The organism is Rhizobium tropici CIAT 899 (assembly GCF_000330885.1).
Taxonomy (GTDB): domain Bacteria; phylum Pseudomonadota; class Alphaproteobacteria; order Rhizobiales; family Rhizobiaceae; genus Rhizobium; species Rhizobium tropici.
Map to the genome: position 1 here is coordinate 508,016 of NC_020059.1, position 53,980 is coordinate 561,995.

General features: G+C 59.7%; 57 protein-coding genes and 1 tRNA gene (2 of these 58 cut by a window edge). 37 read left to right on the top strand and 21 right to left on the bottom strand.

The window, feature by feature from the left end; genetic code table 11:
* Positions 1–658 carry the 5' portion of a DNA recombination protein RmuC gene (locus tag RTCIAT899_RS02465; protein WP_041677792.1) on the bottom strand. 521 nt of this gene lie to the left of the window's left edge, so only the first 658 of its 1,179 coding nucleotides appear in the window; its start codon is at positions 656–658; the stop codon falls past the left edge of the window.
* A gap of 186 nt (positions 659–844) precedes the next feature.
* Between RTCIAT899_RS02465 and def the strand changes: the two genes are divergently transcribed.
* The 5 genes from def to truA all read left to right on the top strand — a co-directional run bounded on the left by def (position 845) and on the right by truA (position 3,942).
* Entirely contained in the window at positions 845–1,360 is a 516-nt protein-coding gene (gene def / locus RTCIAT899_RS02470) for a peptide deformylase (protein WP_015338645.1), read from the top strand.
* Positions 1,361–1,424: 64 nt separating this feature from the next.
* Positions 1,425–1,685, top strand: a complete 261-nt coding sequence (locus tag RTCIAT899_RS02475; protein WP_015338646.1) for a FitA-like ribbon-helix-helix domain-containing protein — start codon at positions 1,425–1,427, stop codon at positions 1,683–1,685.
* A gap of 15 nt (positions 1,686–1,700) precedes the next feature.
* The gene (locus tag RTCIAT899_RS02480) at positions 1,701–2,120 is read left to right on the top strand and encodes a type II toxin-antitoxin system VapC family toxin (protein ID WP_015338647.1); all 420 of its coding nucleotides are present in this window, start codon (positions 1,701–1,703) and stop codon (positions 2,118–2,120) included.
* Between the two features lie 71 nt (positions 2,121–2,191).
* Positions 2,192–3,139: a methionyl-tRNA formyltransferase gene (gene fmt, locus RTCIAT899_RS02485; protein ID WP_041677793.1), complete on the top strand. Its 948-nt coding sequence runs from the start codon at positions 2,192–2,194 to the stop codon at positions 3,137–3,139.
* The gene (truA, locus tag RTCIAT899_RS02490; RefSeq protein ID WP_015338649.1) at positions 3,139–3,942 is read left to right on the top strand and encodes a tRNA pseudouridine(38-40) synthase TruA; all 804 of its coding nucleotides are present in this window, start codon (positions 3,139–3,141) and stop codon (positions 3,940–3,942) included. Before fmt ends, truA begins: the two co-directional genes overlap by 1 nt.
* Before the next feature lie 15 nt (positions 3,943–3,957).
* Here truA and RTCIAT899_RS02495 read toward each other — a convergent pair whose 3' ends face one another.
* The 3 genes from RTCIAT899_RS02495 to dapD form a co-directional block, all read right to left on the bottom strand.
* Positions 3,958–4,557, bottom strand: a complete 600-nt coding sequence (locus tag RTCIAT899_RS02495) for a hypothetical protein (RefSeq protein ID WP_041677191.1) — start codon at positions 4,555–4,557, stop codon at positions 3,958–3,960.
* Positions 4,544–5,737, bottom strand: a complete 1,194-nt coding sequence (dapE, locus tag RTCIAT899_RS02500) for a succinyl-diaminopimelate desuccinylase (protein ID WP_015338651.1) — start codon at positions 5,735–5,737, stop codon at positions 4,544–4,546. Before dapE ends, RTCIAT899_RS02495 begins: the two co-directional genes overlap by 14 nt.
* Before the next feature lie 159 nt (positions 5,738–5,896).
* A complete protein-coding gene (dapD, locus tag RTCIAT899_RS02505; protein ID WP_015338652.1) occupies positions 5,897–6,754 on the bottom strand; it encodes a 2,3,4,5-tetrahydropyridine-2,6-dicarboxylate N-succinyltransferase in 858 nt (285 codons plus the stop codon).
* A 215-nt stretch (positions 6,755–6,969) separates the two neighbouring features.
* On the opposite strand from dapD, the gene RTCIAT899_RS02510 reads away from it, so the two are divergent.
* Positions 6,970–7,842, top strand: a complete 873-nt coding sequence (locus RTCIAT899_RS02510) for an LOG family protein (RefSeq protein ID WP_015338653.1) — start codon at positions 6,970–6,972, stop codon at positions 7,840–7,842.
* A gap of 70 nt (positions 7,843–7,912) precedes the next feature.
* Here RTCIAT899_RS02510 and RTCIAT899_RS02515 read toward each other — a convergent pair whose 3' ends face one another.
* Positions 7,913–8,596 (bottom strand): EF-hand domain-containing protein, encoded by a 684-nt coding sequence (locus RTCIAT899_RS02515; RefSeq protein ID WP_015338654.1) that lies wholly within the window; start codon positions 8,594–8,596, stop codon positions 7,913–7,915.
* Positions 8,597–8,764: 168 nt separating this feature from the next.
* On the bottom strand, positions 8,765–9,469 hold the full coding sequence (locus RTCIAT899_RS02520) for a pyrimidine 5'-nucleotidase (RefSeq protein ID WP_015338655.1): 705 nt from the start codon (positions 9,467–9,469) through the stop codon (positions 8,765–8,767).
* Positions 9,470–9,686: 217 nt separating this feature from the next.
* Between RTCIAT899_RS02520 and RTCIAT899_RS02525 the strand changes: the two genes are divergently transcribed.
* On the top strand, positions 9,687–10,457 hold the full coding sequence (locus tag RTCIAT899_RS02525) for an isocitrate lyase/PEP mutase family protein (protein WP_015338656.1): 771 nt from the start codon (positions 9,687–9,689) through the stop codon (positions 10,455–10,457).
* A gap of 67 nt (positions 10,458–10,524) precedes the next feature.
* Here RTCIAT899_RS02525 and argB read toward each other — a convergent pair whose 3' ends face one another.
* Positions 10,525–11,412 (bottom strand): acetylglutamate kinase, encoded by an 888-nt coding sequence (gene argB, locus RTCIAT899_RS02530; RefSeq protein ID WP_015338657.1) that lies wholly within the window; start codon positions 11,410–11,412, stop codon positions 10,525–10,527.
* 181 nt (positions 11,413–11,593) lie between these two features.
* On the opposite strand from argB, the gene RTCIAT899_RS02535 reads away from it, so the two are divergent.
* From RTCIAT899_RS02535 to RTCIAT899_RS02545, 3 genes are all read left to right on the top strand, one after another.
* Positions 11,594–12,133 (top strand): sigma-70 family RNA polymerase sigma factor, encoded by a 540-nt coding sequence (locus tag RTCIAT899_RS02535; protein ID WP_015338658.1) that lies wholly within the window; start codon positions 11,594–11,596, stop codon positions 12,131–12,133.
* Complete coding sequence (locus RTCIAT899_RS02540; RefSeq protein WP_041677192.1) at positions 12,130–12,843, top strand: anti-sigma factor; 714 nt, start codon at positions 12,130–12,132, stop codon at positions 12,841–12,843. The genes RTCIAT899_RS02535 and RTCIAT899_RS02540 overlap by 4 nt, the downstream gene beginning before the upstream one ends.
* Before the next feature lie 108 nt (positions 12,844–12,951).
* On the top strand, positions 12,952–13,509 hold the full coding sequence (locus tag RTCIAT899_RS02545) for a fasciclin domain-containing protein (protein WP_015338660.1): 558 nt from the start codon (positions 12,952–12,954) through the stop codon (positions 13,507–13,509).
* A gap of 74 nt (positions 13,510–13,583) precedes the next feature.
* On the opposite strand, the gene yihA is transcribed toward RTCIAT899_RS02545, so the two are convergent.
* Together yihA and RTCIAT899_RS02555 are read right to left on the bottom strand one after the other, a co-directional pair.
* On the bottom strand, positions 13,584–14,243 hold the full coding sequence (gene yihA / locus RTCIAT899_RS02550; protein WP_015338661.1) for a ribosome biogenesis GTP-binding protein YihA/YsxC: 660 nt from the start codon (positions 14,241–14,243) through the stop codon (positions 13,584–13,586).
* A 126-nt stretch (positions 14,244–14,369) separates the two neighbouring features.
* Complete coding sequence (locus RTCIAT899_RS02555; protein ID WP_015338662.1) at positions 14,370–14,882, bottom strand: DUF6428 family protein; 513 nt, start codon at positions 14,880–14,882, stop codon at positions 14,370–14,372.
* Positions 14,883–14,924: 42 nt separating this feature from the next.
* On the opposite strand from RTCIAT899_RS02555, the gene RTCIAT899_RS02560 reads away from it, so the two are divergent.
* From RTCIAT899_RS02560 to arsK, 4 genes are read left to right on the top strand one after another with little or no spacing between them, the layout of a single operon-like run.
* The gene (locus RTCIAT899_RS02560; RefSeq protein WP_015338663.1) at positions 14,925–15,278 is read left to right on the top strand and encodes an ArsR/SmtB family transcription factor; all 354 of its coding nucleotides are present in this window, start codon (positions 14,925–14,927) and stop codon (positions 15,276–15,278) included.
* A gap of 25 nt (positions 15,279–15,303) precedes the next feature.
* Positions 15,304–16,005, top strand: a complete 702-nt coding sequence (locus RTCIAT899_RS02565; RefSeq protein WP_015338664.1) for an aquaporin — start codon at positions 15,304–15,306, stop codon at positions 16,003–16,005.
* Entirely contained in the window at positions 16,002–16,430 is a 429-nt protein-coding gene (gene arsC, locus RTCIAT899_RS02570) for an arsenate reductase (glutaredoxin) (protein WP_015338665.1), read from the top strand. Before RTCIAT899_RS02565 ends, arsC begins: the two co-directional genes overlap by 4 nt.
* Positions 16,387–17,598: an arsenite efflux MFS transporter ArsK gene (arsK, locus tag RTCIAT899_RS02575; protein WP_051043184.1), complete on the top strand. Its 1,212-nt coding sequence runs from the start codon at positions 16,387–16,389 to the stop codon at positions 17,596–17,598. The genes arsC and arsK overlap by 44 nt, the downstream gene beginning before the upstream one ends.
* A gap of 91 nt (positions 17,599–17,689) precedes the next feature.
* Here the strand turns inward: arsK and yidC are convergent, their stop codons facing one another.
* Genes yidC through rpmH form a run of 3 tightly spaced genes read right to left on the bottom strand, consistent with a single transcriptional unit; the run spans position 17,690 to position 20,053 of the window.
* Positions 17,690–19,492 (bottom strand): membrane protein insertase YidC, encoded by a 1,803-nt coding sequence (yidC, locus tag RTCIAT899_RS02580; RefSeq protein ID WP_015338667.1) that lies wholly within the window; start codon positions 19,490–19,492, stop codon positions 17,690–17,692.
* The gene (gene rnpA / locus RTCIAT899_RS02585; RefSeq protein ID WP_015338668.1) at positions 19,492–19,893 is read right to left on the bottom strand and encodes a ribonuclease P protein component; all 402 of its coding nucleotides are present in this window, start codon (positions 19,891–19,893) and stop codon (positions 19,492–19,494) included. The genes yidC and rnpA overlap by 1 nt, the downstream gene beginning before the upstream one ends.
* A 25-nt stretch (positions 19,894–19,918) precedes the next feature.
* Positions 19,919–20,053 carry a 50S ribosomal protein L34 gene (gene rpmH, locus RTCIAT899_RS02590; RefSeq protein WP_041677194.1) on the bottom strand — a complete coding sequence of 45 codons (135 nt, stop codon included), beginning with the start codon at positions 20,051–20,053 and terminating at the stop codon, positions 19,919–19,921.
* A 473-nt stretch (positions 20,054–20,526) separates the two neighbouring features.
* On the opposite strand from rpmH, the gene RTCIAT899_RS02595 reads away from it, so the two are divergent.
* The 6 genes from RTCIAT899_RS02595 (at position 20,527) to RTCIAT899_RS02620 (ending at position 27,749) form a co-directional block, all read left to right on the top strand.
* Entirely contained in the window at positions 20,527–22,476 is a 1,950-nt protein-coding gene (locus tag RTCIAT899_RS02595) for a methyl-accepting chemotaxis protein (RefSeq protein WP_244441435.1), read from the top strand.
* 160 nt (positions 22,477–22,636) lie between these two features.
* Positions 22,637–24,157 (top strand): sensor histidine kinase, encoded by a 1,521-nt coding sequence (locus tag RTCIAT899_RS02600; protein WP_015338670.1) that lies wholly within the window; start codon positions 22,637–22,639, stop codon positions 24,155–24,157.
* 125 nt (positions 24,158–24,282) lie between these two features.
* Positions 24,283–24,359 (top strand) — tRNA-Arg (locus RTCIAT899_RS02605).
* A 508-nt stretch (positions 24,360–24,867) separates the two neighbouring features.
* Positions 24,868–25,725, top strand: a complete 858-nt coding sequence (locus RTCIAT899_RS02610; protein ID WP_041677197.1) for a WcbI family polysaccharide biosynthesis putative acetyltransferase — start codon at positions 24,868–24,870, stop codon at positions 25,723–25,725.
* Entirely contained in the window at positions 25,722–26,774 is a 1,053-nt protein-coding gene (locus RTCIAT899_RS02615) for a GSCFA domain-containing protein (RefSeq protein WP_015338672.1), read from the top strand. Before RTCIAT899_RS02610 ends, RTCIAT899_RS02615 begins: the two co-directional genes overlap by 4 nt.
* A gap of 114 nt (positions 26,775–26,888) precedes the next feature.
* Positions 26,889–27,749: a WcbI family polysaccharide biosynthesis putative acetyltransferase gene (locus RTCIAT899_RS02620; protein ID WP_015338673.1), complete on the top strand. Its 861-nt coding sequence runs from the start codon at positions 26,889–26,891 to the stop codon at positions 27,747–27,749.
* 39 nt (positions 27,750–27,788) lie between these two features.
* On the opposite strand, the gene RTCIAT899_RS02625 is transcribed toward RTCIAT899_RS02620, so the two are convergent.
* Positions 27,789–29,339 (bottom strand): MDR family MFS transporter, encoded by a 1,551-nt coding sequence (locus RTCIAT899_RS02625; protein WP_015338674.1) that lies wholly within the window; start codon positions 29,337–29,339, stop codon positions 27,789–27,791.
* A complete protein-coding gene (locus RTCIAT899_RS02630; RefSeq protein WP_015338675.1) occupies positions 29,336–29,785 on the bottom strand; it encodes a MarR family winged helix-turn-helix transcriptional regulator in 450 nt (149 codons plus the stop codon). Before RTCIAT899_RS02630 ends, RTCIAT899_RS02625 begins: the two co-directional genes overlap by 4 nt.
* Before the next feature lie 141 nt (positions 29,786–29,926).
* On the opposite strand from RTCIAT899_RS02630, the gene RTCIAT899_RS02635 reads away from it, so the two are divergent.
* Entirely contained in the window at positions 29,927–30,388 is a 462-nt protein-coding gene (locus RTCIAT899_RS02635) for a BA14K family protein (RefSeq protein WP_015338676.1), read from the top strand.
* Between the two features lie 74 nt (positions 30,389–30,462).
* Here RTCIAT899_RS02635 and RTCIAT899_RS02640 read toward each other — a convergent pair whose 3' ends face one another.
* Positions 30,463–31,383, bottom strand: coding sequence for an oxidoreductase (locus RTCIAT899_RS02640; RefSeq protein WP_015338677.1), 921 nt, complete (start codon positions 31,381–31,383; stop codon positions 30,463–30,465).
* 215 nt (positions 31,384–31,598) lie between these two features.
* Here RTCIAT899_RS02640 and RTCIAT899_RS02645 point away from each other — a divergent pair, with 215 nt between their 5' ends.
* The 5 genes from RTCIAT899_RS02645 to RTCIAT899_RS02665 all read left to right on the top strand — a co-directional run bounded on the left by RTCIAT899_RS02645 (position 31,599) and on the right by RTCIAT899_RS02665 (position 37,099).
* Complete coding sequence (locus RTCIAT899_RS02645; protein ID WP_015338678.1) at positions 31,599–32,246, top strand: class I SAM-dependent methyltransferase; 648 nt, start codon at positions 31,599–31,601, stop codon at positions 32,244–32,246.
* A gap of 51 nt (positions 32,247–32,297) precedes the next feature.
* Positions 32,298–32,939: a TetR family transcriptional regulator gene (locus RTCIAT899_RS02650; protein ID WP_015338679.1), complete on the top strand. Its 642-nt coding sequence runs from the start codon at positions 32,298–32,300 to the stop codon at positions 32,937–32,939.
* 214 nt (positions 32,940–33,153) lie between these two features.
* A complete protein-coding gene (locus RTCIAT899_RS02655; protein WP_015338680.1) occupies positions 33,154–34,035 on the top strand; it encodes an aldo/keto reductase in 882 nt (293 codons plus the stop codon).
* 549 nt (positions 34,036–34,584) lie between these two features.
* A complete protein-coding gene (locus tag RTCIAT899_RS02660) occupies positions 34,585–35,889 on the top strand; it encodes an alpha/beta hydrolase (RefSeq protein WP_015338681.1) in 1,305 nt (434 codons plus the stop codon).
* A 172-nt stretch (positions 35,890–36,061) separates the two neighbouring features.
* Positions 36,062–37,099 (top strand): 4-hydroxyproline epimerase, encoded by a 1,038-nt coding sequence (locus RTCIAT899_RS02665; protein WP_015338682.1) that lies wholly within the window; start codon positions 36,062–36,064, stop codon positions 37,097–37,099.
* 222 nt (positions 37,100–37,321) lie between these two features.
* Here the strand turns inward: RTCIAT899_RS02665 and RTCIAT899_RS02670 are convergent, their stop codons facing one another.
* Positions 37,322–37,756, bottom strand: a complete 435-nt coding sequence (locus RTCIAT899_RS02670) for an RbsD/FucU family protein (RefSeq protein WP_015338683.1) — start codon at positions 37,754–37,756, stop codon at positions 37,322–37,324.
* Entirely contained in the window at positions 37,740–38,987 is a 1,248-nt protein-coding gene (locus tag RTCIAT899_RS02675) for an ROK family transcriptional regulator (protein WP_015338684.1), read from the bottom strand. Before RTCIAT899_RS02675 ends, RTCIAT899_RS02670 begins: the two co-directional genes overlap by 17 nt.
* A gap of 250 nt (positions 38,988–39,237) precedes the next feature.
* On the opposite strand from RTCIAT899_RS02675, the gene RTCIAT899_RS02680 reads away from it, so the two are divergent.
* The 6 genes from RTCIAT899_RS02680 to RTCIAT899_RS02705 all read left to right on the top strand — a co-directional run bounded on the left by RTCIAT899_RS02680 (position 39,238) and on the right by RTCIAT899_RS02705 (position 45,450).
* On the top strand, positions 39,238–40,263 hold the full coding sequence (locus RTCIAT899_RS02680) for a sugar ABC transporter substrate-binding protein (protein ID WP_015338685.1): 1,026 nt from the start codon (positions 39,238–39,240) through the stop codon (positions 40,261–40,263).
* Between the two features lie 178 nt (positions 40,264–40,441).
* Positions 40,442–41,506: an ABC transporter permease gene (locus tag RTCIAT899_RS02685; protein WP_015338686.1), complete on the top strand. Its 1,065-nt coding sequence runs from the start codon at positions 40,442–40,444 to the stop codon at positions 41,504–41,506.
* Positions 41,482–42,291, top strand: coding sequence for an ATP-binding cassette domain-containing protein (locus RTCIAT899_RS02690; protein ID WP_184461860.1), 810 nt, complete (start codon positions 41,482–41,484; stop codon positions 42,289–42,291). Before RTCIAT899_RS02685 ends, RTCIAT899_RS02690 begins: the two co-directional genes overlap by 25 nt.
* Positions 42,288–42,920: a nucleoside triphosphate hydrolase gene (locus RTCIAT899_RS02695; RefSeq protein WP_015338688.1), complete on the top strand. Its 633-nt coding sequence runs from the start codon at positions 42,288–42,290 to the stop codon at positions 42,918–42,920. Before RTCIAT899_RS02690 ends, RTCIAT899_RS02695 begins: the two co-directional genes overlap by 4 nt.
* A gap of 143 nt (positions 42,921–43,063) precedes the next feature.
* The gene (pyrC, locus tag RTCIAT899_RS02700; RefSeq protein ID WP_041677796.1) at positions 43,064–44,104 is read left to right on the top strand and encodes a dihydroorotase; all 1,041 of its coding nucleotides are present in this window, start codon (positions 43,064–43,066) and stop codon (positions 44,102–44,104) included.
* Between the two features lie 194 nt (positions 44,105–44,298).
* Entirely contained in the window at positions 44,299–45,450 is a 1,152-nt protein-coding gene (locus tag RTCIAT899_RS02705) for a GGDEF domain-containing protein (RefSeq protein ID WP_041677797.1), read from the top strand.
* Positions 45,451–45,488: 38 nt separating this feature from the next.
* On the opposite strand, the gene RTCIAT899_RS02710 is transcribed toward RTCIAT899_RS02705, so the two are convergent.
* Positions 45,489–45,968, bottom strand: coding sequence for an anthrone oxygenase family protein (locus RTCIAT899_RS02710; RefSeq protein WP_015338691.1), 480 nt, complete (start codon positions 45,966–45,968; stop codon positions 45,489–45,491).
* 282 nt (positions 45,969–46,250) lie between these two features.
* Here RTCIAT899_RS02710 and RTCIAT899_RS02720 point away from each other — a divergent pair, with 282 nt between their 5' ends.
* From RTCIAT899_RS02720 to RTCIAT899_RS02730, 3 genes are all read left to right on the top strand, one after another.
* Positions 46,251–46,901 carry a TetR/AcrR family transcriptional regulator gene (locus tag RTCIAT899_RS02720; RefSeq protein WP_015338692.1) on the top strand — a complete coding sequence of 217 codons (651 nt, stop codon included), beginning with the start codon at positions 46,251–46,253 and terminating at the stop codon, positions 46,899–46,901.
* A 125-nt stretch (positions 46,902–47,026) separates the two neighbouring features.
* Positions 47,027–47,725: an orotate phosphoribosyltransferase gene (locus RTCIAT899_RS02725; protein WP_015338693.1), complete on the top strand. Its 699-nt coding sequence runs from the start codon at positions 47,027–47,029 to the stop codon at positions 47,723–47,725.
* A 76-nt stretch (positions 47,726–47,801) separates the two neighbouring features.
* Complete coding sequence (locus tag RTCIAT899_RS02730; protein ID WP_015338694.1) at positions 47,802–48,728, top strand: carbohydrate kinase family protein; 927 nt, start codon at positions 47,802–47,804, stop codon at positions 48,726–48,728.
* A 278-nt stretch (positions 48,729–49,006) separates the two neighbouring features.
* Here the strand turns inward: RTCIAT899_RS02730 and pgi are convergent, their stop codons facing one another.
* Entirely contained in the window at positions 49,007–50,632 is a 1,626-nt protein-coding gene (gene pgi / locus RTCIAT899_RS02735; RefSeq protein WP_015338695.1) for a glucose-6-phosphate isomerase, read from the bottom strand.
* Between the two features lie 173 nt (positions 50,633–50,805).
* Positions 50,806–52,503 carry a long-chain fatty acid--CoA ligase gene (locus tag RTCIAT899_RS02740; RefSeq protein ID WP_015338696.1) on the bottom strand — a complete coding sequence of 566 codons (1,698 nt, stop codon included), beginning with the start codon at positions 52,501–52,503 and terminating at the stop codon, positions 50,806–50,808.
* A 347-nt stretch (positions 52,504–52,850) separates the two neighbouring features.
* On the opposite strand from RTCIAT899_RS02740, the gene RTCIAT899_RS02745 reads away from it, so the two are divergent.
* Positions 52,851–53,243 carry a PRC-barrel domain-containing protein gene (locus RTCIAT899_RS02745; RefSeq protein WP_015338697.1) on the top strand — a complete coding sequence of 131 codons (393 nt, stop codon included), beginning with the start codon at positions 52,851–52,853 and terminating at the stop codon, positions 53,241–53,243.
* 57 nt (positions 53,244–53,300) lie between these two features.
* Here the strand turns inward: RTCIAT899_RS02745 and RTCIAT899_RS02750 are convergent, their stop codons facing one another.
* Positions 53,301–53,696, bottom strand: a complete 396-nt coding sequence (locus RTCIAT899_RS02750; protein WP_015338698.1) for a VOC family protein — start codon at positions 53,694–53,696, stop codon at positions 53,301–53,303.
* Positions 53,697–53,872: 176 nt separating this feature from the next.
* On the opposite strand from RTCIAT899_RS02750, the gene RTCIAT899_RS02755 reads away from it, so the two are divergent.
* Positions 53,873–53,980: the beginning of a YciI family protein gene (locus RTCIAT899_RS02755; RefSeq protein WP_015338699.1), read on the top strand. 276 nt of this gene lie beyond the right edge of the window; 108 of the gene's 384 nt are visible here — the first part of the coding sequence; the start codon lies at positions 53,873–53,875; its stop codon lies beyond the right edge, outside the window.

Here is a 53,980-nt window from a genome sequence, read left to right on the forward strand (position 1 = left end):
ACTGCTGTGCGGCGATCTTGCCATGTTCGGGACTGGCAGCGCTACGGATGGCGTTCCACGCCTCCAACGGAAACTTCGCATCGATGACAAGCGGTGGCGAGCCGTTCGGCATGCGCACGGTACAGTCCGGTCGCGAGCCGTTGGAAAGCGTCGTTTGAAAGGCGTAAGCGCCCATCGGCAGCCCGTCGGCGATGATGGTCTCCATGCGCGCCTGGCCGAAGGCGCCGCGTGTCTGCTTGTTGGAAAGAATGGCCTGCAGGCCGACGACATCCTTGGCCAGCGTCTGGATATTGGTCTGGGCGGCATCGATGACGGCGAGCCGTTCCTGCAGGCGGCGCAGATTCTCATGCGTCGAGCGCGTCTGCTCGCCGATTGTTGCCGTCACCCGTTGCGACATGCCGTCGAGGCGCTGTCCGATGGCCTGATTGAGCTCGGCCTGTCTGGAGCCGAAGACTTCGGCCATGGTGGCGAGCCGTCCCTGCATCTCCGCCTGCGATCGCAGCAGAGCTGCCATCGTGTGCTCGGTGTCGAGCGCATCGTCTTCCGCTTGCGCCCGGCCACGAACGAAGAGGACGATCACTGCAATCGCAAGCATTATGACAAGGCCGGTCAGAACATGGACCGTGGAAATGGCTTGGCCGAAGATGATGAAAGACATGAAACCTGGCGCGCTGATGAAGTTCTTCACGCAAGCATAGCAAAATTGTTGTGAATATCCAGATCAAACCGTGAACAAAATTTCGACGCCATGCGCCGCCGTTCGGATTGCTGCCGTTGAAAAAACACTGCCTCACCGCCATCTTGGCGATTCCATCGCACAACAAGATGCGTTATGGGAAACGTCATGACGATCAAGCCACTCATCATTTTGCCCGATCCGCTGCTCCGCCAGGCTTCCAAGCCCATCGAGCAGATCGATACCGAAATTCAGCGCCTCGCCGACGACATGCTGGAAACGATGTATGACGCGCCGGGCATTGGCCTTGCTGCGATCCAGATCGGCGTTCCCCGCCGCATGCTCGTCATCGACGTCGCGCGCGAGGGTGAAGAGAAAGCGCCACTGGTCTTTATCAATCCGGAGATCGTCGCGTCTTCGGATGAACGTTCGGTCTATGAGGAAGGCTGCCTCTCCATTCCGGATTATTATGCAGAGGTGGAGCGCCCGGCGCGCGTCACCGTCAAGCATCTGGACCGCAACGGCAAGGAGCAGCTCACAGAGGCCGAAGGCCTGCTTGCGACCTGCGTGCAGCACGAGATCGACCATCTGAACGGCGTGCTCTTCATCGACTATATCTCGCGCCTGAAGCGGGAGATGGTGATCAAGAAGTTCACGAAGGCCGCGAAGTCCAAGGCTCTCTGATCCCAGACATTGAAAGATCGGCTTGAAGCCCCTATGATATCATTGATATCAAACGGAGGCGCGAATGAGTGATCTGTTGCTGCGCGGCATCGACGACAGCTTGAAGAAGCAGCTGCAGGCCAATGCCAGCAGGCATGGCCGCAGCCTCTCGGATGAGGCGATCGAACTACTGCGTCAATCGCTTGGACGCCAGCAGGGTGGGAGCAACTCGGCGGGGGAGGGATTAAGAGCAATTCTTGGTGCAGAAAAGCTCAGCGAAGAGGAAATTGAGGCAATCAATGCTTTTCGGAATGCGCCGGATCGCGATCCGCCCCATTTCGAATAGTGCTCTGGCCTGCGCATGATCGTTCTGGACACCAACGTTGTATCGGAGCTGCAAGGGCGGCTGCATAGCAAACGCATATTGTCCTGGCTGGATGGCTTCGCCGTCGAGGCTGTTTTTCTGACCACCATCACCATCGGCGAGATTAGGTTTGGACTGGAACTCCTGGCTGACGGGAAGCGCAAGGCGGCACTGGTCGCGGAACTGGATGCGATAGAGGCAGAGTTTTCGGGCCGCGTTCTGGGATTTTCGAGCAACGCAGCCCATCAATACGGAATAATCTCCGCTCATCGCCACAAGATTGGGCGAAGGATGGAAACGAAGGATGCCATGATCGCCGCCATCTGCCTTGCGAGCGGTGCGACATTGGCGACGCGCAATACAAAAGACTTCGAGGGGCTTGATCTCAAGCTCGTAAACCCGTTTGAAGGCGGCTAGCATTGGACCCGATGGCGTGTACCGCCGCCGCTGGGTCATTCTAAATCTGATATCTTAGCCGGATGGATCGCATGTCGCTCAACATCATCTTTATGGGAACGCCCGAATTCTCCGTGCCGACATTGCGGTCCCTGATCGATGCCGGTCACAAGATTCGTGCCGTTTATACGCAGCCGCCGCGTCCCGGCGGGCGGCGAGGGCTCGACCTGCAGAAATCGCCGGTGCATCAGGCGGCCGAATTGCTGGGCCTGCCGGTTTTCACGCCCGTCAATTTCAAGGATCCGGACGAGCGCCAGCGTTTTCGCGATCTGGATGCCGACGTCGCTGTCGTCGTAGCTTACGGCCTCTTATTGCCGGAAGCGATTCTGTCAGGCACGCGTCTCGGCTGCTACAACGGCCATGCCTCACTGCTGCCGCGCTGGCGCGGGGCGGCTCCCATCCAGCGAGCGATCATGGCCGGCGACAAAAAAACCGGCATGATGGTGATGAAGATGGACAAGGGGCTGGATACCGGCCCGGTCGCTTTGAGACGCGAAGTCGAAATCGGCGACACCATGACAGCGGGTGAGTTGCATGACAGGCTGATGCTGGTCGGTGCAAAAGCCATGGCCGAGGCGATGAACAAGCTGGAGCACGATGAGCTGCCGTTGACCGCGCAGCCGTCCGAAGGCGTTCTCTATGCCGCCAAAATCGATAAGGGTGAAACCCGTATCGATTTCGGCAAGCCCGCAGTCGATGTCCATAATCATATCCGTGGCCTGTCGCCCTTTCCCGGCGCCTGGTTCGAAGCCGAAATCGCCGGCAGACTAGAGCGTATCAAGGTGCTAGGCTCTGAATTGGCCGAGGGCAACGGAGCCTCGGGTCACGTTCTGACGGATGATCTTGTCATTGCCTGCGCTTCCGGCGCGGTCAGACTGACCAAACTGCAGAAGGCCGGTGGCAAACCGCTGGCGGCCGCCGATTTCCTGCGCGGCACGCCGATCGCGCCGGGCACCGTGCTCGCCTCGGAGCAAGCCTGATGGCGCGTTACAAGATGACCGTCGAATATGACGGCATTCCCTATGTCGGCTGGCAGCGCCAGGAAAACGGCCCCTCCGTGCAGGGCGCGATAGAAGGCGCCATCCTGTCCTTGACCGGCGAGACCGTTTCGATCCGCGGCGCGGGACGCACCGATTCCGGCGTGCATGCCATGGGACAGGTCATGCATGCAGATCTCTCGAAGGAATGGAAGGTCTATACGCTGCGCAATGCGCTCAATGCCCATCTGAGGCTTGCTGGGAACCGTATTGCCATTCTCGATATCGTCGAAGTCGACCAAAGCTTCGACGCGCGCTTTTCGGCCATCCGCCGCCACTATCTCTATCGCATCATCGCCCGCCGCGCGCCGCTTGCATTAGAAGCCGGACGTGCCTGGTGGGTGCCAAAGGATATGGATCACGAGGTCATGCATGCCGCGGCCCAGACCCTGGTGGGGCGGCATGATTTCACCACCTTTCGCTCGGCGCATTGCCAGGCAAACAGCCCGGTGCGCACGCTCGACCGGCTGGATGTGACGCGTAGCGGCGAGCTCATCGAGATCCGTGCCACGGCGCAAAGCTTCCTGCACAATCAGATCCGTTCTTTCGCCGGCACGCTGAAGCTTGCCGGCGAGGGTAAATGGACGTCAGACGATGTACGCGCGGCGCTCGAGGCAAAGGATCGCAAGGCCTGCGGCCCCGTCGCCCCGCCGGATGGGCTCTATTTCATGCAGGTGGATTATCGTGACGGTGCCGGTTTGCCCCTCGCGGGGGAAAATGCCGACGACGGCGAGGATCTGTCGTAATCCGCTACGATTACCTCAAATTGGCGGATAGACGCCGAGGAAGCGTTGCAGGAAATCCGTGAGCAGCATGGTCGGGATCAGCAGCACCAGCGTCAGCGTGCCGATGAAGAGCGGATGCGTGCCGCAGATCATCCTCAGAATGCGCGCCAGCGCAAAGATGGTCGCCATGGTGAGAACCAACGATAGAAGCGCTGCCAAACCTTTTGAAGCCGGGACAAAGACAATCATCGCAACGAGAAGTGCGTTCAAATAATTTGCCGGCACGAACAGCCAATTTACGGTAACGACGATCGGCGTAAACTTATCGCCGAAGCGGAAGACCAGAAGCAGCACGCCTGCGAGAATGGGCGGGATCAGCCAATTCGCCGCCTCGACCAGCGCCAGCCTCAGGAAAAAGGCGAGGCCCGTCGCTGTTTCCGGCGGCATGGCACGCAGATAGGCCTGCTGCCACCACAGCCAGGAAATGCCGATCGAGGGAAGGCTCCAGAAAATCGCCCAGAAGGAGCGCAGCATGCCGCGATCCGAAATATCCAGATACTGGAATCCGCGTGCATCCATCCGGATCAGCAGCCACAGGCCGGACAGGTAATACTGGACTTCCTTAAAGCTCGGCATTCTCGAACCAGCGCTGGATGAAGGTCTGGTAGATCTCGGTCAGCGTTTCGAGATCCGAGAGCGCCACGCGCTCGTCGACCATATGCATGGTCTGGCCGACAAGCCCGAATTCCACGACAGGGCAATAGTCCTTGATGAAGCGCGCATCGGACGTGCCGCCGGTGGTCGACAGCGCCGGCCTTTGAGCGGTGACGTTCTCGACGGCCGCGGAGAGCGAGGCGATCAGCGCATTGTTGCGCGTCAGAAAGACCTGGCTCGGACGCTCCGACCAGACGATGTCGTATTTCGCCGGCGAACGCCCGGGGCGCAATGTCTGGTCGGCGGCCGCCGCATCCAGGCGTGCCACGATTTCGGCCTTCAGCGTATCGGCCGTCCAGGTGTCGTTGAAGCGGATGTTGAAGGCAGCGGTCGCCTTGGCGGGAATGACGTTAGTGGCGGTATTGCCGACGTCGATCGTCGTCACTTCGAGGTTCGACGGCTGGAAATTGTCCGTACCGGCATCGAAAGGCGGGTCGAGCAGCGCTTCCGTCAGCTTGATGATGCTGCGCACCGGATTGTCGGCAAGGTGCGGATAGGCGGCGTGGCCCTGAACGCCGTGAACGGTAATGGTGCCGGAGATCGAGCCGCGACGGCCGATCTTGATCATGTCGCCGAGCCGGTCCGGGTTGGTCGGTTCGCCGACGAGCGAGGCATCCCATGTTTCGCCGCGCTCTGCCGCCCATTGCAGCAGCTTGACCGTGCCGTTGATCGCCGGTCCCTCTTCATCGCCTGTTATCAGGAAGGAGATCGAGCCGGCGGGCTTGCCGTGTTTCTCGATATGACGCGCGACAGCGGCGACGAAACAGGCGATGCCGCCCTTCATATCGACGGCGCCGCGGCCGAAAAGCTCGCCATCGGCGATTTCGGCGGCAAAGGGCGGATGGCTCCACGAAGTGGCGTCACCGACGGGCACGACATCCGTATGCCCGGCAAACATCAGATGCGGCCCGTCGGTGCCGAGCCGCGCATAGAGGTTTTCGATATCGGGCGTTCCAGGCTCGCTCGCGGTCATGCGCTCGACCTTGAAACCGAGCGGTGCCAGCATGTCGGCAAGCGCGGTCAGCGTGCCGCCTTCGGCCGGGGTGACGGAGGCGCAGCGGATCAGGGTCTGCAGATTCGTGATGGGATTCGTAACGGTCATCGGAGGCAACTTATCCGGCGGGAAATGGCAAAGCGATGGCAAAGGATCGGTGACGACTCGAAAATCCTTGCCGCGATTCCAGCAATCGCACAGGCATGTTCACCCGGCAAGCATGAGGGAAGCGCGATATGGCAACCGCGCTTCCGAAATTTTGCGAAATCAGTCGCGCAGCAGCTCGTTGATGCCGGTCTTGGAGCGGGTCTTTTCATCGACGCGCTTGACGATGACGGCGCAATAGAGGCTCGGAGCCGGCTGGCCGTTCGCCATGGTGTTGCCGCTCGGCAGGGCGCCGGCGACGACGACCGAGTAGGGCGGAACTTCGCCATAGGTGATCTCGCCGGTGGCGCGATCGACGATCTTGGTGGACTTGCCGATGAAGACGCCCATGCCGAGAACCGAACCTTCGCGGACGATGCAGCCTTCGACGACTTCGGAGCGTGCGCCGATGAAGCAATTGTCTTCGATGATGGTCGGGCCGGCCTGCATCGGCTCCAGCACGCCGCCGATGCCGACGCCGCCCGAGAGATGCACATGCTTGCCGATCTGGGCGCAGGAGCCGACGGTCGCCCAGGTATCGACCATGGTGCCTTCGCCGACATGAGCGCCGAGATTGACGAAGGACGGCATCAGGATGGCGTTCGGAGCGATATAGGCGGAGTGACGCACGACGGCGTTCGGCACGGCGCGGAAGCCGGCTTCGCGGAAGCGGTTTTCACCCCAGCCTTCGAATTTCGAGGGAACCTTGTCCCACCAGGTGGCGCCGCCGGAACCGCCTTCGACGATCTTCATGTCGCTCAGGCGGAAGGAGAGCAGAACCGCTTTCTTGAGCCACTGGTTGACGGTCCAGTTACCATCAGCACCGCGCTCGGCCACACGAACCTTGCCGCTATCGAGAAGATTGAGCGCCGTTTCGACGGCATCGCGGACTTCGCCGCGCGTCGACGTGTTCACATTGTCGCGATTGTCGAAGGCAGCCTCGATGGACTTTTCGAGGGAGGCGAGGTCGGTAGCGCTCATGGGAATTCCTTGCAACGTCAGGGCCTATCGTGATTTCCGGATAAAGGTCCGGAAGCGGTCGATTGGTCCTATAGCATGGATGCCGAAAATGGAATGTCTTTTCCGCGCCGATTGAGCTTGGATTCAAGGCGTTGTAGGGGCATATGCAAGAGCTTGGGCATTCCTGTCTGCGGGCGGGAAAGGCCCGTCGTGATCGATTTGAAAGGCATGAGTAGATGAGCAAGGGCAAGAACGGCAGGCTGCGGCGCAAGGATGGGGTCTGGGACCCGTTGAAGACGAGTTCGGCGGACAAGCAGCGAGCCGAGTCGGTGCCGCGCACGCCGCAGTCCATGTCGCCTTCCTACCGGCTCGCCTATGCGGACGAGGATTTCCTGTGCCGCGAGGAGCTGCGGCCGATCCGCCTGCAGCTGGAACTGCTGAAGACCGAAATGTCGCTGACCGAGCGCGGCATCAAATCGACCGTCGTCATGTTCGGCGGCGCGCGCATTCCCGCCCCCGGCACCAATGCCTGGGCCGCTCGCAACGAGGTGCAGCGCGCCAATCTCGAAGCGGCATCGGTCTACTACGAAGAGGCGCGCAAGTTCGCCCGGCTTTGCTCGCGATATTCCGCCGGCTTCGACTTCCATGAATATGTCGTCGTCACCGGCGGTGGTCCCGGCGTGATGGAAGCGGGCAATCGCGGCGCGGCAGAAGAAGGGGCTCCCTCGATCGGCCTCAACATCGTGTTGCCGCACGAGCAGGCGCCGAATGCCTATGTGACGCCGGAGCTCAGCTTCAACTTCCATTATTTCGCGATCCGCAAGATGCACTTCATGGTGCGCGCCAAGGCGATCGCGGTGTTCCCCGGCGGCTTCGGCACGCTCGACGAGCTGTTCGAATGCCTGACGCTCATCCAGACCGGCCGCATGGAGCGCCTGCCGCTTATTCTCTTCGGCGAAAAATTCTGGCGCAACATCATCAATTTCGAGGCGCTGGCCGAGTTCGGCACCATCGCGCCTGACGATGTGAACCTCATCAGCTTCGTCGATACCGCCGACGAAGCCTGGAAGATCGTTGCCGATTTCTACGAACACGACAACGGTCACTGAAAACCGAAAGCCCGCCATCGCTTGGGCGAGGGCGGGCTTTCGTTTGTGGACTATTGCCGGAGCGATCGGCTTAGAGCAGCGGGCGGCCCGGCATGTCGTCCAGGTTGACAACGCCATCGTGGTTGCGGTCCAGTCGGTCGAATAGCTTGTTCACGGCGTCTTCGGCCTCTTTCTTGCTGATCTGTCCGCTTTGATCGGTATCGGCAAAGCGGAAGATCATCGCTTCATGCATGAAGCGGCCATGCGGTCTGTAATGGCGATTGCCTTCGCCGCCCTTGTCGTTGTCATTGTCGTTTTGAGCCTGGTCGGCCGGCGCCTGATTACCCTGGGCCTGATTACCCCCCGCCTGATTGCTTTGTGCCTGGTCGCCGCCTTGCGCCTGGCCATTTTGAGCCTGATCGCCATCGGCCTTGGCGTGTTCGGCCCGCCACTGCTTCATCTGCTCCTGGCGGTAGGCGCGATACTCGCCGGGGGTGATTTCGCCGTCGTGGTTGACGTCGATCTGGTCGAAGATCTTGTCGACGCCTGCCTTGACCTCATCCTTGGTGAGCTTCGTGTCACCGGGATTGCCGAATTCCTTCAGCATGCGCACGTAAAGGACTTCGGGCGAAATATGCGGTCTGTGCCAGCGGCCGTGATGATGATGCCTGTCCCCACGGTCGCTATCATGCGAAGCGGCAAGCGCCACCTGTGCGGCACCGCCGAGAAGCAGGGTTGCAGAAAGTCCGGCCAGAAGAAGTTTTTTCCCGTTCATCGCTTTTCCTTTCGTGTCGAGGAATGGGCAAACGATACGGTTGGCGGTCAAAAACGGCCAATTAAACCTCTGTAAGGCGCATGAAACTTTCGTAACCCCGCCTTGGGCGTGTGTTTCCGCATTCCGAACGGAAAACCGCACTTTTCCTGGAAGTGCTCAAATGAACAGTTAAACCAGCGCCTTCAGGAAAGCGGTGAGGTCGTCCGTCACGTAGTCGATGTGGTCGTCTTCGCCGGTCGTTCGTTCCCACCATTCGACGATCGTCGTCTCGAGATTTTGCGGTACGAGAAGCACGGTCTTCATGCCGAGCGCCTTGGGCACGGTGAGATTGCGCGGCAGGTCCTCGAACATGACCGCCTTCTTCGTATCGACGCGATGGAGGCTCATGAACTTGTCATAGGTGCTGCCGGCAGGCTTCGGTACGTAGTCGGCAGCGACGATATCGAAAATGTCGTCGAAGCCGTCGAGGATGCCGAGTGCACCGGCCGTCGTCTGGGCGTGTTTGACGCTGCCGTTGGTGAAGATGAACTTGCGTCCCGGCAACGCCTTGATGGCGGCGGCGAGCTCCGGCTGCGGCGTCAGCGCCGAATAGTCGATCGCATGCGCCTTTTCCAGGAAATCGCTGGGGTCGATGCCATGATGGATCATCAAACCCTGCAGCGTCGTGCCGTGCTCGAGATAATATTGCTTCTGCAGCCTGCGGGCGTCTTCGCGCTCCATCTGCAGCAGGGCCGATACGTAAGCCGTCATGTTCTTGTCGATCTGCGCGAAGAGATCGACATGATGCGGATAAAGCGTGTTGTCGAGATCGAACACCCAATCGCGGATGCCGGCAAAATCTGAAGGTTCGGATAGCGTTTTTGTCTGGTTCATGCCCGTCTTATGGCACGCACGGTCGGCACGGGGGAAGGAAAATATTCATGCTGCTGCATCCCCGGCCATGGGGGGAGATTGCCGTGCGATCCAATGCCGGCTATGATTTTACTATTGATTTCCGGGGTTTTACGCTATTTGCCATGTGAGGGAGAGCTTACGCTCTTTATGGTCGCGGAGGGGAAATCGCCCGACTGGGCTTTTCGGAGGGGATGCGATGGGTCAAGTGGAAAAGGCGCAGGAATTTGCGCGGCTGCACAAGAAGGGCGAGCCGCTGATCCTTTTCAATATTTGGGATGCTGGCTCTGCCAAGGCTGTCACGGAGGCCGGCGCCAAGGCGCTGGCAACGGGGAGCTGGTCGGTCGCTGCCGCCAATGGTTTCGGAGACGGCCAGGCAATTCCGCTATCGCTGCTGGCGGTGACCGCCAGGCTGATTTCGGTGACGAGCCCGTTGCCGCTGTCGGTCGATTTCGAGGGCGGCTATGCCATCGAACCCGAGGAGGTCGCCGCCAATGTTGAAAAGATCATGGATCACGGCGCCATCGGCATCAATTTCGAAGATCAGGTGATCGGCGGTCAGGGTGTTCATCCTATCGAAATGCAGGCGGCCCGCATCCGCGCCATCCGTGAAATGGCCGATCGCCGGGAAATACCCTTGTTCATAAACGCCCGCACCGATCTTTTCCTGCAGGAAAGCGATACGGCGCATCATCAGCTCCTGCTGGATGACGCCTTTCAGCGCGCCGATGCTTTTGCCGAGGCTGGCGCCAGCGGCTTCTTCGCACCGGGCTTGGTCGAGCCGGATCTGATTGGCGCCCTTTGCGAACGTTCGCCACTGCCCGTTAACATCATGGTGCGCCCGACGACCCCGGACAATGAGACCATGGCAAAGCTCGGCGTCAGCCGCATCAGCTATGGGCCGGCTCCCTACCGTTCGGTCATGGGAATGCTGAAAAGCGAGGCCGAAGCGATCTATCGGCCGTCCTGACGGACCTGCCAGCGCTTCGCAATCAACATTTGCAAAGCACCTTTGAGACACTGCAGGCTAGGCTGACTTACGGAACGATCAGCGTGCCCGCGCCGCGCTCCGTGAAGATTTCGAGCAGAACCGAATGTGCCGTCTTGCCGTTGAGGATGACGACGCCCTGAACACCGGCCTTGATGGCGTCGATGCAGGTTTCGACCTTCGGGATCATGCCGCCGGAAATGGTGCCGTCGGCAATCAGGGCATGCGCCTGGGCGACGGAAAGCTCCTTGATGAGCTGGCCCTGCTTGTCGAGGACGCCCGGAACGTCCGTCAGGAAAAGCAGACGCGTTGCGGAAAGCGCACCGGCGATCGCGCCGGCAAAAGTATCGGCGTTGATGTTGTAGGTGGCGCCGTCACGGCCGGGAGCGACCGGGGCGATGACCGGGATCATTTCCGACTTGGCGAGCAGGTCGAGCAGTGTGCGGTCGACTTCGACCACTTCGCCGACGAAGCCGAGATCGAGCACGCGCTCGATGTTCGAATCCGGGTCCTTGATGGTCTTGCGCGCCTTTTCGGCGAAGACCATGTTGCCGTCCTTGCCGCAAAGGCCGATCGCCCATTCGCCGGTCTGGTTGATCAGCGCGACGATTTCCTTGTTGATCGAACCGGCGAGCACCATTTCGACGATCTCGACCGTCTTCTGGTCGGTGACGCGCAGGCCGCCTTCGAACTTCGATTCGATGCCCATCTTCGTCAGCATGGCGCCGATCTGCGGGCCGCCGCCGTGGACGACGATCGGGTTGACGCCCGACTGCTTCAGGAGCGCGATGTCGGCGGCGAAGGCCTTGCCGAGTTCGACATTGCCCATGGCATGGCCACCATATTTCACGACGATGGTCTTGTTTTCGTAACGCTGCATGTAGGGCAGCGCCTGTGCGAGCAGGTTGGCTTGGAGTTCGCTTTGGGCTTCGGACATGGTGCACCCTTCGAAATTGATCGCGGCCTTTTATCTCAAGTTTTTGACGGATGGAATAAAGATGTCTGGAATAGTTGACGCTATATCACATTAGCGTCGCTGAAATTGATGGTGCGAACACGTTTGCCGAAGCGGAGTTTTCTTCTAAAGATAGTGCAGGCGTCGCACCCCGGGGATTTGGATGGCGAGCGAGGAGACGGAAGCGCTGATCGGCCGCATCGCCATGCGCGATCAGAAAGCCTTTGCCGCGCTCTACAAGCGCACCAGTCCGAAACTCCTCGGCGTTTGCCTGCGTATCGTCGGCAACAAGGCGGATGCGGAAGAGGTTTTGCAGGAGGTCTATATCAAGGTCTGGCAGCGGGCCGAACAATTCGCTGTTGCAGAAGGGCCGGCAATGGCCTGGCTGATGACGATCGCGCGCAACCGCGCCATCGATTTCATCCGCGCCCGCAAGCCTGTAGCCGACGAAATAGATAGCGCCTACGATCTCGCCGACCTCGAACCCGGCCCCGAAGAGCAAGCAATCGTGAAGGGAGAGGGAAGGCGGATTGACAGGTGCATGGAAGAGTTGGAAGCTGATCGTGCGCGGGCTGTTCGCAGCGCCTATGTCGAGGGCTTGAGCTACCAGGAGCTCGCCGACCAACACGCTGTGCCACTGAATACTATGCGCACCTGGCTGCGCCGAAGCCTGATTAGACTGAGAGAGTGCATGGACCGATGAGTACGCCCGATCAAAGCAAGGGAGGCCGCTCCCGCGACGAAGTCCTGGCTGGAGAATATGTGCTTGGCGTGCTCTCCCTGGAGGACCGGCAGAAGGTCGAACGCCGTATGCGCAGCGACCGCCAGTTTGCCGCGATCGTCAGCCGCTGGGAGCAGAACCTATCGGAATTCAACGAGGAATACGAAGCGGTAACGCCTGCGGCCGCCGTATTTCCGAAGATCGAAAAGCGGATTTTCGGCGAAGTGGCACTCGGTGCCCATCTCTGGAATTCGTTGATGCTCTGGCGTTCAGTGGCCTTCGGCTCGCTGTTTTTGGCGGCCGGCGTACTCGTCTTTGCAATCACGAATGAAGGCGGCTTGCGAACAACCCCCGGCAAGCAGCTCACCGCGTCTCTTTCCGGCCAGAACAGTCCCTTCAATCTCCTCGCCAATTATGACGTCGCCAACGGGCGCCTGAAAATAACGCCGATTGCCGCCGGCAAGCCGGAAGAAAAATCGCTGGAGCTCTGGCTGATTCGCGGCAGCGATCCCGCCGAGGCGCTGGGCATCCTGCCGCCGACCGGCGATGGCGAAATCGTCCTGTCGCCCGAGCTTCACGCCAAATTGACCGAAGGCGCCATCATCGCCGTCAGCGTCGAGCCCTTTGGCGGCTCGCCGACCGGCAAGCCCACGGGTGACGTGGTCGCCTCCGGCACGATCCATTTGCCCTGAGAAATTTCGATCGTGAAAAACGATCCAAGCTGAAACTGTTTGAAAGCGTGCTCCGTATCTTCTTCCGACCCCGCCCGATCGGGGCAATAGAGAGGAAGAGGAGACGTTATGATCAAGACCGTATTTCGCATTGCTGCCGCAGCCGCAATGTTGTCCGCTGCGAGCAGCCTTGCCTATGCCAAGGACCCGATGGTCGGTGGTGCTGCGATGTATGCCAGCAAAAATATCATCCAGAATGCCGTGAACTCCAAGGACCACACGACGCTGGTTGCAGCCGTGAAGGCGGCCGGTCTCGTCGATACGCTTGAAGGCAAAGGCCCGTTCACCGTATTCGCACCGACGAATGAAGCGTTCAAGCAGCTGCCGGCCGGCACCGTCGAAACGTTGCTGAAGCCCGAGAACAAGGAGAAGCTGGTCAAGATCCTGACCTGCCATGTCGTGGCTGGTGATGACATGGCGGCCGCCATCCAGAAATGGGCAAAGAGCAAAGGCGGCGAATACGATCTGAAAACTGTCGGCGGCTGCACGATCAAGGCTATGGCCAAGGGCAGCAAGCTGACGCTGACCGACGAAGCGGGCGGCACCGCTCACATCACCATCGCCGACGTCAAGCAGTCGAACGGCGTAATCCATGTCGTCGACAAGGTGTTGTTGCCGAAGATGTGATCCTCATCGGCAACAGGGCCGTCGTCTCCTGATACGAGGTCAGGGGCGGCGGCCTCATTGTATCGATGTGGTCTTCAAACCTGGATACCGACCGTCAAGCCAATGGCTTCGCGCAATTCCTGAAGCCCAAGGCCCTTTTCCGAAGACGTCGCAAGAATGCCGGGATAAGCAGCCGGCCGCTTGCGGATTTTTTCGGCGGTATCGGCAAGCAGCTTCGGTATGCCCGCCTCCTTGATTTTGTCGGTCTTGGTCAGCACGATCTGATAGGAAACGGCGGCCTTGTCGAGAAGGTCCAGAACCTCCGCATCGTTCTTCTTGATGCCGTGGCGGCTGTCGATCAGCACATAGACGCGCTTCAGCGTCGTGCGCCCGCGCAGATAGTCGAAGACCAGCTTCGTCCAGGCATCGACCTGATCCTTCGGTGCTTCGGCATAGCCGTAGCCGGGCATGTCGACCAGAGCCATCGGCGGCAGGTCGCCAGCCTCGCCGGAAAAGCCGTCGGGAACGAAATAATTGAGCTCCTGTGTGCGTCCCGGCGTATTCGAGGTACGCGCCAGTCCCTTATGTCCGACCAGGGCATTGATCAGCGACGACTTGCCGACGTTGGAGCGGCCGGCAAAGGCGATTTCCGGCGGCCCTTCCGGCGGCAGAAATTTCATCGACGGCACGCCGCGAATGAAAATCCACGGACGCCCGAAAAGCGGCTTGTCGTCTTTTGTCGTCTGATCTGCCATTTGCTCAGTCTTTTATCTGGTTTGATGGTCTGGCTTCGAGGTTTTGCCCACGAAAGTCAAGTTTTGATCGGCAAACTGGCTTCACGCTGCGAGCTTCGGTGTCGCCGCCAAAGAGTCAAGCAACGGCTAACCGCAACATCTGGCGGGATCTGCTGATCCGCAGCAGGCGGCCGCCTGGGCCTGTTCCGCCAGCCACCGGTCGCGTGGCTTGCAGCTGGCCGCGCGGGGCGTGAGTTCGACATGGACGACATCGTCGCCAACAATAGGAGCCGATGCGCAGTAAAGCTGCATCGGCTGTACCCCGTCGCTCACCTCGAAGGTCAGTCTTGCGGAACCATCGAGCTGCACGTGCTCGGAAATTTTGCGGATGATGGCGGCGAATTTGCCCGACGGCATATGGGTGCGGTTGCCTTCCTCGACATCCCAAAGCTGGATAAAAATCTCCGCCCATGCTTCGGGGTTGGCACCGCAGTCCAAGGCGGAAAACTGTCCGGCTTTGACCTCGGTGACATGATAGCCTGGCCTCACCGGCTGGCCGTCATAGCGGAATACAAGGGGCAGATCGCCGAAAGCGGCCAAGGTGTCAAGCAGATGCCCGAGGCTGATATCCGTAGCTAAGGTCTTGTCGATCGCATTCATTTGAGGTACTCCATATTTCAACATTTCAAGGATTGTTGAAATATGGATGAAGGTCAAGCCCTCGCTTCGTTCGGCGCGCTCTCTCAGGAGACCCGCCTGCAGATCGTCCGCATGCTCGTCGTTGCCGGTCCTGACGGCATGGCTGCCGGCGCGATTGCAGAGAAGCTCGACGTATCGCCCTCGAATGTCTCGTTCCATCTCAAGGAGCTGGATCGTGCAGGTCTCATCAGCCAGCAGCGGGAATCCCGCTCTATCGTCTACACCGCCAATTACGATGTGCTTGGAGGTCTCGTCCGCTTCCTGATGGAAGACTGCTGCGCGGGACATCCGGAGGTCTGCGCGCCGGCAGCGCAAGTCGCTGCCTGCTGTGTGCCAGCTGCGAAAAACGTTCCATGAATAAGCTGATCCGGGGCCTGAAGCCATGACATCTTTTCCGCTTTCGCGCCGCCTTGTCTCTGAGGCCCTGGGCACGGCCGTTCTGGTCGCGACCGTCGTCGGTTCGGGCATCATGGCGGACAGGCTGACGACCGATACGGCGCTTGCGCTGCTTGCCAATACGCTGCCCACCGGGGCGATCCTCGTTGTGCTGATCAGTGTCCTGGGGCCGATATCCGGCGCTCACTTCAACCCGGTCGTATCGCTGGTCTTCACGCTGCGTCGCGAACTGGCCGCGATGCCGGCCCTGGGTTATGTCGTCGCGCAGATTCTTGGAGGGATTGCGGGGACGATCCTCGCGCATTCCATGTTCGAACTACCGCTGCTGCAGGCCTCGACAACCATCCGCAGCGGCGGCGCGCAATGGCTGGCGGAGGTGACGGCCACCTTCGGCCTAATCTTCGTCATCTTCTCCGGCCTGCGCTTTCGCGCCGACGCGGTGGCATGGCTGGTCGGCCTCTACATCACGGCCGCCTACTGGTTCACCGCTTCCACGTCCTTCGCCAATCCGGCTGTCGCAATCGCCCGTTCGCTGACGAATACTTTTGCGGGCATCCGCCCGATCGATCTTCCCGGGTTCATCATCGCTGAAATCCTCGGTGCATTGCTGGCGGCGCTGCTCACGAGCTGGCTGCTGATGGATGTCCGCATCCCTCGAACTCTCGCTGAAACGGAACCTACCCCATGACCATGGATGTTACGATCTACCACAATCCCGATTGTGGCACCTCGCGCAACACGCTGGCATTGATCCGCAATGCCGGCATCGAGCCGACCGTCATTGAATATCTGAGCAATCCGCCAAGCCGCGATGATCTCGTCAAGATGATTGCCGATGCGGGTTTGACCATCAGGCAGGCGATCCGCGAAAAGGGCACGCCCTATGCCGAGTTCGGCCTGGACAATCCGGAGTTGACCGATGCCCAGTTGCTCAATGCCATGTTGAAGGATCCGATTCTGATCAACCGCCCGTTCGTCGTCACGCCCATGGGCACGCGTCTGGCCCGTCCTTCGGAAGTCGTCCTGGATATACTGCCCGATACGCATAAAGGCCCGTTCGCCAAGGAAGATGGCGAGCAGGTTCTCGATACCGACGGCAAGCGCCTTGTCTGAACGGGTGCCCCTTCTTGCCGTGCTCGCGCTCGGCGTCACGCAGATCATCGGGTATGGCACCCTTTATTATAGTTTCAGCATCCTCGCGCCCGATATGGCTGTGCAGTTCGCGTGGTCGAGCGAATGGGTTTTCGGCGCGCTGTCGGCGGCACTTCTGGTCGGCGGCCTCACCGCACCGTGGCTCGGCGTGCTGTTCGACAGGATCGGCGCCGCCCGGGTGATGACGATCGGCTCCTTCGTGGCGGCTGCCGCTCTGGCCGCGTGCGCCTTCGCGCCCAACAAGGCAGCCTACGTCGCAGCACTCGTTGCGATCGAGGTTTCCGCCAATCTGGTCCAGTATGGCGCGGCCTTTGCGCTGCTCGTGCAAATCCGGCCACACATCGCTTCCCGCAGCATCACCTATCTGACGCTGATCGCCGGGTTCGCCTCGACAATCTTCTGGCCGATCACCACGGCACTCCATGCGCATTTCGCCTGGCAGAACGTCTACCTGGTCTTTGCCGTCCTGAACCTGTGTATCTGCCTGCCGATCCACGCGTGGTTGTCGCGTCAGGGAACCAAGCGCGGGGCGAAGACATCGACCGCCGCTCCGCGCGTTGAAGGTGTGTTGCCGCCGGCTCGCCGTCGCCTTGGCTTTGCGATCATGGTCACGGGTTTTTCGCTGATGTCGCTCGTCAGTTCGGCCATTCTGGTGCATCTGGTGCCGCTGCTGTCCGGCCTCGGCCTTGGTGCGACCGCGGCCCTCGTGGGGACACTCTTCGGCCCGTCGCAGGTCGGCAGCCGCCTCATCAACATGGTATTCGGCAAGAACCTGCCCGCACTCCATCTGGCCGTGATCGCCTCGACGCTGATACCGGGCGGGGTGCTCGTGCTTCTGCTTTCGGCGCCATCCGTACCTGGCGCCATGGCTTTCGCGATGATCTTCGGCATGGGTAACGGCCTCCTCAGCATCGTCACCGGCACGCTGCCTCTGCATCTCTTCGGCAGCGACGGCTACGGGAGGCTTCAGGGGAAGATGATGGCGGCGCGGCTGATCCTTTCAGCTCTTGCCCCATTCGTCCTGGCCTTCGCGATGGAGAATATCGGCATCACGCCGTCACTTGCCATCACGGCTGCTCTGGGCGGGCTTTCCATCGTTGCTCTGTCGTCCATCGCAGCATTGCAGTGACCGCTATTGGCGGCGCATCGGTGCCGGAGCTAGTGTCGATGGCACCTGCCGCCAAATAACGAAAAGCCCCGCCGAAGCGGGGCTTTTGTCGTCATTTCGATGGCGCCGGTTTTCGTTTGAAGAGGCCCTTCAGATTGTCGAAGAGCTCCACCTTCACGCCATGGCGCTTCATGATGATCGACTGCTGGATGACCGAGAGCGTGTTGTTCCAGGCCCAGTAGATCACGAGACCGGCCGGGAAGCTTGCCAGCATGAACATGAACACCAGCGGCATCCAGTTGAAGATCATCGCCTGGGTCGGATCGGGAGGCGTCGGGTTCATGCGCATCTGGAAGAACATGGTAACACCCATGATCAGCGGCCAGACGCCGAGATGCAGGAAGGTCGGAGCCGCAAACGGCAGCAGGCCGAACAGGTTGACGATCGAGGTCGGATCCGGCGCGGAAAGGTCCTGAATCCAGCCGAAGAACGGCGCATGGCGCATCTCGATGGTGATGTAGATCACCTTGTAGAGCGAGAAGAAGATTGGGATCTGCAGAAGCACCGGCCAGCAGCCCGCGATCGGATTGATCTTCTCTTCCTTGTAGAGCTGCATGGTCGCCTGCTGCAGGGCCATGCGGTCGTCGCCGAACTTGGCCTTCAGCTCCTCCATCTTCGGCTGCACGCGCTTCATGTTCGCCATGGAGGCATATTGCCGGCTGGCGAGCGGGAAGAAGAGCGCCTTGACGACGATGGTGGTGCAGAGGATGGCGACGCCGAAATTGCCGAAGTAGCGGAAGAAGAAATCCATCAGCTTGAACATCGGCTTGGTGATGAAATAGAACCAGCCCCAGTCGATCAGGCGATCGAAGCGCGGGATGGAGTAGCTGGTTTCGTACCGGTCGATGACCGGGACTTCCTTGGCGCCGGCGAAGACCAGGTTCTTCAGATCCTGCGACTGGCCGGGAGCGATGGTGACCGCATCCTGCTTGTAATCGGCCTGATAGCGCGGAGTGCCATCGGTAAAGTGCGAGAAGCGGGCGTCATAGGCCGTCGACTGCGGCGGCACGATGGTCGCTGCCCAGTACTTGTCCGTCATGCCGAGCCAGCCGCCGGTCGCTTTGGCGGGCGTCGTGGCTTCCTTTTCGGTCGACGCATATTTGGTTTCGATCAAACCGTCATCGCCGATGACGCCGATAAAGCCTTCATGCAGGACGTAGGCGGAAGGCGTCTCGGGCTTGTTGTAGCGAGTGACGCGGCCGTAGCTCGACAGAGAAACCGGAGCCTGGCTGGCGTTGGCGATCTTGTCTGTGATCGTGAACATATAGCGATCGTCGACGGAGATCGTGCGGGCGAAGGTGATGCCCTTGTCATTGGTGTAGGAAAGCGTCACCGGCGTCTTGTCGGTCAGCTTGTCGCCGCTGGTGAGCTTCCACACGGTCGAGGGGCCGGGGACTGCGCCGGTCGCGTCGCTGCCGACATAGCCGAGTTCGGTGAAATAGCCGTCCTTGGTGTCGGCCGGGCTGAAGAGCGTGATGATCGGGCTGCTCTTGCTGACGGTCTCGTGGTAGGCCTTGAGCTGGAGGTCGTCGAAGCGAGCGCCTTCCAGATTGATGGAGCCGGCAAGCGCGGGTGTGTCGATGGTGACGCGCGACGAAGCGGTTTTGGCGACGGACTGCTCGAGGGTGAGAACCGTCGGCGCCGTCTGGCCACCTGCGGGCAGCGAACCGTTCACGGCGGCACCCGTTGCGGGCGACTGCGTCGTCTGGGCCTGCTGCGCCTGCTGGTGCTGCTTGGCGGCCTGCTCGGCCTGACGCTGCGCTTCGAGGCGCGGGTTCATATAGAAAAACTGCCAGCCGAGAACAATCAGCACAGACAGTGCAATTGCAATGAAGTAATTGCGGTTGTTTTCCATCATACTTTCCTGGAGCGGTCCTTTTCCGACCGCCGGTGTTTCGGCCTGGTTTCGATGCGGCTTACGAGTTCGCTCGCCAGTTTTTCGAAAGGCGCGGTCAGCACCTCGCGTCGCGCGACAACCACATAGTCGTGTCCGGGCTGCATTGCAAATCCGGCGTGAAGCCGCACGGCTTCTTTCAGCCTGCGCCGCATGCGGTTGCGCTCCACCGCGTTGCCATGTTTTTTGGTAACGGTAAAACCGACGCGGGGTTCGGCGTCGGCGGTCTTGCGGTCCAGCATTTCGATGAGGAAGAAGCTGCCTCTGCGCTTCTCGCCTTCGCGGACTGCAAGAAACTGCGGCCGGCTTTTCAGCCGCCCGACAGTCTTTTTTGGTCGTTCATTCGTCAATTTGCCCGCCATCCTGGATTATCGGGCACTTCGGCCCTTAGGCCGAAAGACGCTTGCGGCCGCGGTTACGGCGAGCGGAAAGAACCGCACGGCCGCCCTTGGTGGCCATGCGCGCACGGAAGCCGTGGCGACGCTTGCGGACAAGCTTGGATGGTTGGTAGGTACGCTTCATTTATTTAAACACCGCGGAGTGCGGCCCTTCTTGAGCTTTGCTTTACAGCAAGGAGCGTTGTTGATTATGGCGAACGGACTTGGCCCGCAAATGCAGGCTCCATGACCGGACGTGCGCGGGCTTATACGGATCAAGCCTCCGGAAGTCAATTATATGGGTGCAGATTCCTTTAAGACAGGCAATTTCGCGCGATCGGCGGCGGCTGATTGCCGTCTGGCTGCTGCTCCCGGAGGGGTGCGCGCAACCTTGAATATAAATTGCATAAATTCTAAAATATACGGACAGTATAGTGAAGAATGTCGGGCGCTTGGATTAAAGATAACTCAATATAACATTAATGATTTTAGCCGATATCTAGCTTTGTGCGGTAAAACCCATCGATTTATGGGGGATGGGATCTGCGCCGGAGGGGTATTGTGAAAATTCGCGGCAAAATTAATCTGCTTGTATCTGTCATGGCCGGGGCGGCGCTTATGATCGGCGTCACTGCGCTCTATGCGTTGCATCAATATGACCAGAAATTACAGAGCTACGAGCAGACGGCGAGCCGCGCTTACATGGGCGAGCGCCTGAATCGTTACGTGACCGCGGTGGTGATGGAAGCGCGGGGCATTTATGCCGCCGCTGCTGCAAAGGATTCCAAACCCTTTGCCGATGGGCTGATGGTCGATCTCGACGAGATCGACAAGGTGCTTGCAAGCTGGGCGCCCCTGGTGCCGGAGACGCAGCAGCCGGAATTCACCAAGCTGCAGGCCCGTGCCCAGGAGTTTCGCGCCTTTCGCACGGAAACGGCCAGGCTCGGCGTGACCGATGGCCCGGATGCCGCCGGCAAGCAGGGCAACAACGAGGCGAACCGCGCCAACCGCAAGGCCTTTCAGGCTGAGATCGATGCGATTGTCCAGACCGACAAGGCGGAGCTTGCAAAGGCAGAGACCGAGATTGCAGACTTTCACAGCAGCGTCTTGTGGGTCGTCCTCGGCATCATGGTCGCCGGTATCGTAGCCGGTGTCGGCCTCGGCGCCTATATCGGAACCGTCCATCTCAGCCGCCCGATCCGCAGGGTGACCGATGCGATAAAGGATGTCGCCGACGGCCATTTCGATATCGAGGTGCCATTTGCCGGCCGGAAGGACGAAATCGGCGAGATGGCGGCGGCCGTCGACGTCTTCAAGGAAAACGGCAAGGCCGTGCGCCGCATGAATGCCGAGGAAGCGTCCTTGCGCGCAAAAAGCGACGAGCTTCAGTCGAGCATGTCTCTCGCGGTTTCCGCCGCGGCGGCCGGCGATTTCAGCCAGCGCATCGAGAAGGACTATGGCGACGTCAATCTCAATCGGTTCGCCGGCAATGTGAACGAGCTGCTTGTGAGCGTCGACACGGGTATCAGCGAGGTCCGCCGCGTCATCGCGAGCTTGGCCGAGGGAGACTTGACGCAGGCGATGAGGGGCAATTTCCAGGGCGCCTTCGCCGAGCTGCAGCAGAACGTCAACGCGACATTCGAGACGCTCAAAAGCACCATGAGCGAAGTGCGCGGCACCACCGGTTCGATCAATTCCAATACCAACGAGCTCCGTCACGCAAGCGACGATCTTTCCAAGCGCACCGAACAGCAGGCGGCCGCTCTGGAAGAGACCTCCTCAGCGCTCGACGAGATCACCTCCGTCGTTCAGAATTCGACGGAACGGGCGCGCGAGGCGAGCGTCATGGTGAGCGAAGCCAAGGACGACGCGGCTCGCTCCGGCACGGTGGTTCGCAATGCGATCGACGCCATGGGACGCATCGAGCAGGCGTCGGGCGAGATCAGCCAGATCATCGGTGTGATCGACGACATCGCCTTCCAGACCAATCTGCTGGCACTGAATGCCGGCGTAGAGGCCGCACGCGCCGGCGACGCGGGCAAGGGCTTTGCCGTCGTTGCCCAGGAAGTGCGCGAGCTCGCTCAGCGCTCCGCGACTGCCGCCAAGGACATCAAGGCTCTGATCGGCAAATCCGGCAACGAGGTGCAGGTCGGCGTCAAGCTCGTGCAGGCGACCGGTGAGGCGCTGTCCTCCATCGAGGCCCGCGTGCTGAAGATCAACGATCACATTCACTCGATAGCGACAGCGGCACGCGAACAGGCAACGGGCCTGTCGGAGGTGAACAAGGCCGTCAATCAGATGGATGAGGTAACGCAGCGCAACGCCGCCATGGTCGAGGAGACTTCGGCCGCGACCCATCGGCTGGCGGCCGAAGCGGATGGCCTTGTCCAGCTCGTCTCGCGCTTCAAGGTGGACGCAGCCAATGTTTCCGCTCCCGTTCCCGCGCGCGCCGAGACGCATCGCCCGGCCGCCTCACCGGCACGCCGCATGATCGACAGGGTCGCGTCCGCCTTTGGCGGCGGGGCGCTTGCTCCTGCTGCGGCGGCGCCAGGTTGGGAAGAGTTCTGATCCGTCAGATATGAGGCCGGCTGCGGCGCCTGAGCGTCGCTGCCGGCTTTCGCCTTCTGTCAAAATCCCAAGCCGATTGGAAAAAGCTCCACAATCGCCTATTATGTAGTTTCGATCAGGTCGCATCAGATCGCTTTTTAAGCGAAGCGGGACAATTGAAATGGACATTGGGCAGGACAAGGATGCCGTAAAAGACGGCAAGGTCGAGAAAGGCCGCCTGTCCCTGCTTTGCCGTCCCACAGGCATTTTCGGCGGCCTTTCCGGCAAGCTCCTCATCCTCACCGTCGTTTTCATTTCGTTGGCGGAAGTGCTGATTTTCGTGCCTTCGGTCGCCAATATGCGGCTGCGGTGGCTGCAGGATCGGCTGAACACCGCCGCTGCCGCCGCCATCGTCATCGACGGCCTGCAGCCGGCTGAACTGCCGCGTGCTCTGCAAAAGGAGACGCTGATGGCGACGGGCACGCGGGCTATCGTTCTGCGCAAGGACGGCACGTCGCGCCTGCTGGCTACAGCCGAGATGCCGGCCGCCGTCGATGAGAAATACGATCTCAGCGACGTGTCCCAGCTCACCGCCATCAAGGATGCGCTCGATACGCTGCTCTTCGGCGGCAATCGCATCATCCGCGTGTTTGGTCCGGTTGGCGGCGATGCCAATACGGGCATCGAGGTGGTGCTGAAGGATACCCGGCTGCGCAATGCGATGCTTGCCTATTCGACCAGCGTCTTCTTCGTCTCCATCCTCATCTCGCTGTTCACCGCAACGCTGATCTTCTTTGCGATCAATCGCATGATGATCCGTCCCATCCGCCGCCTGACAGACAGCATGCAAGCCTATTCCGATGATCCGGAGGATCCCGGCCATATTCTTGTGCCGGAGAAGGGGCGGGACGAGTTGGCCGTGGCCGGCCGGCATCTCGCCGCGATGCAGTCGCAATTGCAGAAGACTCTCAAGCAGCAGAAGAATCTGGCTGCGCTCGGATTGGCGGTGTCGAAGATCAATCATGACATGCGCAACATCCTTTCGGCCGCGCAGCTGATGTCGGACCGTCTGGTCGATGTCGACGACCCGATGGTCAAGCGCTTTGCTCCGAAGCTGTTGCGCACGATCGATCGCGCCGTCGGCTACACGACCGAGGTTCTCTCCTTTGGCCAGACCTCCGAGTCGGCCCCACGCCGGCGCAAGATTCGCATATTCGAGCTGATAGAAGAGGTTCGCGATATCCTGGCGATCGATCCGGAAAGCGGCATTGAGTTCATTGTGCAGCTCAGCCCGGATCTGGAGGTCGATGCCGACAGCGAGCAGCTCTTCCGCGTCATTCATAATCTCTGCCGCAATGCCTATCAGGCGCTGATCGCTTTCGGCGAAGCGGAACCCGATAGCGTCAGGCGAATCACGGTTTCGGCGCATCGGATTGGCAGTGTCGTCAGCATCACCGTTGACGATACCGGGCCGGGCATGCCGCAAAAGGCGAGGGAGAACCTGTTTACGGCCTTCCGCGGTTCGGCGCGCTCGGGCGGCACCGGCCTTGGCCTCGCGATCGCCCGGGAACTCGTCCTTGCCCATGGCGGCACGATTGCGCTCGTCGAAAAACCGGCGGCCGGCACGCAGTTCCGCATCGAAATTCCCGACCGCCCGGTATCCCTTGATGATTACCGCAGCAGAAGCCTGCAAGAAAACTGATTGTTTTCAGTTATTTGACGTCGCTATGCACGAAAATTGCGATCTTTTTCAGAAATCCACTTGCATTCCCTCAAGGGACGCTTTAGAGAACCGCCCACGCCAACGGTTTCTTCCGTTTCGGCCACGCACCCGTAGCTCAGCTGGATAGAGCACCAGACTACGAATCTGGGGGTCAGGAGTTCGAATCTCTTCGGGTGCGCCATTTTTCTTTAGTTCTGTGTAAGTTGAAGGCTCATTGAGCGGACCGGCTTAGCCCGAGCAGCGTGTAATCAGTTGCCTATCGGGAGCTTACGCCATCGACCGAACAGCATTTGCGTGATGTGCCGGGCAGTTCGCGCCAATGATCAATAAAGTTTGGATGTCTATCCGAAAGGCGCGACCCTGCGCCTTCTTTACGCGCCCCGATCCTCCGATTGCGACCCCAAAATCCTAACCATTTTAGACGTCCGACGCGATTCGATCGGATTTGACGCTATGGGTATAGAATTGGGAGGATACAGCAAGTTTACTTGATGCATCATTTAATCGTCTTGGGGGCGTCGGTAAGGTCTTATAGCTCCGTTTTTGCTCGGTTGTATAATAAATACTTCCCCATTTCCGAAGATAGACAAGCCATATAACCGAAATCACACAATCGGAACGGAGGAATTCGTTCTGTCAGTTGGTTCGTGGGCGATTTTGGTAGCAATGCGCTTACGTCAGGGTGTGCCATGGATCGTTGGTTGTTGATTTCTAATTGCAATACCTATGGCCTCGCACGCTCATTGCAGTTGCAAGGCAATAGCTTTCATCTTGATTGCATCGATGTATGGCATTTCAAGAAGAACATGCAGGATTATGAGAACGAAATCCCGACCTACGATCGAGTGATCATAAATCCAGAAGTCAGACTTACTAGTTATGATTTTCGGAGCTTGAAGAACGTAAATGAGATTCCGAACGTCGAATTCGATGCATATCATCCGGATTTTTGCTTTGTCGGCGTAGATGGTGTGCGCCTCTACAAGCCACTTGCAGCTTGTCATTCCATGATTGTCCTCGCCGCATTCCAGGCGGGGAGGAGTCCTGAGAAAACCCGAAAGCTGTTTCGGCGTGAAATTTACGAGCAATGCGGCTTCTTTACGCGTTGGGAGCTTGCAAGGGACAGACTCATCTCATCCTTTTCAGTGATGGGAATGGATCTATCAAACGCCTTCCGCCGCTGGGCACGCGGCGAATGCTTCATGCATGGCTTGGGACATCCGAAGGCGCGTCCAATTTTCGACATTGCGCGCATTTTTCTCAAAAATCACGTCGCCCAAACCAATGTGACGGATCTGGTGCCTTCCGACACGATTGTAGATGGTGCGTGTTTGCCCGTCTATCCGGAGATCGGCGAGACGATAGGCGTCCGGGGTTCTTACGCGTTCAAGTTGCCAGGAGAATATAAGTTGATCTCGCTGGAAAGGTTTATCGAGATGAGCTTCGAGGTCTATCAGGCCTACAACCCAAGTGAGATCTTGGTTGAACCCGGCTTTCGCAGTCGCTTCGATCGCGTGAAACAAGTTATATCGGAGGCAGAAGCATGACCAATCCGTATTCTGGGATCAAGGACTATCAATTATGGCGTCGATCGGTCGCTCGAGTCGAAACCCATCTATTTGATCCAGTGGTCACGCCACGGTTTAAGATTGACAGAAATTCCAAGGTCGCAACCGCTGGCAGTTGTTTTGCGCAGCATATATCACGCCAGATTCAACGTATCGGCTTCCATTATTTTATTACGGAGCGCGCGGATCATTTGAACGAGGCGGAAAGAGCCAGGCGCAATTTCGGTGTCTTTTCGGCTCGCTACGGGAATATCTATACGGCGCGGCAATTGCGACAGCTGTTCGAGGAAGTCTTCGATGCGCGTCGTCCCGTCGAAAAGGCATGGCGGCGAAAGGATGGCAAGTTTGTAGATCCCTATCGTCCGCAGATAGAGCCCGACGGCTACGACACCGAGGAGGGAGTTATAGAAGCGCGGCGGGCACATCTTGCAGCGGTACGCTCCGTCTTTCTCGAATGTGACGTCCTGGTGTTCACGCTAGGCTTAACCGAAGCCTGGAGATCGAAGGCCGACGGATCGGTCTTTCCGCTTGCGCCTGGCGTGAGCGCAGGTTCTTTCGATCCCGAGGTGCATGAGTTTATCAATTTCAACGTTGAGGAAGTCGAGCGCGACCTGACTTTTGTCTTGCGCAGGCTGAAAGAGATCAATCCTCGCGTCAAGGTGTTGTTAACCGTCTCGCCTGTCCCGCTGGTGGCAACATATGAGGACAGAAGTGTCTTGGTTTCGACGACCTACAGCAAATCTGTCCTGCGCGTTGTCGCCGAGCAGATGCTGCCTCGTTTTGACTGGGTCGATTACTTTCCGTCCTATGAAATCATTACCGGCAGCTATGCCGGCGGCCTCTATTATGAAGACGATTATCGAGAGGTCAATCATCTCGGCGTCGCCCATGTGATGCGCTGCTTCGTAAGAAACTATGTGGCCCATGTTGAGGCGCCGACCGAGAAATTTGCACCATTGGCTCCGCCTCAGGAAGAATATCAGCACGTGGTTTGCGACGAACGCGAAATCGAAATGCTTCGCCCATAACTGCGTTGTTGATCCAGATTGCGGTGATCCCAAGCCTGCGGATCATCGAATGCGTTTGAGTGAAGTTCTCTGGGTTCGACCCAATAGAATGGGAGTTTCTTTGTGGAAACATGGTTGGTCATTTCGAACGCGCAGACGCATAATTTGGCGAATTCGCTTCGTCTGCTGAGCAATGACATTCGCATCGATCACGCCGATGTATGGACGTTTGGCGCTAATGTGGCCCAATACCGCGAACTGCTTCCCAATTATGACAGGGTAATCATCCATCCCCACGTCGAGCGGGGTTATTGTGATCTCTCTGCAGTCAGGCAATTGAGTAGAATTCCCTCGATCAAGTTCGATGCCTATCATCCAGATATTTGCTTCGTGCTCGCAAATGATGTCCCGTTCGACGGCGCTATGGGTGCCTACCATTCGATGCTTGTCTTGGCGGCATATAAGGCAGGCTTGAGCATTGAGAAGACGAGGGCTTTATTTCGCCGCGAGATTTTCGAGCGGTGCGGCTTCCTTGATCGCTGGGAGGGTGAACGTCAGCAGTTGCTGGATCATTTTGCCGAATACGGACTGGATATAACCGCACCGTTCAGGGCCTGGTCGCGCCGCGAGTGCTTCATGTATGGTATCGACCATTCAAAAGCGCGCCCGATCCATGATATTGCGCATGTGTTTCTGCGGACATGTGGGATCGAACCCCACCAAACCGATATCGTGCCGGCGGATACGATCATGACCGGCTCTTGCTTCCCGGTCTATCCCGAAATCGGCGAAGTACTGGGCGTGGAGGGCTCTTACATGTTCAAGCGATATCAGCAATATCGTCTAATTTCGCTCGAGCATTTTATAGAATTGAGCTTCGCGGCTTACGCACAATTTTCCACAGAGAATATCAAACCCGATAGCCGCTTCACCGAGCGCTTTGAAGTGGTCCAGTCCGCGATTGTCGAAGAAGCTTCGGTTCCTCGGCTAATGTAAGCAGTCTGAACACGGGGCTATTTTCCCGACGATTCCGTTTCATTGCGTGGCCCCCGGCCTGTGATCTGTCGCCAGCGGCAATTCCGGCAGAAACAGCAGCACGATCAGCGCCAAGGCTACAATCGCCGTTCCCGTTGCGAAAGTCATGGCGATAGCGTGACGATAGAGCGCTATCGCGGCGTCATGCGCTTCGGGGGAGGCGGTGGCGAGCTGCCTCATGCCGGCTTCGGTCAGTGAGGAACCGTGCATCCCGTCGAGGACGCCGCCGGCATTCTGTACGCGATAGGCGAGAATGGCGCCGGAGCCGGTGACGCCGATGAGGCCGCCGAGCGAGCGGAAGAAGGCAAGCGTCGCGGTACCTACACCACGATGGGCAAGGGGCAGGGCATTCTGCACCGCGATCGTCATTGTGGGCATGACGAGGCCAAGACCGAGGCCGAGCGCAAAGACCGTCGGCTCGATGATCCAGAAACTCTGGCTGGTGGCGGCAGCCCAGGCGAGCATGGCAAAGGCTGTCGTTGCGAGGCTGAGGCCGCAGAGCTGCGCCGGCTTGTAGCGCCCGAAGCGATGCAGCAGCACACGCCCGTTGACCATGGAGGAGATGACCACGCCGATCATCAGCGGGCCGGTGAGCAGGCCGGAATGCGAGGGGCTGACCCCCATGACCATCTGGAAGAACAGCGGAAAGAAGAGGCTTGCTCCCAGCATGCCCATGAAGGTGAGAGCGAGCACGATGCAGGCGACGACGAAGAGCCGGTTGCGGAAGAGATCGGGCGGCAGCACCGGCTCAGGCTCACGCCGGATATGCAGGATGAAAAAGACGAAGAGAACGAGTGCAAGAGCAGAAAGCCCGAAAATCTCGGGCGAGTTCCAGGCCCATTCATTGCCGCCGAGGGCCAGCACCAGCAGGAAGCTGGTCGTGCAGCTCGTCAGCAGAGCCGCGCCGAGATAGTCGATGCGGCGGCTGCGCGCATGATGCGGGCGCTTCAGTGCACGGCCGATCATGACGAGCGCAACGGCGCCGATCGGCAGATTGACGTAGAAGATCCAGTGCCATGACAGAAGATCGGTGATGACGCCGCCGGCGATCGGACCTATGACGCTGCAGACTGCGAAGACGGCCGCGATCGAACCCTGATTGCGCCCGCGTCTTGCCGGCGGCACGATGTCGCCGATGATGATCTGCGCCAGCGGCAGCAATCCGCCTGCGCCGATGCCCTGGATCGCTCGGAAGATGATGAGCTGCACCAGCGTTTGCGCCATGCCGCTCAGCACCGAGCCGAGAAGAAAGATGAGGATTGCCGCATAGATCATCGGCTTGCGGCCGTATTGGTCGCTGAGCTTGCCGTAGAGCGGCATGGTGCTGGTCGAAGCGAGCACATAGGCGCTGACCACCCAGGAGAGATGCGCCAGTCCACCGAGATCGCTGACGATGCGTGGCAGCGCCGTCGCAACGATGCTCTGATCAATGGCGCCGAGGCCGAGAACGATCATCAACCCGAGGATGACGGCGCGGATCTCGCGGCGATCGGGCGGGACGTCTGCTGCCGAAGCCAATGGCGTGGCACTATCCGGAAAGGTCGCATTCATTGCCCGATCTCCATGAGCGGTTCGATGGCGGCGCGAATGGCGTCACGCTGCTGCGGCGACAGTTTGGCGAGTTCGGAGGCGAGCCAGTCGGTTCTGCGCCGTTTCAGGCTGCGGATGATTTCCTCACCTCTCTCGGTCGCCACCAGGCCATTGCGGCGGCGGTCGCTCGGGTCCGGTTCCGCGCGCGCAATGAGGCCATCCCGCTCCATCGCCTTCACATGGCCTGAAATCGTCGGTCCTCTCAGTCTCTCCAGCCGAGCTAGTTCGGCAACGCCGATGCCTGGCCGTTGGATGATGGCGACGAGCAGCAGGGCATGCAGCGGCGACAGGTCGGCCTCGTCGCTCTCGCGCCGCAATTGTCGATAGAGCCGATGGAGTGCAGGGCGCAAAGCCTCGGCCAGCGCGTAGGCATCCTCGCGGCCCTGATGGGGGTCGGCTTTACCCATTACGTCTCTCACTGATAGATAGGCTTCCTATCTATAGGCCTATCGCGTGGCATGTACTTGCGCAAGCAATAATATTGTGAATGATTTTCAATCATTGCGCGTTGTTCATCAGTATTACGACTCGACAGGAGGAGAAGAGCTGTGAAACGATTTCTAACAACCGTAACAGTAACTGCCTTGAGTGCCCTGCTTGCCGTTACGTCTTTCGATCCGGTGGCAGCCGCCCCAATTCAGCCGCTAACCCAGCCGGCCATCCAGCAGATGGGCGAGCAGCCCGCCGGCCCGACGGAAGTTCAATACCGTCATCACAACAGGCACTATCGCGGGCGGCATCGCCCCCATTATCGTCCGCACTATCGCCCCGGCTACTGGCATGGCCATCGCGGCTATCGCTATCATCGCCCCGGCTATCGGCGTCATGACGGCTGGTGGTATCCGATGGCTGCATTCACAGCCGGAGCAATCATCGGCGGGGCCGTATCACAGCCGCCGCGCGGCAGCGCGCATGTCCGCTGGTGCGCAAGCCGCTACAAGACCTATCGTGCGTCGGACAATACCTATCAGCCGACCAATGGTCCGCGGCGCCAGTGCGTCAGCCCGTAATGTGAAACAGATCGGAATCCCTCTCCGTTCCGCGGAGGGGGATTTCTTTCAGACCGCTGCGGGAAGGCGTGCCGTCAACCGGTCAGTTGCTCGGAAATGTCCCACAGCCGTCGCCAGATCGCCGGATCATGGGCGTGAGCGGCAATCTTGGCCCGCACCGGCGGACCTTTGAGTTCATAGAAACCGTTCGGGCCATACATGGCGCCGCCTTCCGCGGTCGGTGCCGTGGCGGCAAAGAGCGTCGGCAGGGCGCCGGCTGCTGCCGATTGTGATGCAAACGGCTCCAGCAGTTTTGTCAGGAGTTCAAGACTGCCAGGCCTGTCGCGACCCATGCGTGGTCCTGCCGTCTGAAGACCGGTGACGGCATAGCCGGGATGGGCGGCGATGCTTTTAAGCTTCCAGCCTTCGGCGCGTGCGATGCGGTCGAGCTCCAGGCTGAAGAGCAGCGTTGCCAGCTTCGATTGGCAATAGGCGGGCCAGGGCCGATAGCGCTTGCGCCACTGCAGATCGTCGAAATTGATCCTGCCGTTGCGATGCGCCAGGCTGCTGACCGTGACCACGCGCGGATTTTCGGCCGCGGAAACCTTCGGCAGCAGCCGCATCGTCCAGGCGAAATGGCCGATATAATTGGCTCCCATCTGCATCTCGAGACCATCCTCGGTCTCGTGCCGGTCCGGAATGGCCATGACGCCGGCATTGTTGATGAGCAGGTCGATATGCGGCAGCCTATCGGCGATGCGGGTTGCCGTGCGCGCGACAGAATCGAGGCTGGCAAGATCGAGCGCCTCGAAGGTCACGTCTGCTCCCGGTGTTGCTGCACGGATCTTGGCGATCGCCTCTTGGGCCTTGGCCTCATTGCGCGATGCGATGACGACCTTGGCGTCGGCCGCTGCCAGAGCCTTTGCCGCCTCGTAGCCGATACCGCTGTTGGCGCCGGTAATGACTGCGATACGGCCTGTCTGCGGCGGAATATCTTTCACTGTCCAGTCTGGCATTGCGGGCTCCTGTGAAGAGATTTGGCATTGCCCATTGTATCTGGTAATTCATATACTAAATGCAAGTTTGCATTAAATGAAAATATAGAAGTGCGAAATGCGCGACAACACTTGCGTATCAGGGACTTTCAAAAGCTGGATGGCGCTGCATGCCTTTGAATTGCCATGCTGTTCGGCACTCATCATGCCTTGTGGTCGAAGATTGGATTTGCGGAATGACGACAAAAACCTCATGCGCTGATTTTGTGCAGTTCTTCCGCTCCTGGGTGAGCAATCCGATGCGCGTTGCGGCGGTCGCGCCCTCGGGCGAGCGGCTGGCAAGACTGATGACCCAGGAGATCGGGCCGATCGATGGCCCGATCCTTGAGCTCGGTCCAGGCACCGGCGTATTCACCCGGGCGCTGCTGGCGCGAGGCATTCCCGAGAGCGCGCTGACGCTCGTCGAGTTCGGCGAGGAGTTTGCCGTCCGCCTGCGTGAGCGTTTTCCGGCGGCGAGGGTCGTGCATATGGATGCGGCGCAGCTCGGCCAATGCGGTCTTTTCGATGACGCGCCTTTCGGCGCCGTCATTAGCGGCCTGCCGCTGCTATCCATGCCGCCCGCCAAAGTCGCGGGCATCGTCGGGGGTGCCTTCGAAACGATGAAGCCGGGAGGAGCTTTCTATCAATTCACCTACGGCCCGCGCTGTCCGGTGCAGAAACCGATCCTTGAAAGCCTCGGGCTCACTGCAAAGCGCATCGGCGGTACCGTGCGCAACATTCCGCCGGCCGGCGTCTACAGGATATCGCGGCAAAATCCTCTGGAGCTCTCGATCATCGGCTCCAAATATCGTAGCACCGGAGAGAATGCCGGAATCAGCGCCTGAGGCCGGCAAGGCCGATTTGGGGCGGCCTGAAGTGAATGCCGGGGGTAGAGGATGGCGAAAAAGCCGGACGTCGATAGCGCGGTAAAGGAAGGCCGGCGCGAGCGCAAGCGCCGTCAAACCCGCGAACGCATCGAAGCCGCCGCCCTGAAGCTTTTCCTCGAGCGCGGCTTTGACGCTACCACGATCGAAGATATCACCGAGGCGGCCGATGTTTCCAAGCGCAGCTTCTTCGATTATTTCCCCAGCAAGGAAGAGGTCGTTGCCGCCTGGCAGGATGGTTTTGCCCGCGAGTTGATCGCAGCGGTCGCCGCACAGCCCGAAGATGCGTCGATCGTCGAGGTCATCGAGGCCGCCGTCAATTCCGCCCTTCAGACTGCTATCGCCGATCCGCAAAGCCTTGCTCTCGTCGCCCTGATCCGCAATACGCCGACGCTTCAAGCCCGCGATCAGCTGAAATATGCCAAGCTGGAGAGGAAGCTCGCGGACGCGCTGTTTGCCCGCAGCGATAATCAGGAGGAGCGTCTGCGCCTCGGCATGCTTGCGGCGGCGGTCGTGGCGATGCTGCGCATCGGCGGTGAGCGCTGGACGCAATCTCCGCAGAATGCTTCGCTGGAGCAGTTCGCTCGCACCATGTTCGATGAGCTTTGGGCAGCGCTTGCCGATCTCGGCGAGCAGGTACAACGGCGCCCATGACTGCGCCGGGCTAACCCAGGGAAGCCGCCCTGATCGGTCGCGACGCATCGTGCATCGCGATGCATTGCATATGCCGCGATGCAGACCCATGTAGTATCGGGTCGCGACTGTATCTCTCCCCCGCGAAACCCTCGATTTGCCCTTCAAGTCTCGGCTCCTCCGCGGATGCCGGAAATGCCAGATACATTTCAGATCAGCAAAAGGGACTATAACCATGTCAGAATTCGACGCAGCCAAGTCCGGTCAGTTCAAGATCGGCGGTGACCTTCCCGTACATCGTCTCGGTTTCGGTGCCATGCGCATCACCGGTGCCGGTATATGGGGTGAGCCAGAGAACCATGACGAAGCTGTCCGTACGCTGAGGCGCCTGCCGGAACTCGGCATCAATTTCATCGATACGGCCGATTCCTATGGCCCGGATGTTTCCGAACGTCTTATCAAGGAGGCGCTTCATCCCTATGGCCACGGTCTTGTGGTAGCGACCAAGGGCGGTCTTACCCGAACCGGCCCGAATGTCTGGGTGCCCGTGGGTCGCCCCGAATATCTGATCCAGCAGGCGCACAAGAGCCTGCGCAATCTCGGTGTTGACCGCATCGATCTATGGCAATTGCACCGCGTCGATTCCAAGGTGCCGGCGGCCGAGCAGTTCGATGCCGTGAAGTCGCTGCAGAGCGACGGCATCATCCGCCATGCGGGCTTGAGCGAAGTCTCCCTTGCCGACATCGAGGCGGCGTCCAAGCATTTCAAGGTGGTGACGGTGCAGAACCGCTACAATCTCGTCGATCGCACCAGCGAAGACGTGCTCGACTATTGCGAAAAGCACGGCATCGGCTTCATCCCATGGTTCCCGCTGGCCGCCGGCGATCTCGCCAAGGAAGGCTCGCTGCTCGATACCATCGCGAAGAAGCACAGTGCCGCTCCGAGCCAGATCGCGCTTGCATGGGTGCTGAAGCGCAGCCCCGTGATGCTGCCGATCCCCGGAACGGGCAAGGTCAAGCATCTGGAGGAAAACACCGCCGCGGTCGATATCGTTCTGTCCGACGAGGAGTTCGCAGCATTGGACGTGGAAGGAAAAAAGGCCTTCAAGGCTGCTTGAACCCACAATCACCCGGCCGGTGGGGATCGCTCACCGGCCGGATATGAACGACTGTAGCTTCCAACACAAAACGACGATCACAGTCATGTGAATCTCGGAGTTTGGCGCAATAACGACTGCAAAATAGGCGGTGATGCGACCAAAATGCGGGCGCTATGCAGATATTTCTACCCTTTGCCAGGAAAGCAATGCAATAGGTGCATTGCTGCATTGCGAAAGCCGGTCTGTTCATACGGCCGCAGGCGTTATATCTAATCACTCGAAGGTAGCGCACTCCTCCTCCCAGCGCTCCTTCAATGATTGGCAACACTCCTCCTCCTCCCAGTTGCCAATCCGGATCAAGAGCCCGATGCATCCTCCTCCCGCGTCGGGCTTCTTTTTTTATCTTCCCATCGTGAGTGACTTGTCAGAATGCGTCGATGCGTTGCGCCTTTGCAATGCCGCAGCGAATTAGCATCGCTTCATGTGCCCATAAGCCGCGGGAGCGGCTTGCACCGCAGGTATCCATGCGTAGAGTGACGCGACGTTATGGCGGTATGGAAGGGTTGCATGATGCAGCGCATGGCGGGTTCGGACCGATGGAGAAAGCTGTTTTTCCGAACTGTAGCTGTCGTTGCCACGTTGTCGCTCGCCGCATGCGGCCGCCCCATCGGGGTCATGCAGCCTATCAGTGAAAACGTGCCGGGCACATCCAGGGTTGACCTCCTCGTCGCGACGACACGCCTGCCGGACAAGGACCCGGCCATTCTGTTTTCGGGCGAGCGTGGGCCGGGGCTCAAGGTGGATGCCGTCAGCGTCTCTATTCCGCCAGAGGCAAATCGCAAGGTCGGCCAGGTGCAGTGGCCGAGCCGCTTGCCAGGCGATCCGCTGAAGAATTTCGTTACGACGGCCGTCAAGCCTCTGGCGACGGAAGCGGATGGGCGTACCTGGGTGCATGCGGAACTGCCGAAAAACAAGCGGGTGCTGATTTTCGTGCATGGCTTCAACAACCGCTATGAGGATGCCGTCTACCGCTTTGCGCAGATCGTTCACGATTCGCATGCCGACGTCGCACCGATCGTGTTTACCTGGCCGTCGCGCGCTAGCATTTTCGACTATGCCTATGACAAGGAGAGCACGAACTATTCCCGTGACTCGCTCGAGGAATTGCTGCGCCGCGTCGCCGCGGATCCGGCCGTCGGCGATATCACCGTCATGGCGCATTCGATGGGCAGCTGGCTCGCAGTCGAATCGCTGCGGCAGATGGCGATCCGCAACGGCCGCGTCGCGCCGAAGATCAACAATGTCATCCTGGCTTCGCCCGATCTAGACGTCGATGTCTTCGGAAGACAGTTCGCAGCACTCGGCAAGGACAAGCCGCATTTCACGCTGTTCGTCTCGCGGGACGATCGCGCGCTTTCACTCTCACGTCGCATTTCCGGCAATATCGACCGGCTCGGACAGATCGACCCGACGGCCGAGCCCTATCGCAGTGAGCTGGAAAAGCAGGGGATTACCGTGCTCGATCTCACGAAGCTCAAGACCGGCGATGGTCTCAATCACGGCAAGTTCGCCGAAAGCCCGGAAGTGGTGAAACTGATCGGTGCGCGGTTGATTGCCGGCCAGACGATCACCGATTCCGATGTCGGTATCGGCGATGCCGTCGGCGCGGTTGCCATGGGTGCGGCACAGACGGTTGGCAGCGTGGCGGGTGCAGCCGTCAGCGCTCCGATTGCCATTTTCGATCCTCGCACCCGCGCGAATTATGGCGAGCAATGGCGTCGCGTTGGCGCATCGGCCGGCAATACGGTGGGATCTCTGGGCGATAGTGTCGAGGCGACCGGCAGCAATGTCGGCGAAGCATTGCGTCAATAATGCTATCATGATCCGGAGCAGCCGCATTCATCGTTGCTGCGAAACGCGATAGTCATGTTTCGCCATCTGATATATCAGAGATGGAGGCAGTCAGATGGCGCCGGCCAATTGGTTGGCCCGATATCGGTGTCGACGGCTGCACGATCTGGCATGTGTGATTGGAGTGGATGAGATGAGATGGAAGCGTACGATCCAGTTGCTGGACGTTCACTGCGAGGGTGAGATCGGCAAGGTTGCCATCGGCGGCGTGCCGAAGATCCCCGGCAACAGCATTGCCGAGCAGCTCCATTGGCTGAACACGGATCCAAAGGGCCAGGAGCTGCGCCGTTTCCTCGTGCTGGAGCCGCGCGGCGCGCCGATCGGATCGGTGAACCTGCTGATGCCGGCCAAGCATCCTGAGGCCGATGCCGGCTTCATCATTCTGCAGCCCGACCAGGCGCATGCAAGCTCCGGCTCGAACTCCATCTGCGTGACCACGGCGCTGCTGGAATCCGGTATCGTCGAGATGAAGGAGCCGGAAACCGTCGTCACGCTCGATACAGCCGCCGGCCTCGTGCGCGCCACTGCGACCTGCCGCGACGGCCGCTGCGAAAAAGTGCGGCTGACCATGGTGCCGTCCTTTGTGCATGAGCTGGACGTGGAGCTCGACACGCCGCAATGGGGTAAAATCAAGCTCGATCTCTGCTATGGCGGGATTTTCTACGCGCTCGTCGATGTCGGCCAGATCGGCTTGAAGATCGAAAAGGCCAATGCGGCCGCCCTCGTGCAGGCCGGCATGGTCATCAAGGAAGCGATCAACCGCGCGATGACCGTAGTTCATCCGGAGATCCCGGCCATCTCGGGCGTTGCCTATGTGATGTTCCGCGATATCGACGCCGATGGCGCCATCCGCACCTGCACGACCATGTGGCCCGGCCGCGCCGACCGCTCGCCCTGCGGCACCGGCAATTCCGCCAATCTCGCGACGCTGCACGCTCGCGGCAAGGCCAAGATCGGCGATGTCTTCAAGTCTCGCTCGATCATCGGTTCGGAGTTCGAAGTGGGGCTGCAGGCGGAGACCGAAGTGGCCGGCAAGCCGGCCATCATACCGACGATCACCGGCCGCGGCTTCACCTTCGGCTTGAGCCAGGTGGCGCTCGATCCCTTCGATCCGATGGCGGAGGGTTTTGCCATGACGGATGTATGGGGACCTTCGGCGGGGGATATTTGAGGGGTAGGCAGGGAATCGGTTCTGTCCGCATGGAGAGTTTTGCCCCTCACCCTAAGCCTCTCCCCGCGTGCGGCGAGAGGGGATTATCTGTCAGCTTCGTCTGAGCAATTGGCCAGAAAGAAGGCTGCATGTGCGCCCATCCCCTTCACCCTGCGATCGGGGAGAAGGTGGCCGAAGGCCGGATGAGGGGCGATCTCTGCACCGGGTATTGCGACGACCTTGCTATCCCTTCGGATAAATCACACCCTTGCGCAGAATGATATTTCCATAGAGCCGGGGCTCGCTCGTCTGGATCAGCGCATGCGCACGCTGCACCCGCTCGTAGAATTCCGCCGGCAGTAACGGCACGACCTTGATCTCGGGCACATGCCGGGCGCAGCATTCGATCATTTCCGCATGGACGGGATCGACGGCATCGCGATCCTGCTTGACCGTCGCCCGGAATATCGCCTGCGGCACGAAATCGTCGATCGGCAGCACGCTCAGCACCGCATCGAGCACGGGGATGACGCCGTGACCGTCGAGACGGATGAGGCGGCGTCCATGTTCGAGACCGGGATAATTGCCGTCTACGAGGGCGATTTCATCGCCATGGCCCATGGCGCGCAGCGTCGCCAGTAGCTCCGGGCTCAATAGCGGGTCAATGCCCTTCAGCATGCTCAATCTCCTTGAAAAGAACGTTCTGGTCGATGAGGTAGCGCGCGAAGATCGGCAGGCTGGCGCCGCCGATGGCGCGTGCCTGCGGCCCGACTGCACCCTCGATGATCTCGGGCATGACGACGCCCTGAAGATCCAGTTCCGCCGCTGCCTTGATGGTTGCGCGCACCACGCGTTCCCGCACCCAGCCGGGAAAGCCGCCATCGATGACGGCGGCGCTGAAATCAAGAACGGAGGCGGAGGCGACGATCGCCTGTGCGAGTGCCTTGGCCGTATCCTGGATCCAGATCTCCAGCGGTTCGCCGAAATCGATCCAGTTATCAGCCGAATACCAGAGAGGGCGCGGATCGAAACCGTGATCCCGCAATAGATTTTCCAACACGAAGATCGAGGCGATCTCGAGAAGCTGGCGATTCTCGCCGTTGCGGCCGCGCACGGGCAGGGGGCCGAGTGCGCCGGCCGTCCCGGTCCGGCCGACGAAGACGGACGAATTCAGGACGATGCCGCCGCCGAGGAACGAGCCGATGAAGAAATAGACGAAATCCGGATAATGCGGGCCGATCCCGAAAACCAGCTCCGCACCGCAGGCGCTGGTAGCGTCGTTTTGCAGAAAGACCGGGTAAGACACGCGCGAGGCGATTTCGGCTCTTAGGTCGAAGCCTCGCCAGGCATCCATCGCTCCTGGCGGCGCGCCCACCTGCTCGGCCCAATTCCAGAGCTCGAACGGTGCGGCAACGCCCATTCCCGCGATCTTGCGGCGCTGCTCTTCGCTGAGGCGCCCTTCCAGTTCCTTGATGCCGGCCGCGACGAAGGTAATGATGTCCTGCGGCAGCGGGTAGGGGTAGATCTGATGGAGCTGCATCCGAATGCCGCCGACGAAATCCATCAACACGAGGTCGGCGCTGCGCCGGCCGATCTTGACGCCAAAGGAGAGCACGGCGTCCGGATTGAGGCGCATTGGAGTTGAAGGCTGACCGACGCGCCCGCGGACCGGCGCGTCGCGGGATAGCAGCCCGTCCTTTTCCAATTCCCGCATGATGACAGACACCGTCTGCGCTGAAAGCCCGCTCCGCCGCGCGATATCTGCCTTCGAAAGCGCGCCGTGACGGCGTACGAGCGATAACACGAGCCGTTCGTTATGGGCGCGCACGCCAAGCTGGTTCGCGCCCCCGGAGGGGTCGAGAATCGCCGGCGTTGTGGGTGTGTCCTCCGGGTCATGTACGAGAGACATGGGCCTGCTCCTTCCATCATGGCCATGCCCTATTTTTTTCAAGAATGCCACATCCAATTAATAATTCAATCCGATTTATTTATTGACAGGGGGATTTCTTTAGGCTCTGATATCGACCGTCGAGGATGCGCGCATAGCCTTGGAGGAGGTCCACCGAAAACAATCCGACAGGCTTGACGCATCTTTAACCGGGTTCGAAGTGAGCCCGCGACAGCCGGAGGGTCCGGCTTTTAAACATCGGGAGGATTGAATGAAGAAATCCGTTATTTCCGCAGCCGTTGCCGCCCTGGCGCTCGGCGTCGCATTTGCCGCTCCGGCCAAGGCCGCCGGCGTATCCGCCTGCCTCATCACCAAGACCGATACCAATCCCTTCTTCGTCAAGATGAAGGAAGGTGCCACCGCCAAGGCCAAGGAACTCGGCGTCACGCTGAAGTCCTATGCCGGCAAGATCGACGGCGACAGCGAAAGCCAGGTTGCCGCGATCGAAAGCTGCATCGCCAGCGGCGCCAAGGGTATTCTGATCACCGCTTCCGACACGAAGGGCATTGTTTCCTCCGTCAAGAAGGCACGCGATGCCGGCCTGCTGGTCATTGCCCTCGACACGCCTCTGGAACCGGCTGACGCCGCCGACGCGACCTTCGCCACCGACAACCTTCTTGCCGGCAAGCTGATCGGCGAATGGGCCAACAAGACGCTGGGCGACAAGGCCAAGAATGCCAAGATCGGCTTCCTCGATCTCACGCCGTCGCAGCCTTCCGTCGATGTCCTGCGCGACCAGGGCTTCATGATCGGCTTCGGCATCGACCCGAAGGATCCGAACAAGATCGGCGACGAAACCGATCCGCGCATCGTTGGCCATGATGTCACCAACGGCAACGAGGAAGGTGGCCGCAAGGCCATGGAAAACCTCCTGCAGAAGGATTCCAGCATCAACGTCATCCACACGATCAACGAACCGGCTGCCGTCGGCGCCTATCAGGCCCTGAAGGCCGTCGGCTTGGAAAAGCAGGTTCTTATCGTGTCTGTTGACGGCGGTTGCCCGGGCGTCAAATCCGTCAAGGAAGGCGTGATCGGCGCTACGTCGCAGCAGTATCCGCTGATGATGGCCGCCCTCGGCGTCGAGGCGATCAAGAAGTTCGCCGATAGCGGCGAGAAGCCGAAGCCGACCGAAGGCAAGTCCTTCTTTGACACCGGCGTCTCCCTGGTCACCGACAAGCCGGTATCCGGCCTGAAGTCGATCGACACCAAGGAAGGCACGGCAAAGTGCTGGGGCTAAGCCCCTTACGAAATGTGATATAATCCCTTCGGGAGCCGCGTCATGCGCCTGCTGGCGCGGCTCTCCTTATAAGGGAGCAGACCATCGCAACAGTCACGTCGGCCGGGGTTCATCCCCTCGGCGGGCCCCTTAACAGCCGGCGGTTTCCGCGCATGAGCGCGGTGGCGGAGGAATAATTATGTCCGGAGCACAGGAATTCGAACGTGTTCTCGACGGCAGCGACAAGAACGTCGCGTCGTTCGAGCAGCACGATGTCTCTTTTCTCAAGCGCGTGCAGCACTTTCTGCATTCGACGCCGGCCGCCGTGCCGTTGATCGTATTGGTAATGGCGATCGTGATCTTCGGCATCGCGATCGGTGGGCGGTTCTTTTCCGCCTATACGCTGACACTGATCCTGCAGCAGATCGCGATCGTCGGCATTCTCGGTGCTGCTCAGACGCTGGTCATCCTGACCGCCGGCATCGATCTGTCGATCGGCGTGATCATGGTCATTTCCTCCGTCGTCATGGGCAACGTCGCCGTCACTTACGGCCTGCCGGCGCCGGTCGCCATCATCGCCGGCATGGCCGCTGGCGGCCTCTGCGGGTTGCTCAACGGTTTCCTCGTCGCCAACATGAAGCTGCCGCCGTTCATCGTGACGCTCGGCACGTGGAACATCGTCATGGCGACGAACTTCATCTATTCCGCCAATGAAACCATCCGCGACACCGATGTCGATGAAAAGGCGCCGCTCCTGCATCTCTTCGCGATCAGCTTTCGGCTTGGCGGTGCGGTGCTGACCCTCGGCGTCATCGCCATGGTGCTGCTGGTGCTGGGCCTGTGGTATATTCTCAATCACACCGCCTGGGGCCGGCATGTCTATGCCGTCGGCGATGATCCGGAAGCGGCGAAATTGTCTGGTATCCAGACCAAGAAGGTACTGCTTGCCGTCTATGGCGTTTCGGGACTGATCGCGGCCTTTGCCGCCTGGGTTTCGATCGGCCGCAACGGCTCTGTCTCACCGTCTTCGGCAGTGACGGACTTCAATCTTCAGGCAATTACCGCAACCGTGATCGGCGGCATCTCGCTCTTCGGCGGCCGCGGCTCGATCCTCGGCACGCTCTTCGGCGCCATGATCGTCGGCGTCGTCTCCATGGGCCTCAATATGCTCGGAGCCGATCCGCAGTGGAAGGTGCTTCTGACCGGCGTGCTGATCATCGGCGCCGTCGCGATCGATCAATGGATCAGAAAGGTATCGGCATGACCACGACTGGCGAACCCCTTCTCACCGCGCGTGGCCTCGTCAAGCGCTATGGACGCGTAACCGCGCTCGACAACGCCGATTTCGATCTCTATCCCGGCGAAATCCTTGCTGTTATCGGCGACAACGGCGCCGGAAAGTCCTCGCTGATCAAAGCGATTTCCGGCGCGGTGACACCCGATGAAGGCGAGATCAAGCTGGAGGGCAAACCTGTTCATTTCAGGTCGCCGATGGAAGCGCGCGATGCCGGCATCGAAACGGTCTACCAGAACCTGGCGCTGTCGCCGGCGCTCTCGATCGCCGACAACATGTTCCTCGGTCGCGAGATCCGCAAGCCCGGTTTCCTCGGTTCCGTCTTCCGCATGCTCGACCGGCCGGCCATGGAAAAGCGCGCCCGCGACAAACTCAGCGAGCTCGGCTTGATGACGATCCAGAACATCAACCAGGCGGTGGAAACGCTCTCCGGCGGTCAGCGCCAGGGTGTGGCCGTGGCGCGCGCTGCCGCCTTCGGCTCCAAGGTCGTCATCATGGATGAGCCGACGGCAGCCCTAGGCGTTAAGGAAAGCCGCAAGGTCCTTGAACTCATCCTCGACGTGCGTGCGCGCGGCTTGCCGATCGTTCTGATCTCGCACAATATGCCGCATGTCTTCGAGGTTGCGGACCGTATCCATATCCATCGCCTTGGACGACGCCTGACCGTCATCAATCCGAAGGAATACACCATGTCCGACGCGGTTGCCTTCATGACCGGCGCCAAGGCTCCGCCGGTCGAGAATGTTGCTGCATGAGCGTCTCTCTTGACGATGTTGCCGGCGAGATCATCGAGCGCGCCGGCAACGCGAGGCGTTTCCTCGTCGCGATTGCCGGCCCGCCCGGCGCCGGCAAATCCACCCTGGCCGATAATGTCGCCAAGGCGTTGAAGGCGAGGGGCGAAAGCGCCGAAGTCCTGCCGATGGACGGCTTCCACATGGATAACGCCGTCCTCATCGAGAAGGGACTTCTGAAACGGAAGGGCGTGCCTGACAGTTTCGATGTGCGCGCCTTTCTCGATATCGTCAAGGCCGTGCGCGCTGCCGACCAGGAGGTCCTGGTTCCGGTCTTCGACCGTTCGCGAGAGATTGCCATCGCCTCGGCCCGCATCGTCTCGGCAGATCATCGCTTCATCGTCATCGAGGGCAATTATCTGCTGTTCAACCAGGGCAAATGGGCGGAGCTGGAAGGCATGTTCGATTATTCGATCATGCTCGCGCCGCCGATGGAAGTGCTGGAAGAGCGGCTTTGGGCGCGCTGGAGGGGCTACGATCTCGATGAAGAAGCCGCCCGGGCCAAAGTTTACGGCAACGATCTGCCGAACGGCCGGCTGATTCTGGAGAGCCGGCGCCGTGCGGACGTCACCATAGATATCGTGCAGGATTGACCTCGCCCATCATTTAACCGCCGTCGCGGATTGTTTTGCGAGGGCGGATGGTGCTATCGAAGCGCGATAGCAAAAGTGCGGTCCCGAAAAGGCTGAAGCAGCTTTCGGGTAGGATCGCGCTCACATTTCCAGAGGTCGCGCCCATGCAAAAGCTCACCATCCGCCGTCCTGACGACTGGCATCTGCATTTGCGGGACGGAGCCATGCTGGAAGGCGTGATAGCCGATACCTCCAGGCATTTCGCCCGCGCCATCATCATGCCCAATCTCGTGCCGCCTGTGGTAACAACGGCGGATGCGACCGCCTATCGCGAGCGCATCCTGAAAGCGCTGCCGGCGGGTGATCGCTTCCAGCCGCTGATGACGCTTTATCTCACCGAACACACCAATCCTGACGACGTCGAAGAAGGCAAGAAGAGCGGCCTCATATCGGCCGTCAAACTCTATCCGGCGGGTGCGACAACCAACTCGCATGGCGGCGTGCGCGATCTGAACAAGGCAATGCCGGTGCTGGAGCGCATGGCGAAGATCGGCCTGCCGCTCTGCGTTCACGGCGAGGTCACGACGCCCGAGGTGGATATTTTCGATCGCGAGGCCGTGTTCATCGAAACCGTGCTCGATCCGCTGCGCCTGCGCCTGCCGGAACTGAAGGTCACGATGGAGCATGTGACCACGTCCGATGGCGTCGACTACATCAAATCGGCAAAGGCCAATCTCGCCGGCTCCATCACGACGCATCACCTGATCATCAATCGGAATGCCATCCTCGTCGGCGGCATCCGACCGCATTATTACTGCCTGCCGGTCGCCAAGCGCGAAAGCCATCGTCTGGCGCTGCGTGCGGCCGCAACCAGCGGCGACAGTAGGTTCTTCCTCGGCACGGATTCGGCTCCGCATGTCGATCCGCTGAAGGAATGCGCCTGCGGCTGCGCCGGCATTTATACGTCGATCAATACCATGAGCTGCCTTGCCCATGTCTTCGAGCAGGAAGGTGCATTGGACAGGCTTGAGGCTTTTGCTTCGCTGAACGGTCCGGCCTGGTACGGCCTGCCGGTCAACGAGGACAGTATTACCCTCGTGCGCCGGCACGAGGCTGTAACCTTCCCGGCAAAGATCGAAACTGGCGCCGGTCCGGTCACCGTCTTCGACCCGATGTTCCCTTTGCACTGGGATGTCGAGATTTAGCGGAATCATACATAAGTAAATTCAAATACAAAAACCATATTGCGGCAACCAGTTGGTGTTTGCCGCAATATGAAACGTATATTTTGTTGAAATATATTTTCTTTATTATTTGCCGTAACTAATTGGATACGCCTGAAGGCCTAGTGTGCCGACGATACACCCTGCGGTAGAAGTCCAACCGTCGAAAGAGCATGATGCTGGTTGATTACAATTCCCTGCTTCTGGCCCTCGGCGTTTCCGCGTCTTGCCTTGCGGTCACGTTGGTCGGAAGCTGGTTTTCGCGCCGGCCCGATACCTTCCTCCTGACGTGTTCTGCCGGTCTTGTGCCTATCGTTGGCGGCATCTTCATCTACGGCGCCTATGTCGACCATCCCAAGCCGATTTTTGCCATTTTGACGTTCGTCTTATTCTTCCTTGGCTTCGCGACGATCTGGGTGGCCGGTTATCAGTTTCGCACGGGTCGCCTTTCCAGGATCCGCTTTGCCCTTGGTTGCTTGCCGGGCATGTCAGCATCGATCGGACCGATGCTTGCCGGCTACGACGGGCTGGCTTTCATCGCCGATAACCTTATCATCTGCGTGCTCCTGCTTCTGACGGCGCGCGAATATTGGCTCAGCCGGCGCGAGGCACCGACGCCGCTTTATGGCATTACGGCGCTTTACACGCTGACGGCCATTTCCTTTGCCTTATGCGCGGCCGTGCTGATCGCCGATGGCAAGCTCGTACTCGGTCATGCGCCGGACAACTGGGCGGAGGATGTCAGCCTCGCCGTCTGCATCGCCGGAATGACCGGGATCGGGGCACTGTCCCTTGCTTTGCACCAGTGGCGCCAAGCCGCATTTCATCGTCAGGAGGCGATCACCGACGCCCTGACCGGGCTGCTTAATCGCCGCGCGCTGTTCGATCTTTACGGCCGCCGGTCCTTCGGCCCTTCGATGGCCGTCATCATCTTTGACATCGATCGTTTCAAGGCGATCAACGATCAGCACGGCCATGCCGCCGGCGATCTTGTGCTCAAGCTTTTCGGCCAGGAACTCGCCTTCGGTTTGCGGCCTTCCGACACGGTGGCGCGTCTGGGAGGCGAGGAATTTGCGCTTGTTCTCGACAACGCGCTGCCGGGTCGCGCGGAGCAGGTCGCAGAGCGGGTGCGTGATGCCTTTGCGGCACGGGCGATCAGCATCGAAGGCAAATCTTTCGCCTGCACTGTCAGTGCCGGCATTGCGACCGGTACCGCCAAAGGGCTCGGCTTCGATGATGTGCTTCGCGCCGCCGACAAGGCGCTTTATGAGGCAAAGCGAAACGGCCGCAACCGTGTAGAGGTCGCGGCCTATCTGCGGGCTGTCTAGCCGGTCGTTTTCGGCTGACCATCTCTCGTCACGGGCTGTCAGAACAGGGCCTTCACGAAGGCGCATGCGGCCAGTAGCGAGGCGACCGTGCGGACATGGTTCCAGCGCGTCCAGTCGTTAATATAGGTGGACCATAGCTGCACCGACTCGGCGGAATGGCCGTCCACTTTATCGAGTGCGTCGTTCAGGGGCACATTGAAGACCATGGTCGAAAGAAAGCTCGCGACGATATAGAGCGCTGCTCCCGTCAGCATCAGAACGCTGGTGCCGCCTCGCCAGTAAAGGATGGCCATCACTGCGATGAAGATCGAGAGCGCTGCCGTCAGCAGGAACAGCACGATGAAGGGCGAGCGCACGATCGTCGTGTTGATCGATTGCATCGCGGCAATCCCCTGATCGACGGGGAGGCGGGCGAAAGCTTGCATGATGAACGTCGAGAAGGCGAAATAGACGCCGGCGAGAAGCCCGCTGCTGAGCGCGGCGATGATGAGAGCGATATTCGTGATCGGAAAGGTCATGACTGAGCACTCCAGATGCCGGTTGCGGCGGTTTGTCGGGCATAATCGAAAAAATCTTTCGGCTGCCTGCGGAGGATGCGGCCGATGCCGTTCATGACAGGCGAGTTGCGACCGTCGAGACGCTCGACGACGCGGTCGCCGATTTTCCCAATCCGCCGATGGCGGCAATTGTCGAGATCTGCATTTCAAGCTCCTCCAGCACAAAATGTGATAAATTCTCTCATTTGCAAATGTGATAAACTCTCTTATATTCCTTGTCAACAGTGATAGGCAGGGAATGGAATGGCACGGGAACCGATCGCGAGACGCAGGCGCAGCAAGGACGAGGCGGGGACGCCGCGGCGCATACCCAGTCAGCAACGCGGTCGCGAACGCGTGGATCTGATCCTTTCTGTGGCATCCGAGCTGATTGCGAAAAACGGCAGCGATGCGTTGCGCATGGGTGAGATCGTCGAAAAGGCGGGCGTTTCCTTCGGCTCGCTCTACCAATATTTCCCCGACAAGACGGCGATCATCCGCGTGTTGGCCGAGCGCTTCAACGAGCAGGGCCGGCAATGCGTCGAAGACGAGCTGGTGGCGATCCAAAGCCGCGATCAGCTGCAGCCCGCTCTCGGCCGCATTGTTGATGGCTACTACGCCATGTTTATGGAAGAGCCTGTCATGCGCGACATCTGGCATGCGACCCATGCCGATAAGCTGCTGCAGCAGGTCGATGCCGAGGATATGGAATGGCATTCGCAGGCGTTTTTGACTGTCCTAAAACGCCTATGGCCGGACCGCGACGGCTCCGAACTTGCAAGAACAGCCCGGTTGACCATGCAGCTTGTCGCGGCTGCGGTGCGCTATGCGATTTCGATCGAACGGGAGGAAGGCGACAAGGTCATCGCGCTGTTCAAGGCCATGCTCCCTGCCGATCTTGGAGCACTGCGCTGATTGCCTCCGGTCGCCCTACAGACGGTGAGCGAGGGGATATCCGCAAAAGCTTTCATACGTCTGGAAACTCGGCCCGCTTGCTGCTATTGCCGCTGGAACATTAGCGCTCGCCAAGGAGGCCTTGCATGACCCAGATGATATTCACCGATCGCACTGTCATGGCTGAGCTGATGGCCAGGATGCTTTGGGAGATCAAGGCGGTCCACTTCAATGCCGACAAGCCCTACAAATTTGCGTCCGGCATGGCGAGCCCGGTTTATATCGATTGCCGAAAGCTGATCTCCTATCCGCGCATCCGCTCGACGGTCATGGATTTTGCCGCCAGCATCATCGTGCGCAATGTCGGCTTCGAGCAGTTCGATTGCGTTGCCGGCGGCGAGACGGCGGGCATTCCCTTCGCCGCCTTCCTGGCCGAGCGCTTGAACCTGCCGATGATCTATGTGCGCAAGCAGCCGAAGGGTCATGGTCGCAACGCCCAGATCGAAGGCGATATGAAGGACGGCGCACGCGTGCTCGTCATCGAGGATCTGACAACGGCCGGCGGCAGCATGTTCACCTTCATCGACGCGATCCGTGCAGCCGGCGGCATTGTCGATCATGGCATGGCGCTGTTCTACTACGGCATTTTCCCTGAGGCGGTCGAACGCTTCGCTAATCGGAAAGTCAGCTTGCAATACATCACCACCTGGCGCGAAGTGCTCGCCGTCGCCAAGGAGCAGAAGCTGTTCGACGACAGGACGCTCGAAGAAGTCGAAGCCTTTCTCAACGCGCCGCTCGCCTGGTCCGGCCGGAACGGCGGTATTTCGGAGCTGCCTACAAACTGACGCTTTGCTCTTGCACTGAAGCTATCTAATCGATTTATAAGACTGACACGACAGACGCGCTCTTTGGGAGGCCGGAATGATTTTGTGCTGTGGCGAAGCTTTGATCGACATGCTGCCGCGGGATACGACGCTGGGTGAAAAGGGCTTTGCCCCCTACGCCGGCGGCGCGATCTTCAACACCGCGATCGCGCTCGGTCGCCTCGGCATTCCCACGGGCTTTTTCACCGGCATCGCCGACGACATGATGGGCGAAATCCTGCGCGATACGCTCTCGGCGTCCAAGGTCGATTTCAGCTATTGCGCCGTCACGCCACGCCCGAGCACGATCGCTTTCGTCAAGCTCGTCAACGGCCAGGCGACCTATGCCTTCTATGACGAAGGCACGGCTGGCCGCATGATCACCGAAGCGGATCTCCCGACGCTCGGCGATGATTGCGAAGCGCTGCATTTCGGCGCGATCAGCCTGATCCCCGATCCGTGTGGCGGAACCTACGAGGCGCTGATGAAGCGTGAGCATCAGAGCCGGGTCATCTCGCTCGACCCGAACATCCGCCCGGGCTTCATCAAGGACAAGGTGGCCCATATGGGCCGCATCAGCCGGATGGCCGCCATGTCCGACATTCTCAAATTCTCCGATGAGGATCTGGAATGGTTCGGCATCTCTGGCAATCACGACGAACTCGCCGCCCATTGGCTGAACCAGGGTGCCAAGCTCGTCGTCATCACCAAGGGTGCAGAAGGCGCAACCGGCTATACCAAGTCGCTGAAAGTCTCGGTGCCAAGCGAGCGTGTCACCGTCGTCGATACGGTCGGCGCAGGCGATACCTTCGATGCTGGCATTCTGGCATCGCTGAAGATGAACAACCTGCTGACCAAGGCACAGGTGGCTTCGCTGAACGAGAAGGCTTTGCAGGACGCGCTGGCTCTGGGTGCGAAGGCCGCGGCGGTGACGGTGTCGCGCGCCGGCGCCAACCCGCCCTGGGCAAGTGAGATCGGGCTGTAGTCGTTCATCGGCCTTGAGGTGCGGAGAGGCCGCACCCCCTCTGTCCCTATCGGGACATCTCCCCCACAAGGGGGGAGATCATGGGGAGTTTGCCGCACATTCTGTGACGGGATGAAATTCTCTCAGAAACTTCGAGATTTGTTTGGTGCGAGAACGTGCCAAGCCACCAATCTCCCCCATGTGGGGGAGATGTCACGACAGTGACAGAGGGGGGTATCTCACCCCGCATTCAGAGGGATGGGATAGGGCAGAACAAAATCCACCCCATCCCACATTCCTTATTTCGCGCGGCTGGCCAGCGCAGCCACTAGCCCCTGCGTCGAGGAATCGTGGCCGGCAGCGCTTTCCTTGCCTTCGATGACCGGAAGCAGGCCAGTTGCCAGTTCCTTGCCGAGTTCGACACCCCACTGGTCGAAGGAGTTGATGCGGAACAGCACGCCTTCGACGAAGACGCGGTGTTCGTAGAGCGCGATCAGGCGACCGAGCGCAAAGGGCGTCAGCTTGTCATAGACGAAAGTGATCGACGGGCGGTTACCGGTGAAGACGCGGTGCGGCGCGATGAAATCGGCCTTTTTGTCGTCCATGCCTTTGGAGGTGAGCTGGGCCTTGGCTTCCTCGAAGGTGCGGCCCTTCATCAGTGCTTCCGACTGCGCCAGGCAATTGGCCATCAGCAGGTCGTGCTGATGACGCAGGTTCGGTTCGAAACCGTTGGCGGCGATCATGAATTCGGCCGGGATGATGCTCGTGCCCTGGTGGATGAGTTGATAGAAGGCGTGCTGGCCGTTGGTGCCGGGCTCGCCCCAGACGACCGGGCCGGAATTGCCCTCGACCGGGGTGCCGTCGATGGTGACGCCCTTGCCGTTCGATTCCATGTCGAGCTGCTGCAGATAGGCCGGGAAGCGCGACAGGCGCTGGTCATAGGGCAGAATGGCACGCGTCGTGTAGCCGAGCACGTTGCGATGGTAAAAGCCGATGAGGCCGAGCAGCATCGGCAGGTTTTCCTTGAAGGGAGCCTGGCGGAAATGGTTGTCCATCGCATGCGCGCCATCGAGGAACTTGCCGAAATTTTCCGGGCCGATCGCGATCATCAGCGGCAGGCCGATGGCAGACCAGATCGAGTAGCGGCCGCCGACCCAATCCCAGAAGCCGAAGACGCGCTCGCTGTCGATGCCGAAGGCGGCGACCTTGTCGAGCGCCGTCGAAACGGCTGCGAAGTGATGCTGCACGGCTGCTTCGCCGAGCGCATCGGCGATGAACTTGCGCGCCGTCTGAGCGTTCGTCATCGTCTCGATGGTCGTGAAGGTCTTCGAAGCGACGATGAAGAGCGTCGTTTCCGGCTTAACGAGCTTGAGGATATCGGCGATATGGGCGCCGTCGATGTTGGAGATGAAGTGCGAGCGCGGGCCGTCGTGGAAGGGGGCGAGCGCCAGCGTCGCCATGACCGGGCCGAGATCGGAGCCGCCGATGCCGATATTGATGACATCGGTGATCGCCTTGCCCGTCGAGCCCTTCAGCACGCCCGAGCGGATGCCGTCGGCAAACTTGCCCATGGCGGCCAGAACCGCATTGACGTCAGGCATGACATCCTTGCCGTCCACCAGCACCGGCTTGTTCGAGCGGTTGCGAAGCGCGGTGTGCAGCACGGCGCGATTTTCAGTGAAATTGATGGCGACACCTGAGAACATTTCCTCGCGCTTGGCGGCAACGCCGCCCTCGGCTGCGAGCTTCTCGAGCAGGGCAAGGATATCGTCGTTGACGGCCGTCTTGGAGTAATCCATCAGCAGGTCGTCGAACGAGGCGCTGAAGCGGGAAAAGCGTTTCGGATCGGCGGCGAAGGCGGCGCGAATATCCGTGGCCTTCGTTGCCGATGCGGTGCTCTTCAGTTGATCGACGAGGGCGTTCATGGGAGGCTCCTTGCGGTTCGCGCTGCTGGCCTTCAAAACCGGGCCAAGCGCTTTGAGTTTGGTCGCGAAAACTATTCCCTATGTAGGGCGTAAATCAAGTTCACCTATCGCCCAAAACGAAAAAAGCCGCTCGTGAAAAGCACGAGCGGCTTCCTGAATGACACGGAATTATGTCAGCCGCGCAACTCCTTGCGCAGGATCTTGCCGACATTCGATTTCGGCAATTCGGTGCGGAATTCGATGAAGCGCGGGCGCTTGTAATTGGTCAGGTTTTCAGCGCAATGAGCCTTGACATCGGCCTCGGTCAAAGCCGGGTCCTTCTTGACGATGAAGAGCTTCACCGCCTCGCCTGAATGCGGATCGGCCACGCCGATCGCAGCTGCTTCCAGAACGCCCGGATGCATGACGGCGACTTCCTCGATCTCGTTCGGATAGACGTTGAAGCCCGAGACCAGGATCATGTCCTTCTTGCGATCGACGATCTTGGTGTAGCCGCGCTCGTCCATGAAACCCATGTCGCCGCTGCGGAAGAAGCCGTCCGACGTCATGACGCGGGCGGTTTCGGCCGGCTGCTTCCAGTAGCCAGCCATCACCTGGGGGCCGCGAATGCAGATTTCGCCGACTTCGCCGAGCGGCAGGGAATTGCCGTTCTCGTCGCGAATATCGAACTCGGTGCCCGTGATCGGCAGGCCGATCGTGCCGGAGAATTCGGAACTGTCGAAACGATTGGCGCTTGCGACCGGCGAGGTCTCGGAAAGGCCATAACCTTCGGTGATCCAGGCGCCCGTCATCTTCTGCCACCGCTCGGCGACAGGCCGCTGCACCGCCATGCCGCCGGCAAGCGTTGCGGTATTGGACAGGTCAAGCTTGGTAAACTCCGGATTGTTCATCAGCGCATTGAACAGCGTGTTCAGGCCGGGGAACATGTCGAATTTGTATTTGCCGAGCTCCTTGATGAAGGCCGGTATGTCGCGCGGATTGGCAATCAGCACATTATGGCCGCCGAGCGACATGCCCATCAGTGAATTCACCGTCAGCGCGAAGATATGATAGAGCGGCAGCGCGCAGACGAAGGTCAGCTGTTCCGGTCGCGGCTTGTTGATATAGGCGGATTGCAGCCAGAGCAGCAATTGCAGCTGGTTGGCGAGCAGATTGGAATGCGTGAGGATCGCGCCCTTGGCAACGCCGGTCGTGCCGCCGGTATATTGCAGGAAGGCAATGTCGCTGCCTGTCAGTTCCGATAGCTTCAGGGGCAGACGCGAGCCCTCCGCGATCACGCTCTTGAAGCTGCGGTGGCCGGGAATGGACCAGGCCGGCACGAGCTTCTTCACCTTGCGGACGATCAGGTTGACGATATGGCCCTTGACGCCCAGCATGTCGCCGAGCGCAGTGACGACGACATGGCGCACATCCGTATGGGCCAGAACCTGCTCCACCGTATGGGCGAAGTTTTCCAGAACGAAAATCGCCTTGGCGCCGCAATCGCGCAACTGGTGCTCGAGCTCGCGCGGCGTGTAGAGCGGGTTGACGTTGACGACGACGAGCCCGGCGCGAAGAATGCCATAAACCGCGATCGGATTTTGCAGCACGTTCGGCATCATCACGGCAACGCGGTCGCCCTTCTGCAGGTCGAGGCTCTGCAGCCAGGCGGCGATCTTGCGCGTCTGCAAGTCGAGATCGCGATAGGTGATGGATTTGCCCATGCTGGTGAAGGCGGGTCTGTCGGCGTAGCGCGCGCAGCTTTCCTCCAGCAGTTCGGCGAGCGAGGCATGCTCCAGCGGCGGCAGCTCCGCCGGTACGATATCCGGGTAAGAAGCGAGCCATATTTTCTTGACCTGCGGCTTATCCGAAGGAGCGGAGACTGAATTCATGCGCATTTCCTCCTCTACGCACCATCACCACGCCCGGCCGTCACATGCGGCGGCTATGCAGAGTGTCATTGGACGATCAAAAAGTCTCCCGCTTTTCGCATCGCCGTAGTCTTGCTCTCAGATAAATCACCAGAGCACGACTGAAGCTACAATAACCTTGACGTAAACGTCAACATTTGTCCCGCGCTCACGTTTTTTTACAATCGTGAAAAAAGTACTGGAACTTTTATGACAACGGAGCGTTAATAGCGCCATGGGCTTAAACCCATCGGAGCATCGTGCTGCCTTAAAGAGCAGATCGGACGCTCCATAGTTTATGTGACGCGTATCCAAAAGGAGGTGCGCATATGCATAAAGAGAGTGCCGATTTCTCGGGTCGTGACCTTTACATCAAGGACATGTCGATGCTGGTCGCCTGCGACCGCGTCGAAGGGTCCAGGGTATACGGCTCGGACGGCAAGCAGATTGGTCATATCGAGCGGCTGATGATGGAAAAAAGTGATGGACGCATTGCTTTCGTCATTCTGAGCTTCGGCGGTTTCTTCGGCATCGGCCAGGAGCACTACCGGTTGCCGTGGGAGAAGTTGCGCTACGATGCCCGCATTGACGGCTATCGCGTCAGCATGACCAAGAACGACATCGAAAAGGCGTGCCGCTTCGCTGCCAAGGATGATCACGACCATAAGAATCATGGCCACAAGAGCCACGATTATTTTGGCGTGCCTCCCTATTGGATGTGAACGCGCTGGCGGAACTGCCGGATGCCCCGCCGAGGCGGGGCCGGCGTCTTGTTTGGGCTATTTAAACCGCCCAAGCCTTTGCACGACCTCGATCTTGTAACCATCGGGGTCGGTGACGAAGAACAGCAATGCAAAAAGCTTCCCATCACGATTGAGTTCGATGATCTTGCCCGGGTTGAGCCCGAGCTGGATCATGCGTGCATGCTCGTCCTTCAATTCCGCAACGGAGACTGCAAGGTGACCATAGGCATCCCCTTGCGCGTAAGGCTCGGTGCGGCCCTGGTTAACGGTCAATTCCAGTTCGAATCCGGTCTCGGCATTGCTGAGATAGACCAGGGTGAAGGTCTCGAAGGCAATGCGGTCGGCAACCTTGAGGCCGAAAGCCTTGTCGTAGAATTCGATCGAGCGCGCTTCGTCGAGCACGCGGATCATCGAGTGGATCATCTTGGCCATCGGCGTCTCCATAAATCGTCGGGGCATATCATTGCAGCCAATGCCATCGGCAGCCGGTGAAGGCAAGCATGGGGAAACTCGCCATGTCTCCAGTCGGGTATAGATCCGGGGTTTCGGGATTGCGATCGGTCTGCTTAACTCCCGGCGCTCAACTATGCGGCTCAAGGGGAGAAACCATGTACTATGCCATTCTGGCCTATCACGAGGAAGGTATCGTCGAATCCTGGAGCAAGGAGGAGGATGCCGCGCTGATGACGGAGCTTTTGGAGATCAATGACCGCCTG

What these genes read in the sequence shown, in the direction of transcription:
- dapE (WP_015338651.1), bottom strand. Translation starts at nt 5,737, where the DNA reads ATGACCGTTACGAATCCCATCACGAATCTGCAGACCCTGATCCGCTGC.
- RTCIAT899_RS02510 (WP_015338653.1), top strand. Translation starts at nt 6,970, where the DNA reads ATGAGCAAGGGCAAGAACGGCAGGCTGCGGCGCAAGGATGGGGTCTGG.
- RTCIAT899_RS02745 (WP_015338697.1), top strand. Translation starts at nt 52,851, where the DNA reads ATGCATAAAGAGAGTGCCGATTTCTCGGGTCGTGACCTTTACATCAAG.
- def (WP_015338645.1), top strand. Translation starts at nt 845, where the DNA reads ATGACGATCAAGCCACTCATCATTTTGCCCGATCCGCTGCTCCGCCAG.
- RTCIAT899_RS02625 (WP_015338674.1), bottom strand. Translation starts at nt 29,339, where the DNA reads ATGAATGCGACCTTTCCGGATAGTGCCACGCCATTGGCTTCGGCAGCA.
- RTCIAT899_RS02650 (WP_015338679.1), top strand. Translation starts at nt 32,298, where the DNA reads ATGGCGAAAAAGCCGGACGTCGATAGCGCGGTAAAGGAAGGCCGGCGC.
- fmt (WP_041677793.1), top strand. Translation starts at nt 2,192, where the DNA reads ATGTCGCTCAACATCATCTTTATGGGAACGCCCGAATTCTCCGTGCCG.
- RTCIAT899_RS02720 (WP_015338692.1), top strand. Translation starts at nt 46,251, where the DNA reads ATGGCACGGGAACCGATCGCGAGACGCAGGCGCAGCAAGGACGAGGCG.
- argB (WP_015338657.1), bottom strand. Translation starts at nt 11,412, where the DNA reads ATGTCCGAAGCCCAAAGCGAACTCCAAGCCAACCTGCTCGCACAGGCG.
- rpmH (WP_041677194.1), bottom strand. Translation starts at nt 20,053, where the DNA reads ATGAAGCGTACCTACCAACCATCCAAGCTTGTCCGCAAGCGTCGCCAC.
- RTCIAT899_RS02630 (WP_015338675.1), bottom strand. Translation starts at nt 29,785, where the DNA reads ATGGGTAAAGCCGACCCCCATCAGGGCCGCGAGGATGCCTACGCGCTG.
- RTCIAT899_RS02705 (WP_041677797.1), top strand. Translation starts at nt 44,299, where the DNA reads ATGCTGGTTGATTACAATTCCCTGCTTCTGGCCCTCGGCGTTTCCGCG.
- RTCIAT899_RS02675 (WP_015338684.1), bottom strand. Translation starts at nt 38,987, where the DNA reads ATGTCTCTCGTACATGACCCGGAGGACACACCCACAACGCCGGCGATT.
- RTCIAT899_RS02695 (WP_015338688.1), top strand. Translation starts at nt 42,288, where the DNA reads ATGAGCGTCTCTCTTGACGATGTTGCCGGCGAGATCATCGAGCGCGCC.
- RTCIAT899_RS02480 (WP_015338647.1), top strand. Translation starts at nt 1,701, where the DNA reads ATGATCGTTCTGGACACCAACGTTGTATCGGAGCTGCAAGGGCGGCTG.
- RTCIAT899_RS02475 (WP_015338646.1), top strand. Translation starts at nt 1,425, where the DNA reads ATGAGTGATCTGTTGCTGCGCGGCATCGACGACAGCTTGAAGAAGCAG.
- yihA (WP_015338661.1), bottom strand. Translation starts at nt 14,243, where the DNA reads ATGGCAGATCAGACGACAAAAGACGACAAGCCGCTTTTCGGGCGTCCG.
- truA (WP_015338649.1), top strand. Translation starts at nt 3,139, where the DNA reads ATGGCGCGTTACAAGATGACCGTCGAATATGACGGCATTCCCTATGTC.
- arsC (WP_015338665.1), top strand. Translation starts at nt 16,002, where the DNA reads ATGACCATGGATGTTACGATCTACCACAATCCCGATTGTGGCACCTCG.
- RTCIAT899_RS02520 (WP_015338655.1), bottom strand. Translation starts at nt 9,469, where the DNA reads ATGAACCAGACAAAAACGCTATCCGAACCTTCAGATTTTGCCGGCATC.
- RTCIAT899_RS02560 (WP_015338663.1), top strand. Translation starts at nt 14,925, where the DNA reads ATGGATGAAGGTCAAGCCCTCGCTTCGTTCGGCGCGCTCTCTCAGGAG.
- RTCIAT899_RS02730 (WP_015338694.1), top strand. Translation starts at nt 47,802, where the DNA reads ATGATTTTGTGCTGTGGCGAAGCTTTGATCGACATGCTGCCGCGGGAT.
- RTCIAT899_RS02495 (WP_041677191.1), bottom strand. Translation starts at nt 4,557, where the DNA reads ATGCCGAGCTTTAAGGAAGTCCAGTATTACCTGTCCGGCCTGTGGCTG.
- RTCIAT899_RS02525 (WP_015338656.1), top strand. Translation starts at nt 9,687, where the DNA reads ATGGGTCAAGTGGAAAAGGCGCAGGAATTTGCGCGGCTGCACAAGAAG.
- RTCIAT899_RS02515 (WP_015338654.1), bottom strand. Translation starts at nt 8,596, where the DNA reads ATGAACGGGAAAAAACTTCTTCTGGCCGGACTTTCTGCAACCCTGCTT.
- RTCIAT899_RS02555 (WP_015338662.1), bottom strand. Translation starts at nt 14,882, where the DNA reads ATGAATGCGATCGACAAGACCTTAGCTACGGATATCAGCCTCGGGCAT.
- rnpA (WP_015338668.1), bottom strand. Translation starts at nt 19,893, where the DNA reads ATGGCGGGCAAATTGACGAATGAACGACCAAAAAAGACTGTCGGGCGG.
- RTCIAT899_RS02680 (WP_015338685.1), top strand. Translation starts at nt 39,238, where the DNA reads ATGAAGAAATCCGTTATTTCCGCAGCCGTTGCCGCCCTGGCGCTCGGC.
- pyrC (WP_041677796.1), top strand. Translation starts at nt 43,064, where the DNA reads ATGCAAAAGCTCACCATCCGCCGTCCTGACGACTGGCATCTGCATTTG.
- RTCIAT899_RS02535 (WP_015338658.1), top strand. Translation starts at nt 11,594, where the DNA reads ATGGCGAGCGAGGAGACGGAAGCGCTGATCGGCCGCATCGCCATGCGC.
- RTCIAT899_RS02660 (WP_015338681.1), top strand. Translation starts at nt 34,585, where the DNA reads ATGATGCAGCGCATGGCGGGTTCGGACCGATGGAGAAAGCTGTTTTTC.
- RTCIAT899_RS02690 (WP_184461860.1), top strand. Translation starts at nt 41,482, where the DNA reads ATGGATCAGAAAGGTATCGGCATGACCACGACTGGCGAACCCCTTCTC.
- RTCIAT899_RS02540 (WP_041677192.1), top strand. Translation starts at nt 12,130, where the DNA reads ATGAGTACGCCCGATCAAAGCAAGGGAGGCCGCTCCCGCGACGAAGTC.
- RTCIAT899_RS02545 (WP_015338660.1), top strand. Translation starts at nt 12,952, where the DNA reads ATGATCAAGACCGTATTTCGCATTGCTGCCGCAGCCGCAATGTTGTCC.
- RTCIAT899_RS02725 (WP_015338693.1), top strand. Translation starts at nt 47,027, where the DNA reads ATGACCCAGATGATATTCACCGATCGCACTGTCATGGCTGAGCTGATG.
- RTCIAT899_RS02750 (WP_015338698.1), bottom strand. Translation starts at nt 53,696, where the DNA reads ATGGCCAAGATGATCCACTCGATGATCCGCGTGCTCGACGAAGCGCGC.
- RTCIAT899_RS02645 (WP_015338678.1), top strand. Translation starts at nt 31,599, where the DNA reads ATGACGACAAAAACCTCATGCGCTGATTTTGTGCAGTTCTTCCGCTCC.
- pgi (WP_015338695.1), bottom strand. Translation starts at nt 50,632, where the DNA reads ATGAACGCCCTCGTCGATCAACTGAAGAGCACCGCATCGGCAACGAAG.
- RTCIAT899_RS02665 (WP_015338682.1), top strand. Translation starts at nt 36,062, where the DNA reads ATGAGATGGAAGCGTACGATCCAGTTGCTGGACGTTCACTGCGAGGGT.
- yidC (WP_015338667.1), bottom strand. Translation starts at nt 19,492, where the DNA reads ATGGAAAACAACCGCAATTACTTCATTGCAATTGCACTGTCTGTGCTG.
- RTCIAT899_RS02610 (WP_041677197.1), top strand. Translation starts at nt 24,868, where the DNA reads ATGGATCGTTGGTTGTTGATTTCTAATTGCAATACCTATGGCCTCGCA.
- arsK (WP_051043184.1), top strand. Translation starts at nt 16,387, where the DNA reads ATGGCGAGCAGGTTCTCGATACCGACGGCAAGCGCCTTGTCTGAACGG.
- RTCIAT899_RS02710 (WP_015338691.1), bottom strand. Translation starts at nt 45,968, where the DNA reads ATGACCTTTCCGATCACGAATATCGCTCTCATCATCGCCGCGCTCAGC.
- RTCIAT899_RS02600 (WP_015338670.1), top strand. Translation starts at nt 22,637, where the DNA reads ATGGACATTGGGCAGGACAAGGATGCCGTAAAAGACGGCAAGGTCGAG.
- RTCIAT899_RS02640 (WP_015338677.1), bottom strand. Translation starts at nt 31,383, where the DNA reads ATGCCAGACTGGACAGTGAAAGATATTCCGCCGCAGACAGGCCGTATC.
- RTCIAT899_RS02740 (WP_015338696.1), bottom strand. Translation starts at nt 52,503, where the DNA reads ATGAATTCAGTCTCCGCTCCTTCGGATAAGCCGCAGGTCAAGAAAATA.
- RTCIAT899_RS02685 (WP_015338686.1), top strand. Translation starts at nt 40,442, where the DNA reads ATGTCCGGAGCACAGGAATTCGAACGTGTTCTCGACGGCAGCGACAAG.
- RTCIAT899_RS02615 (WP_015338672.1), top strand. Translation starts at nt 25,722, where the DNA reads ATGACCAATCCGTATTCTGGGATCAAGGACTATCAATTATGGCGTCGA.
- RTCIAT899_RS02595 (WP_244441435.1), top strand. Translation starts at nt 20,527, where the DNA reads ATGATCGGCGTCACTGCGCTCTATGCGTTGCATCAATATGACCAGAAA.
- RTCIAT899_RS02565 (WP_015338664.1), top strand. Translation starts at nt 15,304, where the DNA reads ATGACATCTTTTCCGCTTTCGCGCCGCCTTGTCTCTGAGGCCCTGGGC.
- RTCIAT899_RS02655 (WP_015338680.1), top strand. Translation starts at nt 33,154, where the DNA reads ATGTCAGAATTCGACGCAGCCAAGTCCGGTCAGTTCAAGATCGGCGGT.
- RTCIAT899_RS02670 (WP_015338683.1), bottom strand. Translation starts at nt 37,756, where the DNA reads ATGCTGAAGGGCATTGACCCGCTATTGAGCCCGGAGCTACTGGCGACG.
- dapD (WP_015338652.1), bottom strand. Translation starts at nt 6,754, where the DNA reads ATGAGCGCTACCGACCTCGCCTCCCTCGAAAAGTCCATCGAGGCTGCC.